61 protein-coding genes, 1 tRNA gene and 2 pseudogenes are annotated in these 56,810 nt (G+C 42.5%); 34 read left to right on the top strand and 30 right to left on the bottom strand.

The genetic code is table 11. From position 1 onward, the window contains the following. Window positions 1-112: 112 nt before the first annotated feature. Both CDC33_RS15850 and CDC33_RS15845 read right to left on the bottom strand, forming a co-directional pair. A complete protein-coding gene (locus CDC33_RS15850) occupies window positions 113-358 on the bottom strand; it encodes a hypothetical protein (RefSeq protein ID WP_109009269.1) in 246 nt (81 codons plus the stop codon). Next, the gene (locus CDC33_RS15845; RefSeq protein ID WP_109009268.1) at window positions 355-597 is read right to left on the bottom strand and encodes a hypothetical protein; all 243 of its coding nucleotides are present in this window, start codon (window positions 595-597) and stop codon (window positions 355-357) included. Before CDC33_RS15845 ends, CDC33_RS15850 begins: the two co-directional genes overlap by 4 nt. A 52-nt stretch (window positions 598-649) precedes the next feature. Here CDC33_RS15845 and CDC33_RS15840 point away from each other — a divergent pair, with 52 nt between their 5' ends. Next, window positions 650-1,117 (top strand): hypothetical protein, encoded by a 468-nt coding sequence (locus CDC33_RS15840; RefSeq protein ID WP_109009267.1) that lies wholly within the window; start codon window positions 650-652, stop codon window positions 1,115-1,117. Between the two features lie 33 nt (window positions 1,118-1,150). Further along, a complete protein-coding gene (locus CDC33_RS15835; protein ID WP_109009266.1) occupies window positions 1,151-1,648 on the top strand; it encodes a lysozyme in 498 nt (165 codons plus the stop codon). An 8-nt stretch (window positions 1,649-1,656) separates the two neighbouring features. Here the strand turns inward: CDC33_RS15835 and CDC33_RS15830 are convergent, their stop codons facing one another. After that, a complete protein-coding gene (locus CDC33_RS15830; RefSeq protein WP_109009265.1) occupies window positions 1,657-1,965 on the bottom strand; it encodes an MreC domain-containing protein in 309 nt (102 codons plus the stop codon). 142 nt (window positions 1,966-2,107) lie between these two features. Here CDC33_RS15830 and CDC33_RS15825 point away from each other — a divergent pair, with 142 nt between their 5' ends. Next, window positions 2,108-4,543: a hypothetical protein gene (locus CDC33_RS15825; protein ID WP_109009264.1), complete on the top strand. Its 2,436-nt coding sequence runs from the start codon at window positions 2,108-2,110 to the stop codon at window positions 4,541-4,543. 91 nt (window positions 4,544-4,634) lie between these two features. Here the strand turns inward: CDC33_RS15825 and CDC33_RS38795 are convergent, their stop codons facing one another. Then, on the bottom strand, window positions 4,635-4,784 hold the full coding sequence (locus CDC33_RS38795; RefSeq protein ID WP_181374261.1) for a hypothetical protein: 150 nt from the start codon (window positions 4,782-4,784) through the stop codon (window positions 4,635-4,637). Between the two features lie 54 nt (window positions 4,785-4,838). On the opposite strand from CDC33_RS38795, the gene CDC33_RS15820 reads away from it, so the two are divergent. From CDC33_RS15820 to CDC33_RS15755, 13 genes are all read left to right on the top strand, one after another. Further along, window positions 4,839-5,453, top strand: coding sequence for a hypothetical protein (locus CDC33_RS15820; RefSeq protein WP_146195823.1), 615 nt, complete (start codon window positions 4,839-4,841; stop codon window positions 5,451-5,453). Further along, on the top strand, window positions 5,443-5,880 hold the full coding sequence (locus CDC33_RS15815) for a hypothetical protein (protein WP_109009262.1): 438 nt from the start codon (window positions 5,443-5,445) through the stop codon (window positions 5,878-5,880). Before CDC33_RS15820 ends, CDC33_RS15815 begins: the two co-directional genes overlap by 11 nt. A gap of 6 nt (window positions 5,881-5,886) precedes the next feature. Further along, complete coding sequence (locus CDC33_RS15810) at window positions 5,887-7,563, top strand: hypothetical protein (protein ID WP_109009261.1); 1,677 nt, start codon at window positions 5,887-5,889, stop codon at window positions 7,561-7,563. A gap of 28 nt (window positions 7,564-7,591) precedes the next feature. After that, the gene (locus CDC33_RS15805) at window positions 7,592-7,870 is read left to right on the top strand and encodes a hypothetical protein (protein WP_109009260.1); all 279 of its coding nucleotides are present in this window, start codon (window positions 7,592-7,594) and stop codon (window positions 7,868-7,870) included. A 2-nt stretch (window positions 7,871-7,872) separates the two neighbouring features. Further along, window positions 7,873-8,484: a hypothetical protein gene (locus tag CDC33_RS15800; RefSeq protein WP_109009259.1), complete on the top strand. Its 612-nt coding sequence runs from the start codon at window positions 7,873-7,875 to the stop codon at window positions 8,482-8,484. A gap of 234 nt (window positions 8,485-8,718) precedes the next feature. Beyond that, window positions 8,719-9,405: a hypothetical protein gene (locus CDC33_RS15790; protein WP_109009257.1), complete on the top strand. Its 687-nt coding sequence runs from the start codon at window positions 8,719-8,721 to the stop codon at window positions 9,403-9,405. 17 nt (window positions 9,406-9,422) lie between these two features. Next, window positions 9,423-10,166, top strand: a complete 744-nt coding sequence (locus tag CDC33_RS15785; RefSeq protein WP_109009256.1) for a hypothetical protein — start codon at window positions 9,423-9,425, stop codon at window positions 10,164-10,166. A 108-nt stretch (window positions 10,167-10,274) separates the two neighbouring features. Then, the gene (locus CDC33_RS15780) at window positions 10,275-11,207 is read left to right on the top strand and encodes a major capsid protein (RefSeq protein WP_146195822.1); all 933 of its coding nucleotides are present in this window, start codon (window positions 10,275-10,277) and stop codon (window positions 11,205-11,207) included. Window positions 11,208-11,244: 37 nt separating this feature from the next. Beyond that, on the top strand, window positions 11,245-11,670 hold the full coding sequence (locus tag CDC33_RS15775) for a hypothetical protein (protein WP_109009254.1): 426 nt from the start codon (window positions 11,245-11,247) through the stop codon (window positions 11,668-11,670). Next, window positions 11,667-11,894, top strand: coding sequence for a hypothetical protein (locus CDC33_RS15770; RefSeq protein WP_109009253.1), 228 nt, complete (start codon window positions 11,667-11,669; stop codon window positions 11,892-11,894). The genes CDC33_RS15775 and CDC33_RS15770 overlap by 4 nt, the downstream gene beginning before the upstream one ends. After that, window positions 11,860-13,341 (top strand): hypothetical protein, encoded by a 1,482-nt coding sequence (locus CDC33_RS15765; RefSeq protein WP_109009252.1) that lies wholly within the window; start codon window positions 11,860-11,862, stop codon window positions 13,339-13,341. Before CDC33_RS15770 ends, CDC33_RS15765 begins: the two co-directional genes overlap by 35 nt. After that, on the top strand, window positions 13,341-14,027 hold the full coding sequence (locus CDC33_RS15760) for a hypothetical protein (RefSeq protein ID WP_109009251.1): 687 nt from the start codon (window positions 13,341-13,343) through the stop codon (window positions 14,025-14,027). Before CDC33_RS15765 ends, CDC33_RS15760 begins: the two co-directional genes overlap by 1 nt. Before the next feature lie 14 nt (window positions 14,028-14,041). Then, window positions 14,042-14,818: a hypothetical protein gene (locus tag CDC33_RS15755; RefSeq protein ID WP_109009250.1), complete on the top strand. Its 777-nt coding sequence runs from the start codon at window positions 14,042-14,044 to the stop codon at window positions 14,816-14,818. Here CDC33_RS15755 and CDC33_RS41680 read toward each other — a convergent pair. From CDC33_RS41680 to CDC33_RS15720, 7 genes are all read right to left on the bottom strand, one after another. Continuing rightward, window positions 14,802-15,461, bottom strand: a complete 660-nt coding sequence (locus CDC33_RS41680; RefSeq protein ID WP_109009249.1) for a hypothetical protein — start codon at window positions 15,459-15,461, stop codon at window positions 14,802-14,804. The two genes, CDC33_RS15755 and CDC33_RS41680, sit on opposite strands and share 17 nt — an antisense overlap. Next, a complete protein-coding gene (locus CDC33_RS41675; protein WP_109009248.1) occupies window positions 15,445-16,002 on the bottom strand; it encodes a DNA cytosine methyltransferase in 558 nt (185 codons plus the stop codon). The genes CDC33_RS41680 and CDC33_RS41675 overlap by 17 nt, the downstream gene beginning before the upstream one ends. Window positions 16,003-17,006: 1,004 nt before the next feature. Next, window positions 17,007-18,272 (bottom strand): IS701 family transposase, encoded by a 1,266-nt coding sequence (locus CDC33_RS15740; protein WP_109009247.1) that lies wholly within the window; start codon window positions 18,270-18,272, stop codon window positions 17,007-17,009. Window positions 18,273-18,350: 78 nt separating this feature from the next. After that, window positions 18,351-18,749, bottom strand: coding sequence for a hypothetical protein (locus CDC33_RS15735; RefSeq protein WP_109009246.1), 399 nt, complete (start codon window positions 18,747-18,749; stop codon window positions 18,351-18,353). Further along, window positions 18,750-19,061, bottom strand: a complete 312-nt coding sequence (locus CDC33_RS15730) for a hypothetical protein (RefSeq protein WP_109009245.1) — start codon at window positions 19,059-19,061, stop codon at window positions 18,750-18,752. 260 nt (window positions 19,062-19,321) lie between these two features. Next, window positions 19,322-20,413, bottom strand: a complete 1,092-nt coding sequence (locus CDC33_RS15725; protein ID WP_109009244.1) for a helix-turn-helix domain-containing protein — start codon at window positions 20,411-20,413, stop codon at window positions 19,322-19,324. After that, window positions 20,410-21,132, bottom strand: coding sequence for a hypothetical protein (locus CDC33_RS15720; protein WP_109009243.1), 723 nt, complete (start codon window positions 21,130-21,132; stop codon window positions 20,410-20,412). Before CDC33_RS15720 ends, CDC33_RS15725 begins: the two co-directional genes overlap by 4 nt. Before the next feature lie 335 nt (window positions 21,133-21,467). On the opposite strand from CDC33_RS15720, the gene CDC33_RS15715 reads away from it, so the two are divergent. Beyond that, the gene (locus tag CDC33_RS15715) at window positions 21,468-21,881 is read left to right on the top strand and encodes an RNA-guided endonuclease InsQ/TnpB family protein (protein ID WP_181374027.1); all 414 of its coding nucleotides are present in this window, start codon (window positions 21,468-21,470) and stop codon (window positions 21,879-21,881) included. 118 nt (window positions 21,882-21,999) lie between these two features. On the opposite strand, the gene CDC33_RS15710 is transcribed toward CDC33_RS15715, so the two are convergent. The 3 genes from CDC33_RS15710 to CDC33_RS15700 are packed head-to-tail and all read right to left on the bottom strand — an operon-like array spanning window position 22,000 to window position 24,041. Further along, on the bottom strand, window positions 22,000-23,367 hold the full coding sequence (locus CDC33_RS15710; RefSeq protein WP_109009241.1) for a ParB/RepB/Spo0J family partition protein: 1,368 nt from the start codon (window positions 23,365-23,367) through the stop codon (window positions 22,000-22,002). A gap of 58 nt (window positions 23,368-23,425) precedes the next feature. Next, window positions 23,426-23,788 carry a hypothetical protein gene (locus tag CDC33_RS15705; RefSeq protein WP_109009240.1) on the bottom strand — a complete coding sequence of 121 codons (363 nt, stop codon included), beginning with the start codon at window positions 23,786-23,788 and terminating at the stop codon, window positions 23,426-23,428. Window positions 23,789-23,816: 28 nt separating this feature from the next. After that, the gene (locus CDC33_RS15700; RefSeq protein ID WP_109009239.1) at window positions 23,817-24,041 is read right to left on the bottom strand and encodes a hypothetical protein; all 225 of its coding nucleotides are present in this window, start codon (window positions 24,039-24,041) and stop codon (window positions 23,817-23,819) included. 87 nt (window positions 24,042-24,128) lie between these two features. Here CDC33_RS15700 and CDC33_RS15695 point away from each other — a divergent pair, with 87 nt between their 5' ends. From CDC33_RS15695 to CDC33_RS15680, 4 genes are all read left to right on the top strand, one after another. Next, complete coding sequence (locus CDC33_RS15695) at window positions 24,129-24,485, top strand: helix-turn-helix domain-containing protein (RefSeq protein WP_109009238.1); 357 nt, start codon at window positions 24,129-24,131, stop codon at window positions 24,483-24,485. Between the two features lie 582 nt (window positions 24,486-25,067). Next, entirely contained in the window at window positions 25,068-25,304 is a 237-nt protein-coding gene (locus CDC33_RS15690) for a hypothetical protein (RefSeq protein WP_109009237.1), read from the top strand. Between the two features lie 75 nt (window positions 25,305-25,379). Continuing rightward, the gene (locus tag CDC33_RS15685; protein WP_109009236.1) at window positions 25,380-25,580 is read left to right on the top strand and encodes a hypothetical protein; all 201 of its coding nucleotides are present in this window, start codon (window positions 25,380-25,382) and stop codon (window positions 25,578-25,580) included. Further along, window positions 25,577-26,035, top strand: a complete 459-nt coding sequence (locus CDC33_RS15680) for a hypothetical protein (RefSeq protein WP_146195821.1) — start codon at window positions 25,577-25,579, stop codon at window positions 26,033-26,035. Before CDC33_RS15685 ends, CDC33_RS15680 begins: the two co-directional genes overlap by 4 nt. 177 nt (window positions 26,036-26,212) lie before the next feature. Here the strand turns inward: CDC33_RS15680 and CDC33_RS15675 are convergent, their stop codons facing one another. Then, the gene (locus CDC33_RS15675) at window positions 26,213-26,506 is read right to left on the bottom strand and encodes a hypothetical protein (protein WP_146195820.1); all 294 of its coding nucleotides are present in this window, start codon (window positions 26,504-26,506) and stop codon (window positions 26,213-26,215) included. A gap of 518 nt (window positions 26,507-27,024) precedes the next feature. Between CDC33_RS15675 and CDC33_RS15665 the strand changes: the two genes are divergently transcribed. The 4 genes from CDC33_RS15665 (at window position 27,025) to CDC33_RS15650 (ending at window position 29,805) form a co-directional block, all read left to right on the top strand. Beyond that, the gene (locus CDC33_RS15665) at window positions 27,025-27,357 is read left to right on the top strand and encodes a helix-turn-helix domain-containing protein (protein WP_109009232.1); all 333 of its coding nucleotides are present in this window, start codon (window positions 27,025-27,027) and stop codon (window positions 27,355-27,357) included. Window positions 27,358-27,484: 127 nt separating this feature from the next. Beyond that, a complete protein-coding gene (locus tag CDC33_RS15660) occupies window positions 27,485-28,495 on the top strand; it encodes a hypothetical protein (protein ID WP_109009231.1) in 1,011 nt (336 codons plus the stop codon). 100 nt (window positions 28,496-28,595) lie between these two features. Further along, complete coding sequence (locus tag CDC33_RS15655; RefSeq protein WP_146195819.1) at window positions 28,596-28,988, top strand: hypothetical protein; 393 nt, start codon at window positions 28,596-28,598, stop codon at window positions 28,986-28,988. A gap of 64 nt (window positions 28,989-29,052) precedes the next feature. Next, window positions 29,053-29,805, top strand: a complete 753-nt coding sequence (locus CDC33_RS15650; RefSeq protein WP_109009229.1) for a Rad52/Rad22 family DNA repair protein — start codon at window positions 29,053-29,055, stop codon at window positions 29,803-29,805. A gap of 239 nt (window positions 29,806-30,044) precedes the next feature. Here the strand turns inward: CDC33_RS15650 and CDC33_RS15645 are convergent, their stop codons facing one another. Together CDC33_RS15645 and CDC33_RS15640 are read right to left on the bottom strand one after the other, a co-directional pair. Continuing rightward, complete coding sequence (locus tag CDC33_RS15645) at window positions 30,045-31,121, bottom strand: site-specific integrase (RefSeq protein ID WP_109009228.1); 1,077 nt, start codon at window positions 31,119-31,121, stop codon at window positions 30,045-30,047. A gap of 135 nt (window positions 31,122-31,256) precedes the next feature. Then, window positions 31,257-31,329: transfer RNA gene (locus tag CDC33_RS15640), tRNA-Val, on the bottom strand. A 143-nt stretch (window positions 31,330-31,472) separates the two neighbouring features. Between CDC33_RS15640 and CDC33_RS15635 the strand changes: the two genes are divergently transcribed. Then, window positions 31,473-32,093, top strand: coding sequence for a metal-binding protein (locus CDC33_RS15635; protein WP_109009227.1), 621 nt, complete (start codon window positions 31,473-31,475; stop codon window positions 32,091-32,093). 3 nt (window positions 32,094-32,096) lie between these two features. Next, window positions 32,097-32,924 (top strand): nucleoside triphosphate pyrophosphohydrolase, encoded by an 828-nt coding sequence (gene mazG, locus CDC33_RS15630; protein ID WP_109009226.1) that lies wholly within the window; start codon window positions 32,097-32,099, stop codon window positions 32,922-32,924. A 164-nt stretch (window positions 32,925-33,088) separates the two neighbouring features. On the opposite strand, the gene CDC33_RS37825 is transcribed toward mazG, so the two are convergent. The 4 genes and pseudogenes from CDC33_RS37825 to CDC33_RS15615 all read right to left on the bottom strand — a co-directional run bounded on the left by CDC33_RS37825 (window position 33,089) and on the right by CDC33_RS15615 (window position 37,131). Continuing rightward, complete coding sequence (locus CDC33_RS37825) at window positions 33,089-33,271, bottom strand: hypothetical protein (protein WP_146195818.1); 183 nt, start codon at window positions 33,269-33,271, stop codon at window positions 33,089-33,091. A gap of 273 nt (window positions 33,272-33,544) precedes the next feature. Continuing rightward, window positions 33,545-34,735: a transporter substrate-binding domain-containing protein gene (locus CDC33_RS15625; RefSeq protein WP_109009225.1), complete on the bottom strand. Its 1,191-nt coding sequence runs from the start codon at window positions 34,733-34,735 to the stop codon at window positions 33,545-33,547. A 132-nt stretch (window positions 34,736-34,867) separates the two neighbouring features. Continuing rightward, a pseudogene (locus tag CDC33_RS15620) lies at window positions 34,868-35,008 on the bottom strand (aldehyde dehydrogenase family protein); the annotation flags it as partial. A gap of 137 nt (window positions 35,009-35,145) precedes the next feature. Beyond that, entirely contained in the window at window positions 35,146-37,131 is a 1,986-nt protein-coding gene (locus CDC33_RS15615) for a zinc metalloprotease HtpX (RefSeq protein WP_109009224.1), read from the bottom strand. 415 nt (window positions 37,132-37,546) lie between these two features. Between CDC33_RS15615 and CDC33_RS15610 the strand changes: the two genes are divergently transcribed. Continuing rightward, on the top strand, window positions 37,547-38,854 hold the full coding sequence (locus CDC33_RS15610; RefSeq protein WP_109009223.1) for a glutamate-5-semialdehyde dehydrogenase: 1,308 nt from the start codon (window positions 37,547-37,549) through the stop codon (window positions 38,852-38,854). Between the two features lie 720 nt (window positions 38,855-39,574). Here the strand turns inward: CDC33_RS15610 and CDC33_RS15605 are convergent. Beyond that, window positions 39,575-40,987 (bottom strand): isochorismate synthase, encoded by a 1,413-nt coding sequence (locus tag CDC33_RS15605; RefSeq protein WP_109009222.1) that lies wholly within the window; start codon window positions 40,985-40,987, stop codon window positions 39,575-39,577. Between the two features lie 394 nt (window positions 40,988-41,381). Between CDC33_RS15605 and menA the strand changes: the two genes are divergently transcribed. The 3 genes from menA to CDC33_RS15590 are packed head-to-tail and all read left to right on the top strand — an operon-like array spanning window position 41,382 to window position 44,721. Beyond that, window positions 41,382-42,278 (top strand): 2-carboxy-1,4-naphthoquinone phytyltransferase, encoded by an 897-nt coding sequence (gene menA / locus CDC33_RS15600; protein WP_109009221.1) that lies wholly within the window; start codon window positions 41,382-41,384, stop codon window positions 42,276-42,278. A gap of 29 nt (window positions 42,279-42,307) precedes the next feature. Further along, window positions 42,308-43,333, top strand: a complete 1,026-nt coding sequence (locus CDC33_RS15595) for an o-succinylbenzoate synthase (RefSeq protein WP_109009220.1) — start codon at window positions 42,308-42,310, stop codon at window positions 43,331-43,333. Then, the gene (locus CDC33_RS15590) at window positions 43,318-44,721 is read left to right on the top strand and encodes a 2-succinylbenzoate--CoA ligase (RefSeq protein ID WP_109009219.1); all 1,404 of its coding nucleotides are present in this window, start codon (window positions 43,318-43,320) and stop codon (window positions 44,719-44,721) included. The genes CDC33_RS15595 and CDC33_RS15590 overlap by 16 nt, the downstream gene beginning before the upstream one ends. A gap of 66 nt (window positions 44,722-44,787) precedes the next feature. Here CDC33_RS15590 and CDC33_RS15585 read toward each other — a convergent pair whose 3' ends face one another. The 3 genes from CDC33_RS15585 to CDC33_RS15575 all read right to left on the bottom strand — a co-directional run bounded on the left by CDC33_RS15585 (window position 44,788) and on the right by CDC33_RS15575 (window position 47,911). Then, entirely contained in the window at window positions 44,788-45,261 is a 474-nt protein-coding gene (locus CDC33_RS15585) for an acyl-CoA thioesterase (RefSeq protein WP_109009218.1), read from the bottom strand. A gap of 545 nt (window positions 45,262-45,806) precedes the next feature. Further along, window positions 45,807-46,505, bottom strand: a complete 699-nt coding sequence (locus CDC33_RS15580) for a Crp/Fnr family transcriptional regulator (protein ID WP_109009217.1) — start codon at window positions 46,503-46,505, stop codon at window positions 45,807-45,809. 8 nt (window positions 46,506-46,513) lie between these two features. Beyond that, window positions 46,514-47,911, bottom strand: a complete 1,398-nt coding sequence (locus tag CDC33_RS15575) for an amidase (RefSeq protein ID WP_109009216.1) — start codon at window positions 47,909-47,911, stop codon at window positions 46,514-46,516. A gap of 143 nt (window positions 47,912-48,054) precedes the next feature. Here CDC33_RS15575 and CDC33_RS15570 point away from each other — a divergent pair, with 143 nt between their 5' ends. Next, window positions 48,055-49,551 carry a hypothetical protein gene (locus CDC33_RS15570; protein WP_109009215.1) on the top strand — a complete coding sequence of 499 codons (1,497 nt, stop codon included), beginning with the start codon at window positions 48,055-48,057 and terminating at the stop codon, window positions 49,549-49,551. 79 nt (window positions 49,552-49,630) lie between these two features. Here the strand turns inward: CDC33_RS15570 and map are convergent, their stop codons facing one another. After that, window positions 49,631-50,458 carry a type I methionyl aminopeptidase gene (gene map, locus CDC33_RS15565; protein ID WP_109009214.1) on the bottom strand — a complete coding sequence of 276 codons (828 nt, stop codon included), beginning with the start codon at window positions 50,456-50,458 and terminating at the stop codon, window positions 49,631-49,633. 282 nt (window positions 50,459-50,740) lie between these two features. Next, window positions 50,741-51,008, bottom strand: a pseudogene (locus CDC33_RS15560) (sulfocyanin-like copper-binding protein); the annotation flags it as partial. 33 nt (window positions 51,009-51,041) lie between these two features. Here CDC33_RS15560 and CDC33_RS15555 point away from each other — a divergent pair. After that, window positions 51,042-51,821, top strand: a complete 780-nt coding sequence (locus tag CDC33_RS15555; protein WP_109009213.1) for a Uma2 family endonuclease — start codon at window positions 51,042-51,044, stop codon at window positions 51,819-51,821. 27 nt (window positions 51,822-51,848) lie between these two features. Here the strand turns inward: CDC33_RS15555 and CDC33_RS15550 are convergent, their stop codons facing one another. The 3 genes from CDC33_RS15550 to CDC33_RS15540 form a co-directional block, all read right to left on the bottom strand. Further along, window positions 51,849-54,638, bottom strand: coding sequence for a M16 family metallopeptidase (locus tag CDC33_RS15550; protein ID WP_439956611.1), 2,790 nt, complete (start codon window positions 54,636-54,638; stop codon window positions 51,849-51,851). 298 nt (window positions 54,639-54,936) lie between these two features. Next, window positions 54,937-55,380, bottom strand: a complete 444-nt coding sequence (locus tag CDC33_RS15545) for a VOC family protein (RefSeq protein ID WP_109009211.1) — start codon at window positions 55,378-55,380, stop codon at window positions 54,937-54,939. Between the two features lie 95 nt (window positions 55,381-55,475). Then, on the bottom strand, window positions 55,476-55,985 hold the full coding sequence (locus CDC33_RS15540) for a TIGR02652 family protein (RefSeq protein ID WP_428850717.1): 510 nt from the start codon (window positions 55,983-55,985) through the stop codon (window positions 55,476-55,478). Window positions 55,986-56,225: 240 nt separating this feature from the next. Here CDC33_RS15540 and CDC33_RS15530 point away from each other — a divergent pair, with 240 nt between their 5' ends. Continuing rightward, entirely contained in the window at window positions 56,226-56,753 is a 528-nt protein-coding gene (locus CDC33_RS15530; protein WP_109009210.1) for a gamma carbonic anhydrase family protein, read from the top strand. Window positions 56,754-56,810: the final 57 nt, after the last annotated feature.

Here is a 56,810-nt window from a genome sequence, read left to right as displayed (position 1 = left end):
TCATGAGGTCGATATTTTTCGGATATCCCAATTCTCCCGTGCTGCCATTCTTAAGAGTTTAATTTTCAACACTGGGTCTTAGCCTCCCCGCTCCTGAAAAATTTTTCATGATTCAATTTATGTTTGGGGGCGGACTTTCATGAAGATGCCCGTGTCCAAGCAGAATACCTACGCAGTTTTCAGCAATTCGATTATCACCACCTGTGCTTTTAAGCCAATTAAGCAAGGAGTCTTTGTCAAGATGAGATATTTCCACGACTCCCCAAGTACCATCATCAAACTGAGCTTTGACGTATACCCCTGTTCCCTCCCATTCCTCTTTGTTTGCCCATCGGGTGGGATCAATTTTTAAGCTCATGAACTTACCTCAAGAATCTTGTCAAGATAAGCGATCGCCTCATCTTTCTCATCCAGCCAAATTACTGCTAACCACACGCCATTGATTGTACCTGTAGCTTTATATGCTTCAAAAAGTGCTGTTAGCGCTGTTTTCTCTCCACTTTTAAAACTATCCTTAATATCCGAATTCGTGTACTGCACAGTACGGTGGTGTGTGAAGTTATCCTCAAGCCATTGAAAAAGTTCGGCTCCAGTCATACCCAAAAAGATAGGAAATCTGATTTTAATCCCATACTAGCCAAGATTCTTCATGCGGCAACTAACCCTCTCCATTGGCAATATCTCTGTCACCCTCAAGCGCTTTGTTTTTTACGATCGCATCCTAGCCGACACCGGACAAACAGAATACAGTATCACAGGCGCACCCTTAGATTCTGGCCCGGTGTACGAGCCAAAGCACATCTGGACAATCAGCGCGATGATGACTTACGAGCAGTGGTATGCGATTGGGGCGATATTTGGGGAATGCGATCGCCTCCGTCGCACTCAAGGCAACTACAGCATCATTGTTGATGACAGCATCCAGGATTTTGTTGAGCAGCAGTATAGGTCGAGAGCTTTAGTACCTGGGGGAGTGCAAAACTACTTTACTGGCGGTGTGGCGTATCCAGCGCGGTTTTATGCTCGGATGTTTGAACCGAAGTCACAGTGGCAGAAGAATCAGTTGTATCCGTATGTAGCAAATTTCGTCCTGCGGGAGTTGGACAAGGCGATATAGGAACTATGCTCATAGACTTTCAAGCGATCGCTCATGACAAATTTACCAACGCCAGGTGTAGACCTTATCAAAGAATTCGAGGGCTGCAATCTTCGCGCCTACCCCGATCCACTCACTGGGGGCAAACCCATAACTATCGGCTGGGGAGCTACCAAAAAGCTCGACGGTAGTAATTGGCAATTAGGGGAAACCATCACCCAAGATGAAGCTGACAAGCTGCTCGTTACTCAGCTAGAGAAAAACTACCTTCCTCCCCTGCAAAAAATCCCCTCGTGGAGTGACCTGACGACAAACCAGAAAGGGGCAATTCTGAGCTTTTCTTATAACTTAGGCAGCAATTTTTACAATGCTTCTGGGTTTACCAGCATTAGCAGACTACTAAAAAATCCTGAACTTTGGAGCGATGCCAAGGAAGTAGAGCGAATTTTTAGTTTGTACTGCAATCCGGGTTCTTCGGTAGAAGTGGGTTTGCGTCGCCGACGGATTGCAGAAGCCAAGCTCTGGCTCAACCATTACAGTGTCCAGTCATGACTGCTGATTTACGCAGCAACAGGGGTAGCGCTATTAGAGATAGATTCGAGTTGAGATGCAAGTTGTTCTAAAGAAGCCAACTTGGCTGCTGTGTTGGCTTTCTCGATTTCGTCTTCATTTAGTGAAGCTGTGGTCGCATCAAGCCTTGTTTGTAAGTCTGCACTTGCTGCTGTAGCGGCATCCAGCTTGGAAGCTAGGTCTGTGTTTTCAGCCTTCAACTGTGCGTTCTCAGCTTTCAATTGGGCATTTTCTTGGGTGGAAGCGATCGCATTTTGAAAAATACCAACCAATCTATCTAAAAAATCTGGAGCTGTCATAATTGCACCTATTTGTAAGACCGCTCAAATATAACAACGCAACCATATAGTTGTTATAGTGGATGATTCGTATTTTAAGATACTATCCTACTCAGTAAGCTAACAACAGGAATCATGGGCTTGAAAATACCGATGAGCGCTCATGACCGTCAACCAGTCAGCCAGAAACGTCAGATTACTTATAGGAGGCACAGATTACACCCCGTGCCTCATCTCCTTTCAAGGTAGCGATAGCCACCTTGACCAATCTGGGCTGATTACTTTTACTGGGCAGATTCTGCTGGGCAAGGCACTGGGCTTCAATCAAAGTTTAGATGATCGCAAAAGTCCCGGTAGCTTCTGCCGGGGAAAATCTGTCACTTTAGATATAGCCGATACCAATGGAAGTCTCACACGCCACCCACGGGGGACACTACGAATTCTTACCCCAAAATATGATACAGAGAAGCAGCAGCTAACCCTTGAGGTGGCTGATTTAATTACACTCCTCAACTTCAAAGAACCCACAGATCCAGACAAAGCTGATAATAAATCATCGGGTTCAAGTACAGCAACAAGCGTAATCACCAAGCTGCTGCATGAAGCTGGAATCAATAATTTTACCGGAAATTTACCAGACACCCTCTACAATTACCCTTTAAATCTTTCAGGTTCATACCTGCAATCTGTTGGAAAGCTACTTTATGCCAATAACAAAGTAGGGTGGATTGACAATCAAGAACGATTTAGAGTCTCTACAGTTAACGTCGAGTCGACGCAATCCCTAATTTCATTGATAGTCGGCAAAAACGAGCTTTGGTATCGTCGATTGGGTGGCGCTGAATCACCTTGCGAGAAAATCAAGGCAGTCGGAACGCAGATGGTGACGCGGGAAATTGAGCTTGATAGCACAGTGACCACTGAGCAATACGGCTCACCCGCGATTCTTGATCCTGAATCTACTGGGTTAATAGTAATCAATAAAGTAACAGAAACCCAGAAATGGGATGAGGATGAGGGGAAATTCACCATCACTTCAGTTACCGAAAAGCCTTGGGGATTAATCGTAGCAAGGGCTTTTTGGGATAATTTTGCCGAAGAACCAAATCTACCCCCAGAACTATTTAGGTTATTTTTGGGCGAAAGCCGAATCGAAGAATCCAGCTTTGAATCGGTCACTGCTGGCGGGAAACTGATTCAGAAAACCACTATTTTTAATACAGACAAGTCTCAATATTTAGCAGAGATCCAAGAAGCTAGACCCGATTTTATTGTGGGTAATTACGTGGGTTTGACAAATACCAAAAATGTCACCGAAACTTATACCTACAGTCCCAAAGAAGTAGTTGTTAAAAAAGTAACCCAGACTCAAGAACTTGCTGTAATTGTGTTGAATGGCAGCAATGAAAACTGGGATGATTGGGATACTATACCAGAGTACTTTGTCACTTCGGAATACAAATCAGAAGAATGGAAGGAGATTGATAAATATACTTGGCAATACGAGACTTACACTCTCAAACCCACCGTAAAGGCTGAGGGCGGCACAGCGATTGAATATCCTGATGATGTAAATATCAGAGCTAAACAAAAACTAGGGCTAACTTGGGATTCAAGTGAGAAACGTCGCTCTAATTCAGGGCAAGAAACCCCACCCGCCGCCGAGCGCCGCCCAACTACAAAACGTCTTGAAGAAAATCCTGTTACTTACACCGCATACTTTCAAGACTCTTGTAGTGGTAACTTCAAGCAACGCGAGCGCACTTATAATGTGGAATTTTTGGCAGGAATCATTGTACCTTATGAAAAGTTTTTCATAAGCAGTGATAGTGGGGCGAATAAGCAGCTAGAAGCGATCGCCAGACGTGAAGGCAGATTACTCAGGGGCAGGTGGCAAGGACAAGAAATGGCTGGGGCAATTCCCAATAGCTTACTGGGTGGCTATGAACCGTTATTTGGGGTGAACGTACTTGAGTTTGACGGTACGGGACAGAATTATTTAGCTGATGGTTGCAGCTGGGTGGTGACGGCACAGAAGGCACTGTGGAGTTGTGATGGTATTTGGGTTGGGGAATCTCAATCGGCAATTCCAGTGCGGGGGGTAATTAGCATCACTTCTTCCACACTTACTATTAATGGTGCGAACGTAAGAGGTGCGGTCATTACGCCAGATGGTAGCGCTGTGGTAGGCAACGTGACGATTACACCTGACGGTAATACCATCATCAACGGTGTAACTCTACCTGCTGATGGCAATGTAGTTATTCCAGGGACTACCATATTACCTTATACCGAGATTGAGCCAATACCTGGGGGTATGGCGCTGGGGATTGAATTTAAATCTTACGCCTATCTGCTAACTATCACTAGTTCAGAAATTCAGTTGGGGTTAGGTGAAAGTGGGCAATGGAGTAGCGGCTTTGTACTGCCTGCGGGTATCGGTATTGGTGCTAACTTCACAGGAGACTTTATTTCATCGCTTTATTGGGAAGATTTCGATTGGGATGGCGTGGACGAAAGTGCCTGGAATTCCTTGCAACCATCACCCACTTGGGAATCAGTGATCTGGGACGAGGCGGATTGGGATAGACTTCTGTAGAGCTTTTGGGCATTGGGCATTGGGAATTGGGCATTGGGGAAAGAATTCTTATAACTCCTAAACACTCCCTGCTCCCTGCTCCCTTTCTGTCCTATACCTTATGCCCAATGCCCAATGCCCAATGCCCAATGCCCAATGCCCAATGTCTAACTCCAAAATCTAAAATCCTAACTCCCCACTCCCCATTCCCCATTCCCCAATCATGCCAACCGGAATTTTTACTAATCTCTGGATAAGTCAATCGGCTAAAGTCCTTTTCAGGGGTGTTGCTCCGCCTGATTCCACGAAATTTCGATTGGCGCTGGCCAATACCGCATCATTAGGGCGGACAAATTCGCTGGCTGATTTCATCTCCAATGAACTTCTGCCAACCAATAATTACGCTAGGGCAGTAGCCAATTTCTCAAGTGATGGAACTTACGACACCACAGACCAACGCCACGAATTGCCCACCATTAGCGCTAGTTTTTCTGCTTCAGGCGGTTCTCTCCAGTTTCAAACTGCGTTTTTGATTGCTGATTCGTCCCCCATATCATCAAAATCTTTTACTAACAGCGATGTCAACCCGACGAGCGATCGCATTACAATCACGAATCACGGTTTTGTCAATGGCGACAAACTTTTATTTACTGCTGATTCCTTAGCCTCTCTCCCCGGCGGGATTGCTGCTGGCACTATCTACCAAGTCGCCAGCATGACTGCCAACGACTTTCTTGTTACACCTAACGGGGGTGGCTCAACAATAAATATCACAGATACTGGTTCAGGGACATTCCGCGCCAGGAGCGCCAACGGCATTATCGTCGCCTACGCGGTGGAATCCAGCCCAATCACTGTACCAGATGGGCAGGGTTATAGCTATCAAATTCCCCTAGTAGTTTTGAATTCGGGGTATGTGAATGGAAGCTGACGAGATTTTAAGGGGGCGATCGCTCGTTAATCGCCATCTATATCAGAAGAGAATAGCTGATTTAGCCGAGGCGCAATCAGAGCAATATGAACCCACCACTTACACTGCTTTTGATACTGAATTGGGCTTGGGGAGGCTACAAGATACTTTTGGAAATATCTCTTATGGTAATGCCCAAACTAATGGGGCTGTGGGCAAGGGTGAAACCATTAGGTTAAGGCGGGGTGGGGTATTGGCTGGATATGACGCAATGCCTCGGAGAAAATCAGAAGAAAGCATCAAACCTATAGCCAAAAATACCTACAAAGTCAAAACTTTATTTTATGTTTATAGCTTTGATGGCGAAAATATTGATATTTCCATTGGTGGCGATCGCTTGCAAGCTATAAAAATTCTGAGCATAGCTAGAACCAGCAATACTGGATAAAAGATAATGGCATTCATCGGCTACACCACGAATCTAGGAGTTAACAAATACTTGGCATCTGTAAAATATACAGAAGCCGGTTTAAGAAAATATTTGTTGAAAAGCAATGAAATAAAAGAACCTGTCGCAATTACTAATCCCATTTCCAATGGCGATGAATTTTATTTAGGCAATGGGCTATGGGAATCTAATTCTGGTGCGCCAACGCGCAATATGATTCATGATTTAGAAATTCATAGCTTCCCGGTAAATTTTACTAGTACACCTTTGTATGACCCCTATGGACAGTCATTAACTTACAACCAAGTAAGCGCCTATGCAGATACATGGACACCGGAAAATCCCAATAGTCAATTTACATTTACTAGGAGTTTGATTAATGTAATCAACGATGAAGTTTCTGAATTTGATAAATTCAAAGGACTTGGAATAAGTTACTATGGAATCTCTAGCGTAACTGACTCAATTTCTTTTATTTATCCAGATGACAGTTATACTTTTTTACCCAGTGGTGTAAAGTCAAAAATTTCTGTAAAAGTAGGAAATATTACCGTTTATTTTGCTCTGCTTCCTATTAGTCAAGTTCTTCCAAATCGCGCCAGTGATCCACCAGGGATATTAACATCAGATATTCCTGGACTTTTTTTATTACAAGATTATAATTTTAGGGGTGCAAGGATAAGTTATCCTGGATGGCTAAATGAAATTAGAGATGTAGAAGGCATAAACGACCCTCAAATAGTAGCATCTAATGGTGCTGTAGAAGTCAGGTTTCAGTATCAAAGTGGTGGTATTGGAGTCTTTGGCTTCATTCCTACCCATCCATTAAGTGATTACAAACCTGCCATTCTTGAAGAAAACTACATTGAGAATTACTCTGGTACTTTCTTGGCTCAAAAAACAACTAATGCTTACATTTATCAGCATTGGATCGCTACTCAATCCATTAAAGTAGATAGATTTGGGAAAGAGGAAAGAATTTTAACCGAAATAACCAATACTTTGACCTTTAAGGCTGGCAAGAATTTAGTTATTACTTTGAATAATAGTGACTTTTTAATCATATCTTCATGGGATAGTTTATCGCCAATCACAAAAGATTCGGCTAGTTTTACACTAACTGTTAGTCAGGCTTACAAAAAAGATTTTAACGCCAGTACTTTTATTGGCGAACCTATATTATTTGGAAAAATCATTGATAAATATCCAGCATTAATCAAAGGGACTATAGTCAGCGCCAGTTATTCTCCGGCTGGAGTACTAACTATTGATGTTGCTATATCTAAAATTATTTTAAAAACCTATACTTCTTTTTTGGGACGATTGATTACAGATAATGGCTCTTACTATTCTTATCATTTCCGTAAGAATACTTCAGCAGACATGGGAGCATTCATAAGTAAAAGTATATTAAAAGTAATCCCTCTAAATCCAATAGTATCAACTTTCTTCACGAATCAGTATATTGCAAAATTAAATAAAGTCACAGGAAGTAACCTACAGACAGACAATATAGTGAGCCAGAAAATATACTCAGTAGTTAATGTTTCTGGTAACAAAGCTTGGGTGGAGGAATGGAATATATTGGCGGATGGCAAGATTAAATACAACAAGGTTTTTATAACTCCGTATTGCAAAATACCCGAAAATTCAGCATTTTTAAATCATAGTTTTTATCCTTAACGTTTTGATAATCTTAGAATTAACCACAATGGATGAAATATCAATACTACGATCGCTTGCTTCTACTAATCGAAGCATCTATCAATCAAAATTAGTCTCCGCCCAAAAGGCAAGCTCGCGCATCCTCGAAAACAGTGTAAAAATCCTCAATTACGATGCTGACTTGGGGCAGTATAAAGTAAAAAATACCGCAGGACAAATATTTTCAGCCAGGGCGATATCTAATGGTGTATTTGCGATTGGCGACCAAGTAAGCCTAGTAGCACCAATTGGGGGAATACCCATAATTGATGCCATGCCAAGGTAAAAATGACGATTCAAACTGGATATGCGATCGCAAATATTGCGGCTATAAAAGCCCTCGCTCCCAATCAGCGCACCGATGGTTATACGCGCCAAGCTCAATCTGACGCTACTGGCAACCCGGCTTGGTATACTTTCCTCGCAGCCTCAACTGCAAAAGATGATAACGATTTAGTGTTGCTCCCTAACGACAATCCAGGAAACGGTAGATGGCATAAAAACGGTGGTGCTGGGGGCGGTGCTAGCTTTGGAGGACAAATTATTTGCACTTCTGGCTGTACTACAGCAGGCGGTGGAAGCGGGAAAGCGTTTCAATTTTATGCACCACAAACAAATCTAAAGCTGATAATTCAGATTGGATTTGAAATTAATATTCAAGTCGATAGTAGTGCGATCGCCGTTTATCGCTGGAGTCAAGAACCCAATACTTCGATGACGGGTAGAGAATCGACGCCCATTGCTCAACTCTCAGAGGGCGGAGGCAATCTCACTATTACTATTAATTCAACTTATCGGTGGATTACGATATTTGCTAAAAATCCAGCCAAGAGTAATTACTTGGATGGGGTTTGTTTTGTAATCAATGGCAATGTAATTACTTTGTTGGGGTATTCATAATGATTAAAATTTTAGAAGTAGTGAGCCAGAGAAAGGGTCTTGTTGTCTCAACAAAGAGGAGTCAGCGCGGTCATGGGGGTTTCCCCCAGGAGCGACTGACGTTGGACTGGCGAACCCGGAGGGTAATTTCGTGCTTCTGTGCAATCGCAGTTTTCATTATCATTGTGCCACTACATCTAATATTTGCACCTCTCGCTAAAAGGGGAGACGCTACTCGTCGCGTCTGTACACACGATGATAATAGATAATTTAATTGCTCTAATTTTGGCAAGAATAATTACTCTATTCCCTAATTATTTATCGTTACTAAAAAAGTTAGAGATTGGTGTATTTTTCTTTTGCTGGCGTTGTTATCTTGAAGCCCGAAACCTTCCAGGTCACTATGGGAGGCTTGACGAAAATTTAAAAGAACAAGCGCTTTCTGAGTACAATCACGCCCAAGTATTCTGTAAGCTTACTGGCTCTAAATTAAATATGTCTGGTGCGGGGCTGATGAAGCGTGAGGAAAAACAAGCGTTTAGTTGGTCGTTCGTAGAATGGGATTCCAGCAATGAATCTTATCAAGTTGATGGGATGAGTACTCGCTATTTATCAGCCAAAATATTTTTCGGCTTTCGCACCGCTAACTCTTACAATTGGGAGAATCGCATAGCTTTTATGTGCGCTCTTGAAGATTTTCAGCATTGCTTTTATCAGCAGCTTGTGAGGTTCGTGCCTCCAGAAGTGCAAGAAAAGTTGGCACCCATTATTGAAGATGAGTTAACACATGCCATTAATCTCAATGCTTCTTTGTGGTTAATTGCTGGGGTCAAGCGATCGTCATATTTATTGCTTATCTGGCAAATACGAAAATATCTAGCATTGATTTGCGTTCCAGTTGATGCCTTGAGAGTTGCCTTGGGAATTCTGCTGACGACGTAAAGCGTGATGCTTGACAAATGGTTACCGAATTAGATTCAACTCTCCCAAGCACTGAAACCAAACAATATTCTGACGAGGAAATTACAAAAATCCTCAACACAGCTCAAGCTACCCGCAAAGAGCGAGATGCAGCAGCTGCTAAGGCTAAAGAATTAGAAACCAAGGTTACGGAACTTTCGACAGACTTAGAAAAAATCAAGGGTATTGACCCCAATAAATATCAAGAATTAGAAAAATTAGCCCAGACTTACGAAGAACGCAAACTGGAAGAACAGCGCAATTTCTCTGAGCTTAAAGAGCGCTGGACTGCCAAGGAAGCAACTTTAATGCAGCAAGTTCAACAGCTGCAAGAAACCTTAAAACAAAACCAGATTGTCAATGCTCTGGAGAAATCTTTCTATGCCACCGGGGGCAAATCTGGAAAGGACGATGATGGCTACACGTATTTTGATTTGATACGCGATCGCGCTATCAACTATATCGTCCTTGATGATTCTGGAAAAATCACCATCATCGACCCCAGAGACAAAACACCCCTCAAAGATACCAAGGGCGTGAGTTTAACTGTTGACGATCTCATGCTCAAGTTACGTTCCGGTGGGCCCACGGCTTCACTGTTTGAACCCATTGGCAATGGCGCAGGTTCGGGAATGACGCGAAGTCAGCATGGAACGCAAAACGGCGCAATGCTACGAGAACAAATTATGGCATTGCCTCGAAGTGAGCGCATAGCTAAAGCTAGGGAACTAGGAATTAAGTAGTAACTAGATAGATTAAAGCTGAGTGAGTCAGCTTTATTTAATGAAATAGAGGCGTGATGCCTTTGTTGAACGAGACACCATTAATTTAGGCATCACGCAATCATGGTAATGACTCTTCTGGAGGCAGCGAAACTTGCTCCCTCCATTGCAACTGCAACAATTATTGAAGAATACGCAGCTTCTTCCGACATCCTCCGCGCCATCCCTTTTGAAAATGTCGCCGGAACTGGCAAGCACTACAATCGTGAAGATAAACTTCCTGGCGTGGGCTTTCGCGGCATCAACGAAGCCTACAAAGAATCGGTCGGTGTGGTCAATCCTCAGTCTGAGGCACTCAAGATTTTTGGCGGCGACTTAGACGTTGACCGCGCCATCATTGATATGCAAGGCGAACAAGTCCGCTCTGTGCATGAAATGATGAAAGTTAAAGCCCTTGCACTCAGTTGGACTTACAACTTTATTAAAGGCGACTCCAGCATCGATCCGCGTGGTTTTGATGGGCTGCAAGTGCGCTTAACTGGGAGCCAATTAATCTCCAACAACGATGCCGGTGGGCCCCTTTCTCTAGAAAAGCTTGATGCACTAATCGACCAAGTAGACACGCCCACGCACTTGATCATGGGTAAGTCTGCGCGACGCAAACTCAACCAAGCAATTAGAAACCGTACTGTTTCGGGTGACGTTGATTTTTCTCAGGATGAATTCGGCAACCGGGTAATGTCCTACAACGGATTGCCCATCTTGATCGCCGACTACGACAACAACGGCAACACCATCATGGACTTTACCGAAACAAGTCCTGATGGTACATCTAGCACTCAATGCCAATCGATTTATTGTGTCTGCTTCAAAGAAATGATGCTCAATGGCATTCAAGGCGCTGTAGATGGCGCGTATGGCGTTAGCTCTCGTGACTTGGGGGAACTCGAAACCAAGCCTGTGTTCCGCACTCGCGTTGATTGGTATACAGCGATCGCCTGTTATCACGGTCGCGCTGCTGCTCGGTTGTACGGCATTACCAATGCCCCACCCATTTCGTAATTTTCCGCTTGTTGAAAAATTTTTCAGGATTAAAAATATGGCTCGTTCAACCATTGCCAATCGTCGCGCTATCTTGCTTGATGGAAGCTTGATTTTGCGTGATTTTACAACTGCTTTGGCTATTGCTGCAACCACCGCAGAGACTGCTATCACCAGCGTCAACCCTGCCGAACTTCGTTACTACAAGGCAGTCGTTGATGTTGCTGCTCACACTGGATACGTAGCCTCAACTGCACAGTGGGTAATCACCATCGAAGCCTCAGCAGACAATGTAACTTTCGTCCCTGTCGGCACTGTTACCCCTACTGGTGTTGCTGGACGATTTCAAGTTCCTTTGAGTGGCGAATGGGTAGAGAAAAATTTACCTAATGCTTCTTATCCAAACATCATCTACACCCGTGCTAAGGCAACAAAGCTAGGCACACCTGGAAACCTCAATTACGGAGCTTTCCTTACATCATGAGCCAACCAGTCACTCTTTACAGCCCTGATGGCAAGCGATCGCGGGAAATTGCCGCCATTGATGCACCGGGATGGATTAGGGCTGGCTGGACAGAAGCACCAGTCACAATTTCCCCCGTCGTGTCTCCATTGGTGGAAGTGCTCTCTCCAGCCACACCCGCAGTAGAACCAACCCAAAAAGCCAAACGCAATGACGTATCAAGAAACGCCGTACCAGAAAACTAACATCGTTGATGCGAACGGCAACGTCATCAACTCTTTTGGCGGGAGTGGAACTAGTGGCGATGCCTCTGCTACTAACCAGGCAACTCAGATTCAACTGGAAACAGCGATACGCGATCGCTTACCAGCTGCATTAGTAAATGGTCGGCTACCAACTGATGGCAGTGGCGTAACTCAACCAGTATCAGCTACCGCACTTCCTTTACCAAATGGGGCAGCCACCGACCTGACTTTGCAACAAGTAAAAGCTGCCCTACTCGCTCAAATAAACCTAGCAAGCACAGTCTGGACAGACAATTCGGGAGCTTTTTACGTAAGGCGCGATCTAATAAACGAAGGAACGGGAGCAATAACCGTAACTTTTACAGATCCTTCTGGCAATTCTGCAACACCAGGAGCAGGATTAAGACCACTAGCAAGTGTTGACAAGGATACAATAACTGATTTCTACGATGTTATTACAGGCGGTACTGGGTATTCAGTTGGCGATTTACTTTCAAGAATTGCTGTACTTGATGTCAATAACACAAACTCACCTAGTGCAACCTTTATTTGGCTTAATTTAACTGCTGGCACTATTTTAAGTTCTACCCCAACACCCGCAAACATTGAAAGGGCTAATGAAAATATTGGCTCTAGGCAAGTTGGGAGTTGGGCTGTAACGGCAAACTTAGGAATTACGGATGCTGCTAATCTTTCCAATCTTAGCAATGCGATCGGAACGCCAATAACCGGGGCTGCAATGCCTACAGGTGGTGTGGGATGGATCGGGTGGTTATCAGCAATTTGGAAACTAATTAGCGATCGCGTACCTATTCTTACAGTTGTTGGTGATGCCCTCAAAATTACCGGCGCAGTTACCGTTAGCGGCCCAACCCTAACTTCAATTGATAATAAAACCCCGCTACTAGGTGCAAATAATGCAGCTAACTCTACCCCTGTCACATTGGCAAATGATGGGGTGTTCATCACAAGTTTTGGTTCGACAAGTGACACTGCTGCTGCTAGCGATACCGCCGTTGCAAGTTTTGCTTCTTTATTCAGAAGATTACTTGGGCAATTCACTAGCCTGCTTTTATTGATTGGGATAGTACGCGATCGCTTGATGCCCCCTGGTACTTTAGTTCCATATTTGGCTAGTAATGGAGCAAATTTAAAAACAAGTGCCGGTAGCTTTTATGCTTTTACTTGCACAAATGCTAACGCCTCAATCCGCTATTTCCAAATATTTAATAAAGCTTCTGTACCTACTACAAATGATGTGCCAATTACTTATTTTCCTGTTTATGGGAATAACGGATTTCTGTTAATTGGGCAAGATATTCTTGGAGGCGCTGGAATTGATTCGACAATACTAACTAATGGCGTAGCTTGGGGAATTAGTACTACTGCTGCTACTTACACAGCCGCTACAGCGAGTGAACATTCTGTGACTGTGAGGTATTCCTAATGAGTGGAAGTTTCCAAACTATTCCTGACGTTAGCACGCTTGTACAAACTAGTGGTAATCAAAATATTTCTGGCATTAAAACTTTCACGAATACAACTACCTCAAGTAGTATAACCAATGGTGCGGTAGTAATTGGAGGGGGATTAGGTATTGGTGGGGCTATTAATGCAGGAATAGGTTCGTCAACACATACCTTAAATGGTATTTTAAATCTTCCCACTAGCAACGTTACTCACTTCATTTATGGGAGTATAAATTGCGCTGTTACTTCTTCTACTTGTGCAATAGCCGGAACTTTAAATCTAAGTGGAATTACTACTCACATAATAGCCGGAAATGTAAATTTCAATAACAATGCTGTTACCCAAATAATTGCAGGTAATCTAAGTGTTGGAAAAATATTAACAACAGCAGGTAGGAAAAAAGCGCGTCGTAGTGTGGCAGCTAACGCTGCAACAACAGCTACAGACGAGGTTTTATTTGTTGATGCCAGTGGTGGGAGCCGAACAATTACGCTTTTAGCAGCTGCTACAGCAGGTGATGGAGCAATAATTACTATTTATCGATCTGATACAAATGTATTAGCTAGCGTAACAGTTACTCCTGTGGTAAATGGAGGCAGCATTGGCATACAGTCATCTAAAACTTACATGTCCGATGCGACTAATTGGCATAATATTCAATAAGCATTATTTTTAAAATGACAAGTCGAATTGTTGAATTAACTAAAAAATCTGTATTTTGGCGTTTTGATGGCGATCCTGTAAACTTTGATATATCAGACAGTGATTTAAGAATATTTATAAAAACTATCTGGGTTGATTCTAATGATGAAATTTATCAATCAGATATTAACTGGAATCCAATAACTCAAAGTGTACAAAATCTTAATTTAGTTCCAGAATTTCAATCAATTATTTTGAAATTACAGCCTCTAATTATTAGCTATGCAGCAAATGCTTTATCAGAAGATGAAACAATGCTCGAAGGGTTGAGTAGGCGAATCAGGATTTGGCGTTATCAAGGTGAGGTTTTTAGTGGATTAGCAGAACAAACCCAAATTGATATCTGCTTACAAAAAGTATTGGTAGGGGACGATGGTAGCATTTACGATCGCCAAGACTTATACCCTTTCATCTCAGGCAATATAATTGATTTAAATTTGTTAACTGAATTTCAATCTATTCAAGTAAAACTTAATACCTTATTAAATTCTGAAGTACAAACCAAGATTTTAGAATTAGAACCAACAGTGCAGCTTTGGCGATATCAAGGAGTTGACACACCAAGCGGGGATATCGCAACAGCGCCATTGGAACTCTTTTTTAAGAAAGGGTTGCGTGATACCTCTACGGGCTATTTATACAAAGTAGAGGATTTGCCTACTATCTCTGGCACTCCTGAAGAATTAGGGTTACTGCCGGAGTTCCAGAATTTACAGACTAAGATTCAGGCGATCACTACTGGATTAGCATGAGTATCTCATGGTGACTCACCCCCCGTTGCCGTAGTTGCCGATAAGCAAAGCGCATATTTTCAGGCACTTCAGACTCTAGTTTTCGCTCTAGTATCGGCTTAATTGCGGTCAAAATATCGGTGATTTCTCCAGGTATAATGCCATTTCCCAAAATTTTAATTCGTTGCGTTTGACTAATAGAAACCTCATCCCCTTCTTTATTAATACCAGTAGAGGTCGAGCCAACTTCCCACCCCATTAATTGCTCTGCCTCGATCGCATTAATAGGACGTTCAAGGCAAGACTCCCCTTGATACTCGCGGATTTTATAAGCTCCCGTGCCACAATTATTGGGGCTTCGCAGGCATGGGGATTGTTCGTGGTAAATGCGATCGCCATCAGCCGCACGATACAACACGGCGAATGATGCGCCTCTTTTGTCTCGATGCAAAGGGCTGCGGTGTTGCCATCCACCAGCACAAAGGGCGGGAGATTCTTGAGTTTCTTCTACACCATCAACGTAAACTTTTACAGGAATAGAAACGAAAGTATTGGGATGAGATTTGTTGCCTACTCCTAATTTGGGTGTGGAAGCTCGTAGCGTATAAGCTTTGTCAATTTCTTCCCCCGTTACCGAATTTACACCGTTAAATATTTCCTGCAACGATTTCTTCCCTACCTTTGGCTGTGTCGCCTTGACCTCCGCCGTGATAGCCCACGACGAAAACCCGCTCTCGGTTCTGGGGGACGTGCCTGTTGCCATTCCTAAGTTGCCAGGTGCAGCGATACCCCAGACTTGTAAACGCTTCGATGACTTGCGGGAAGGCAGTTGCTTTGTCTGCGCTAAGGAGTCCGTCAACGTTTTCAAAGACAAATGCGCTTGGGCGTTGGAGTCGAAGAAATCTGAGTCCTTCAAAAAACAGTTGTCCGCGAACTCCAGCAAGTCCAGTTCGCTTACCAGCCAAGGAAAAGTCTGGACAAGGTGAACCCCAAATTGTGACATCTGGTATTGGGAGTCCAAGAATAAAGTCGTCTGCAATGGAACGGATGTCTTGTTCAATGAGCAAGATTTTTGGGAATCGCTTTCTGTAGACACTTGCTGCACTTGGGTCGTTATCAACTGCCCAGAGGGACTGATATCCTGCGGCGATCGCTCCTTCTGTATCGCCGCCGCCTCCACAATAGATGTGTCCGGTTGTAAGCATAATTCTTGGTTGTTGAAAAATTTTTCAGGATCTACACTCGCCTTAATTTCCTCTAGCAATGGCTGGCTAGATATGTCATATTTTCCGCCCTTAAGCTTTACCAGAATCCCCAAATTCACACCCAATTTAATCGCACTTTTCGCTAAACTAGCCTTGCACTTAAAATGAGCAATTATCTCTTTTTCTGTAGCAGGTTGAGATGATTTTACTAGATGCTTACAGAAGCATTGCAAAACGTGCCAATCATCTCTCAAGAAATCTACCAGCACGCGGGGGTTGAGGTACTTTTCTTTGATTTTGGACTTGATTTTGAAGTGCCTATCACCCCAGGTAATTAGATCGTTCTCGTAAGAGCATCGCACTCCAGCACTTGACCATTCTTGAGGTGAATCCCAAGGTTCGCTTACATTGACCCGTGCATGAGCATTACTTGGAAGTCCGACAGCCCGACCCATTCGCTCAATTGTGTCCTCGCTAGGCGGTGATCGCCTAACGCCAGGATAATTCTTATCAAGCCACTCAATAGCCCCTAATTCCGCCTCCTCTAGAGATTTGTATTCGTGCCAATAATTATAAATTTTCCACTGTTCGTTGAAGATTTTGAACTTAATTGTCTCCCCATCCTCTAAAACAAAAAACTCTATCCGGTAGCCTTTATAGTACTTTTCTGAAATAGTTTTATTTGCCTGCAATTGCTCCTTACCCTCGCCCGCCGCTACGCTAATAGTTTCGTCGTTAATACCTGTAATGAGGGCAGTCTTACCTATCCACTGACTGAGGTTTTGAGTTCTGGTTTTTAAGATGCGAACGCGATCGCCTACCTTCAATTCAGCACAATCTGTCTTTAAATCTGGAACTTTGGACTTCCTGAAAAACTTTTCAACAACCTGTCCCTCGTAGTACCACCCTTCTTTTGGCTCCCAGCTTGTTTCGATTTCCCTATTTTGGTAGGAATCAATTGGCATTTTCACCCTCCTTTACTCTTAATGGGACTTAAACAAAAATTAAGCCCAAATGTAGCCTAAACTAGCTTTATAAGCGGCAAATACGTCACGGTTATGGGTTAACCAATCAAAAAAACGATAAGACATAGCTGTTCTAAAGGCTTCCAATGCTTCAGTAAAGGTGTTCAAAGGTTTGTTTGCCCACCTGCGTCTCAACCCTCCTGTCATTTGATGCCAAAGAATAAAAGTATAGGCACAGAAAACCAAGATAAAATGTCGAAGTAGACTTCTTTTATCCCGAACTTGATATTCTTTTAGCCCCAGCCATCCCTTAGCTTCTCTATAAAAAACTTCAACCCAATTTCTTTGAGAATAGGTATTAACTATCCATTCTGGTGTGACAGTTGATGTAGAAACATTGGTGATAAAATAATCAATATCAGTGGCTTCAGAGAAAGTCGAAGCGTTCATGACGATGGCAATATTTCGCTTTCCTTTCAGTTGTGATATCTCTATTTCTCTAGTTACTACCCATACTATTCTAGGTTTATCCAAATTTAATTGGATTTCTGTGAAAGCTTCTTTAGGTAAGCTCTGTGCTAATTCATCTATCCTAATTGTTTGTTGAATATTTTCTGATATATTAATAGTTATTTTTCGATTTTTAGCTACTCCTCCTAAGTATTTTAATTGTCTCTTTTCTAACTCTAATAAAAAGGATGTATTGTTGCCATATCCAGCATCTATAATTACAATTCCTGGTTGATATTTCCGTTCTATAGTTCTGTCTATTAACTTAATTGCTAGTTCAGTTTTTTTCTCAAATTCTGAATCTTGTTTACCTTCTGGTAAAGAATTCGCGTGCTGATATAACTCTATATCTAATGGCAAGCTTTTTCGTCCATCATATAAATGAGTTGTTACCACTACTATGCCATTATCTGTTTTGCCGATTTCTCCAATGTACTGCCTTCCCACTCCATCAGTAAAATTACCGCTTTTTCTGTGACCAGAATCATCAATTATTAAGCTAAATCCTCGACTAATTCTGGTTTGACTACACTGGTTCATAATCTCTAATCGAAGTTCATTGATCTTGGAGTCAGACCAAGGTGCTTCAGTTAAAAAGTGGTGCAATTGATGGTATTCAACTCCTATCGCATTCAAAGCGAGTTGAGACAGGTTTTTTCTCTCGCTTTCCCCCAATAATCCCCCTAAATAGTGCCTAAAACCTCTTTTTTGGGCTTTATGAGTAAACGCTTCATCAAAGCGATGACACCATTTTTCAAAACACGGGGGCATGGCTGCGGGAGTTGTTTCTTTCATTGGGTCTTACTTCAACGTAAAAGCTATGCTAGCAAAGCATTATACTCTATTTTTTCCTTCTATTTTGTTTAAGTCCCGTTAAAAAGGAATATCTTCTGCTGTCATTCCGCACTGAGCATATTCTTGATCCAGCAATTTTCTCAACTCTTCAACTTGACCAAAATGCTCTTTTCTCACGTAAGCGGGATACCTGCGATTTAGTTTGTAATAAGCCTCTTTCCATTTCTCAAACGAAATGAACTTGGCGGCGTAATAGAGTAAAAAATCGCAGTTATTTAACCGTTCAAAGCCGTATTCAGGTCTTGTCCAATCGTCACGCTTGCCGTTATTCAAATAAATTGGTGGCAAGTCACCCAGGATAAAAATCTCGTATAAATCCCAAGCCTCTGTCCATCGGTGACAGGCTTCTGAATTGATACATTCACCGTAGTTATCGGTTTCATCTGGACATTCCAAGCCAAGGGCACAAATATTCATCTAAACCTCCACATCTTCTGGCGACAAGCCACACTCATCACAGCCTTTCACCCAATCCCACCCAATTGTTTTGCAATTGGGACAGGCAATCAGAGACTCCAGAACCCCTTCTGAATATCTCCAGCTTTTGCCGTCGTCAAGTTTGTAAGTCCAATGCTCACTTATGGTAGTCGGGGAAACCGAGGTGCTGCCGTCTGTGTATACCTTGATCGCATGAGTGGCAACGGCTGGATTGTATTTGCGATCAACTATGTGAAAATTTCCCTGCCTACTCTTCACGCTTTCACCTACACGAAATTTAGGCTTTTTCATCAAAAATCAACCTCTATCAATGAGCCTCCTGCCTTCTGCCTTAAAGCGCGTAACCTTTCATCATCACCAAAAGTTGCCAAGAACCCATAACGTGACCAAAAGTTAACGTAATTTCAAGGTTTTTAGCCAATCAAAAACCTAACTTTATGAATCAAATTATGTCCGCGTGTTTTACTTGCGTTCCATAATGCGACCAAGGAGGGTGGTGTAATTGGCATTGAATATTGTCCAAGCGATCGGGCCTTTGACTGTGATGGCTTTCATGGTTCTCCTATTGGGTAGCGTCGCATCATTTCCTCAAGCCGTATAGCGTTTCCATCATTTCCCCCCCCACCTGACGTATAGACCAATCCCTGATAAAAGCCTATAATCAACCTTTTTTTGTAAGCCCAATCAAGCCAATTGGTCAGTTCGGATGGCATTGTATTTTTGCCCTTAGCCCCACTCTTGCAACTGTTGATGAATAATCCCGTAGGATTGCTGCACCAACCCTCGGCGACAGCTTCCCTGACACGAGCGATCGCACCTGCCACATTCCCCCAATATTTCTTAATCACCCCCAAGCATGGATCTGGATTAATCCGCAGCCTTTTCAACTCGGTGCAAGTCTCCCTGATTTCATCCTTTGTGGGCTTATTTTGATTTGAAGTAGGCTTGATTTCCGGCGCGGGAAGTAAATCCTCATTAGAGTCTATCTCGTTAGTTGAAGAGATTTCTTCTAAGTCTTCAACGGAGTGAGAAATCTGGTTTTGCTCCCAAGTATTGGTTGCAGCAACGATGGATTCCCAGTCTGGCTCCGGTTCTTCCACCACAACATTTTTTTCGCCAACAACAGTGTTGTTGTTTTTAAAAAGTTTTAAGTTAGTTTCTAATGTTGGCGGATTATTCGCATTGATAGGCTCATTAATTGGCCTATCTATGTCAATTTTTTCGCATCGTTCAAAAAACAGCACTTTTGGCAGCATATCCAAATGTTTCCAGAAGCCAAGCAGTTTTGATAAAGCAGCCCATTCGGATTTATCAAATTCTATTGGTGGTAGCCAGTTGGGATTTAATTTGTAAACATTGGCTGTGTCTTTCGGAAAAAGTTCTGCTGGTCGTTCCTTAATTAATTTGTCTGCTACCAATTCTTTTACGTGCTTACTGATTGTTTCTCGGCAGTAGCCTAAGATGTTGCCAAGTTCTTCAAAGGTGGTTCTTACCCACTCAATACCGTAGTAGTGTTTGCCGTCAAGCCAGGAAAGTATTGCTGCTTTGCACTTATGGCGACGGTTAAAAATCTCAAGGAATTCTTTGAGGATGTTAACTGGAGTGCTAATCTGCCCCAGCATTGCAGAAGCAAAATTATTCATGATTCTCCTCCCTCCGCCCAGAATCGTTGTAGCAATTCTTGTTTTGCATCCTCTATCCTCCAGATTTCAGCAGGCGTTATCTTGTCGATAATTCGCTCCATCTCTTGCTTTTGTTGGAGCCTTGCATCTGCGGAAAGTAATGATGATTCTGGCTGTTCATCTGGATGAAAGTTGAAGTTTTGGTACAAAATCCTGAAGTGGCGCTTGTCTTGTGGTGGCAAACAATCCCATACTTTTGCATCCCATCCTGGCGGGATGAAATCAGATGATGGGGGGAGTATTTTTTGTACTTGGGATTGCAGTCGATCAAAATTCTCTTGCAACTGTTGAATCTGTTGTTGCAGTTGCGGAATTAATTTAGTCGATTGTTTGCTTATAACTTCGCATTGAAGAAAATAGCTGCGGACTTCCTTACCTTTACTCGTACCCGCAAGCATACCCATTTCTTTTAAGCAGTTGACTGAAAGCCAGATATCCTCGCAATGCGTCAAACCTCCATTTGGAGCCGACTCCGCCACTTGGCGGAGGGTATAGTCCTGTGATTCAACAAAGTTTCTAAGCAGCTTCTTTTTGGCAGAATCCTTGCGGGTATAGCCTAGCCATTGCCACGCTATTTCAAAACTGATTGGGAAATCTCCATCTGAATCGTAAAGGCGAGATGCAATTTCAAAAGATAGTGAATTGTCTTTGTGATCGAGATTTGTTAAACTGTTACTCATTGGTTTCCTCTCGTGTTTGTCGCTATTGCGGGTGGGGCCGCACGGAGCGCACCGAACTGGCAAGTGATGAACTCGGAAAGCATTCTAAGTAAGCGCAATTGCAATATCTCTCGTACTGGTAGTTGTTTTGAGCGTCTAGGGGGATATTTGACTATCCCTTTTAACAGTGAACAGTGAACAGTAAACAGTTATCAGTGATCTATTTATCCCTGGGTTTAAGTCCCCCACAAAGAGGTGGAATGCGTTGGTGGCGGGTCTAAATCCCCCACCATACGCTTTCAGGACTGATAACTGATAACTGATAACTGATTTAAGCTAAGTCTTAGAGAATCTGCGTGTCTAAAGAGATAGCCAAAACTCACGCCCACCTCGCTAATATTCGCCAAGACTTTCTACAAAAAACCACTACCGATATTAGCCGCAACTACTACCGGATTCGGATTGAGGATCTGAATATTAGCCAGATGATGGCTAATCATAAACTCTCCAATGCGATCGCCAATCTCGGATTGTATGAGTTTAGGCGAATGCTCACATACAAGCAGCCATTTTTTGGGACTAGGGTTGAGTTAGTTGACCGATGGTTTCCTAGCTCTAAGACCTGCTGCGAATGTGGTCATATTCAGTCAATGCCCTTATCAGAACGAGTATTTGTATGTGAAGCAGGATGCGGCAATATTAGAGATCGTGATGAGAACGCCTCGATCAACTTGAGGGATGCCCCTTTCGACAAGATACGGTTGGCTTAACCGAAATTTACGCCCGTTGACAAGAAGATGCCGACATCCTTGGTGGACACGGGAAGAAATCTCTATTCTTAAGCTAAAGCTTAAGTTTAGGTAAGTATTTTGAAGCACACGCAGAGTGTCAAGCCGCCTTGTGTGCCAAAGATTTTTCTAGTGCTTTCCAGATAGCCTCCAACCTAGAAGCATCCAGTTCAGGTTCCACTTTGCACATCACCTCATACATCTGCTTGGGAGTGAGTTTGAGGAGTGCGATCGCCACCTCACACGCCAACACATCACCAGTGGTATTGAGGTTGGTGATTGTTGCCGACTGCTGCTCTACTGGCGGCCCTTGATTGCGGGAAACTTCAGGGAGTAATTGCGATCGCTTTCCTCTTCCAAATCCCAATTCTTCCTGTTTCTGATTCAATTCCTGTTTCACGGATGTGGGTGGTTTTGTAACTTCAGGGATGGCTTCCATCTGGTTGAAAGCTATCTGATATCGCTTATCTTCTGGTGTGCCATCGATGTGGCAAACAGCAGAAAAAGCACCTGTCACCACTCGCACGGTTGCAAGATGGCCCTTATAGGGGCCATCTTTGATTTTCACTCGCTCAAATTCTTTAGGAGTCCACCGCTTGTGGTTTATTTCAGCAGTAGCCAAAGGAGCGGATTCCTTGATTAGCTTGTACGCTGCATCAACGCCCCGCGGCCTCGACAATAACTGCTTGAATTGCTGGTGACGATGATGCTGCACTGAGCCAATAGGAGCATCTTTCGATCCATCCATCTCTTTGAGGGCTGCAACAGCGTGTTCGTAGTTGACCCCACTGCCAAGCCCCACACGTTTGGCGATGATGTCGCGGGTTGCTCCAACGCCTTGTCCTGCCCTCCCCTGGCGCAATTTAGCTTCCTCCTGCTCGATTTTTTCCCACAGAAGCCCTTCCCTGACTTTCTGCTCTATTGTCTTTTCCCGATATTCATTACCAGAGAGTAATGCCGCGAGTTCATCCTCAGTTGTTGAAAAATTTTTCAGCTTTGACGGAACCACCTTAATCCCCGCCTTTAAGCAAGCCAAACGTCGTCTATGTCCGTGAATGATTGTGTATCTGCCATTTTCTTCTGGCTTAAGGGTAAATATTTCTTGCAATCCATTTTTTGTGATTGACTCAGCAAGAGTGGTTACATCCTCGGATTCTCCGTATATTTGAGAATTTATGGGATGTGGATCAAGTAATTCTATTGGTATCCATTTGATATCTATTTGCGGTTTTGTTGATGATGCAATTACCACCATTACCATCTGTTGTTCTAGTCTTTTAGCTGCTTCTAAAGCATCAATTCCCTCAATCAGTTCTCCATCTTCACTGATGATGATGTCAGGAATCATACCATCAGCTTGGAAGCTTGATATAACTTTTGAGACTTCTATTTCGTCAATACTTAGAGAAGCCGGAATCCTAATGAGATAAGGATTGCATGACTTGAAATTATCGAGTTTTTGTGTCATGATTAAGTCTTATTAAGTACAAAATACAAGAAATTTTGTTCGGCGTAACTGCTAAAAGTTACGCTGATTTTTTGTCTTTTTTTATTTGTCGCTTTTCAGGCGGTAAAGACAATCTTGCTTCACACTTTTCGAGGTGAAATTGATATCGGGGGGTTTGAGAATTGGGCGATCGCACATCACGCACTTCGTACCCAAGGCGCAAGGTTCCATCGCGCACCATTACCCGCAATTGCTCATCCGAGTTAAGCCCTAGCAGAGAATATGCTGGGTCGGTGTCATACCACTGCCGACTCGGTTGGGCAGTGGCGTTGACCCCTAGCATTTGGGCTAGGGTGTCTTTGACCATATCCTCGACGATCGCCTTGAGTTGGCTTTCGGGGATGAGTCTTTCCGTGATTTTGTAAGCCCCTGATTGTTCCATAGTTTTGCATGAGTAGATGCACCAGTCGCTAGGCAGTCAGAAGCTGTTTTGGTACTTCTACTGGCGCTTTAAACCGCATTTTTTCGTGTTTCTTACGGTAGTAATCAAGGAAGTAGGCTTCCAGGGCAACCACAATCACAGCTGATTGGGGGATACCCATTTCATGCGCGATCGCTACCAATTCGTTTGCCACCTCTGGGGCGGCATCAAAGGATTTTTTTACTGTCGTTACCAATACTTTAGTGGTGATCACCAATTATTTATTTAATAGTAATAATACTACAAGACTTTGTAAAGTGCCGTCCGTAGTTCAAGAGCCTGCCAAAAGGTGTATTACTATATGTGGTTAGAAATTCGACAAATCTTAATGGACGACCAAGCAAGAAAGCGCCTCGCAGAAATAGTAATCAAAATAAGAGGGGAGCGATCGCAAAGCCAGTTTGCGATGGACTTGGGCGTGAGTCTTGGTGCTGTGCAAAACTGGATGAAGGGGCAAGGTATGCCTTCTGCCAAGAATTTAGAAAAAATTGCGACAGCTGCCGGAATGAATTTAGAAGAGTTGTTTTCCCAAATTAATGGAGACGATCCAAAAGAAATTTACTCGCCAAAAGTGGCAGAGGAGGTGATGCAAGTAGCTAGAAAGCTTGATATCGAGCAGCGTAAAAGGTTGATTAAGTTGCTGATTGATGATATCTAAGTCATCGCCTCAAGCGTAGTCAATAAATGTCCGCGCTTGAGGACTTCCGTTGGCGTTTGTGAAAAATTTTTCAACAACTGGTTAATCGTTGGAGGATCTTCCGATAATTCCAGCAACAGCAACTGCTACGAGCAAGCAGGGCAAGAAATACTCAAAAGCGTTGGTAGTAAAGCTATGAGCAAGTCTGACATGCAACGCTATAACGGCGAGCTTAGAAGTCGTTGTGGATAAACTGCTTCGTGCAATCTTCAACTAATTTTCAGTACCTTTGCTCTAATCGTATTCTGTCTAAGTCGGCAATACTTTCGAGAGTATCGCTTGGATGCATTAAGCTTTGGATCAAAAAACTAGAGAGGTGGAGCAAGGATGATCTATCAAGTTGAGCAATGATTTTTTCGTTGTCCATAAAGAGGTTGGTGAAGTTTTGTCAAATCATCGGAGCTAAAATCAAGTTCCGATGATTTGTTTTAATCCAAGGCAGGGGGAACAGCGCCTGAAGTCATCTCACAGGGCATTTATGCCACAAATGGCTAATGATAATGAGGCAGCAGCACATCGTTTTTAGTCCTCTGGCTTGGGTGGGTGCGAATCACAAAAGCTGACGACAAGTGCGATTCCCGATTGGTGCGATCGCCCCAAAATTGGCCGGTACGCGATCGCTTTTTTATTGGGCAGCAAACATCGGACAAAGGTAATGTCTTTGTCCAATGTCTGAGCCAGGGGGCGATCACTTTTGGGCAAGTTGGGCGATCGCAGTTGTGGAAAGGTAACTTTCCCAATACGGATGAAAAAGCATCCGTTTTTGAAAAGTTAGCTTGATGAAAATTTTTCCAACAAGTGGTTAGACGTGAGTTGGTTTTGGGATTGCTAGGTATAGTCTCCTATTCCAAAACCATGACTGATCCAGAAAAGAAACCAAACCCAGCTTTTGATGAGCTTGCAGCCTTGCGCCGAGAGGTGAACGAGTTTAGGAAAGACTTTGCTAAGTTCAATCAAGAATTGTCTCTGAAAATTGCTTTTGGCGTTATTGGCTCGGTTATTTTGTGTTATTTCGCCATCGGACTTCTTTCCTTGGTTTTTGGTGGGGGAAGATGATGAAAAATAATGCACCTTTTTTGACACCTAATCCTCAAGAATTCAAATTACGCATTGTCTGGAGTGCCGATGGCTCTACAAAAATGGTGGCTGAATTTTCAACCTGCAAGTGGTTGCCTCGAATTGGCGAAACTCTCGTTTTACCAATAGATGAGACGCGCAGACCTAACTCTTGGCGTAAGTTTAAGGTGTTTGATGTCATCTATGATTTTCAAAACCAGACTGTTCGAGTTTTGTGTAGTCCGATAAAATCTCCGACTTCACCCGACGTAAAATCGCTAATCTCAAAAATCGAAAAACCTAAAGATAATTGGGAGATTTGGGAAAAAGCGTTTGAGGCAAGCGAGGCTAAAGCTTTTGAACTCCAACCTCCAATAGAGCAAGAATTCTCTCAGATCGACCTAGAAGATATAGATGAAGAAATAGCATGGTTGAAAAAAACGCTTTTGGAATGAATTAGAGGTTGATTATGAGCGATCGCGTTAACTGCGATCGCTTTTTTGATAATACCACTTGTTTCCCAAAAGGGATACAATTAATTTGTAAAACAACAAACCCGCCTTACCTAGTCGGTGGAGGCGGGTCTTCCTTTGCGATCAAAAGTATTTTTTGTAATTTTTGCCTCAATACTTTTATTTCTGTATTGAGGCTGTTAATTCCCCCTGGCGAAATTCCTTAACACTCTCCAATTGCTGCTTTATTTCAGCAATCTCTCGCTCTAATTTATTGATGCGATCACTGTTCTCCTCATCGTCCAGAGAAATTTCGCCTTTCACGAATTTTTCTGCCAGCTTTAGCAATGCTTCGCTGATGTTTAGCCCTGCGGATTCAGCTTTGGCTTTAAATTGCATTTGAAACCCGCTTGATGCTCGTACTGCCAGACGAATATCTTTTTCGCTGCTTTGTGTGCTTTTTGCCCTTACCATGTCAATCCTTTTAACCTTGTAAATCAAGCATAGCACCCGTTTCCCAGTCTTTGGTATTCTGTTTCCCAATTGCTTGACATTTGGGAAACAGTTGGGATACATTAGATATATGAAGCGGAAGGGAAACCGGAAGCCAACCAAAAAGGCGATCACCCCAGCCTCGTAAACTTGCGCGAATCGCCCTTTGGAACCTTAATAACAACATCAGGTAAAAAACATGGTACAACCAATTCATTCCAAAGAACAACTTGAAAAATTTTCCATAAGCAAGCTTAGAGCAGAGTGCGATCGCCTATCTATCCCTCACCGCCGCAGTCGTAATATTCAATAACAAAGAGTATCTCCTGCACTGGGGCTTTACCTAGCAAGTTGCTTTGAGCTATACCCAGTTGGTGCTTATTTCTCTTGCCTATGTCGAACACTAATTACCCAGACATGAAAATGTCGGCAACATTGTTAGATATGTTGTCTCCTGAAGTAAATTTATCTTACTTACAGTACACAATTAATCTTGCCAAATGTCAAGTGATAGTGCAAATATTAAGGCAGAAAAATTAGTCAAACTAATTATGGTTCACCTTAACTGGGTGGTTCTCATTGCCTGGAATAAAGAATGTGGTGAACGACTCAAAAATGCGCGTGGCAAAACCGCTAGACGCAAAATAGCCTCAGAAATGGAGCTTTTAGGCGTTGATTGTTCCCAAGAATATATTAGAAAGCTCGAAACTGGTGATGCGTCTTCCGTGTCAACCTCTATCTTGCTTACGCTGTGCAAGGTCTTAAACATAGAACCTTTTGACCTTTGCCCTGGTATCGTCAGTACCGAATTTCAAAAAAATTTTGTACTCTGAGTTGGCAATTGTACTCTGAGTTGATATTCTGGATATAGACAAAACAAAAGACGACCGCCATCCGTGGAAAGTTGAGCGATCGCCTTTGTTGGAAACCTAACCCTATCAAGGCCAAGTTAATTTAATTATGACTCATCCAATTTACACACGCGACCTCCTGAAAAATTTTTCAAGAGGTGAACTCTACGAGATATGCGATCGCCTATCTATCCCTCACCGCCGCTCAAAGGAAGATTGCATCACAGATATTCTTGCAGCACAACCCCAAGTAGTTGCCCAAGCGGAACTAGAAGTTGAACAACCCGCCAACCTGCCCCAAGTAAACGACACTCATTTTATTGGTGGTTTCTTGCTCCGTTGCGCCCAAGTAAATAGCGAGTACGCGGTCGTGTGGGACGTGCTTGATGCTCATAATACGGTGATGGGTGAAGCCAGAATGGGCTGGGATTGCTTCTGGACTCACTCTATGAGCCTTGATACATTCGCCACGCCACAGGAAGCGGTTGTTGACTTGCGCCAATCACTCCAAGCTTTTGCCCAAGAGGATGAAGCTGTCGCATTTGAGAAGGTAGCAAACGGCAAATGGGAGGCGATGGTAAATGGTGTATTGGTTCGCATCACTCTTGAAGGGAGTGAATACAAATCCAATCTTACTGATACCGTCTTTGCTGATTATGACTTAGCTGTTGTTGGGTCGTTGGTGGCTGCTGCCAGAGTTCAAGAAGAGAGATTATTGGAACGCACCGAACGCGCCAAAACCATTGAGGTAATCGAACATTGTGGCGATGAATTTGTAGTTGTTAACTCTCTTAATGGAAATCACTACATCGTTTGCCCCAACACGAGCGAAGTTAATCAGCGTTGTGAGTGCGCTGATTGTCGTCATCGAGGGACAAAGTGTAAGCACCAGATAGCTGTAGAGAATTTCTTGAAACCCAGTCTGGTAGAGCAAGTGGCGTTTGAAGAAGACCGGAAAAATCTAATTTTGTATTCTTACGAAAAAAATAGTTTCGTTGCCTACAATGCAGGCGTTGAAGTGCGTCAGGCAACCATCAAGACTTTGCTGGATCGACAATTTTATCTAATGGATAACGATGATGTTGTCGGTGAGTTTCAGATTATTTGTCGAGTAGCCTAGCCTTAGCCGACTGCTGAATGCAGTTGACCACCTTTTAAAGCGATCGCTCCTCCCGCAAAGAAACAGCGATCGCCCTATCCACCCTTACGAGATGAACATAATGAAATATACACTATTTCCCGCAATTACTACCGTTGCTTTTTCAGTTTCTTCCCTGTTGCCTGTATGCGCCGCCAGTGTATTTATCCCACCCGATAATGGTCATCCTGATTCCCAAAATGGTACAGGAACAAGAGTTTATCAAACTGATGGCTGTGACGGCGAACCTACAACAGGTGGTCGTGGTAAGGGACGTAGATTCTGCCCATCTATCTCTTTGCTACCTATTACGCCAAGCATTTTAGAAACTGATAGCTGTGATGCTCCTGGAAGTCGCGGCAAAGGACGTAGAGAATGCCCTTCTGTAAGGTTCAAAGAGCTTCACTGCCATTCATTGAAAATCAATGCAACCGTGGAGGCAGACACCGTGATTGTGATTGATATTAGAGGGTAAGCAACTTAGGGCTGAAGCTAAGTAGCTTCAGCCCAAATTAAACACTGTAAAAGCTTGAAAAAACATGATTACAGAATCTATCAGAGAAGAATTACGTCGGATTCAAGCCGAACTTAAAAAGCCTTTCCCCGCAAAAGTGCATGAATTTAGAGAGTTACCTGGGGGCGGCAAAAAGTGGGTATTTTTGAAGTGGCAAACTATCCGTGAGCGATTGGATGAAGTTGCCCCAGAGTGGATATCTGATTATTCGGAAATTCAATATTTAGGCAATGATGCTATCTGCCGATGTGGTATCACAATATTGGGGGTGAGAAAAGAAGCGATCGCGTCTGTCCCGATTAGCGTCACTAGTAATAGTGGTAAGGAAATGAGCCGGGGTAGTGCAGCCGATAGATTAGCGGCTGAATCTCTGAAAAATACGGCTGAGGCGTGGGGAGTAGGGCGATATCTAGATGATCAAGTTTTCACTATTCGTTATCTCTGGGAGCGGATGAGTGAGTTGGATGATGCGGCGTGTGGACAAGTTCGACTTTTATCTGAGCAGTATAAAATCCAAATGAAGACTGCTCATGTTGCATCTACTAAAACTACAAGAGCGCCACACGAGGATAGCCTTAAGGTAATTCCCGCCCAAACAATCACAGAAGCTCAAGCCAAAAGACTGTGGGCGATCGCACGCAATGAGCTTCATCTTATTGATGAGGATGTAAGACGAGCTCTTTTCAAATTTGGATATGATTCGACAACGGCGATCGCTGCCAACAAGTACGATGCAGTTATTCAAGAAATGCGAGATTTAGCGAAGGCGACTTTTTAATGAAAATCTTATTTGTAGACCCTGCCCGTCCCTAACCCCGCCCATGATTACATGGACGAGGAATGCGGGACGGAATATTGTTCAAAACATTAGATGCAACCGTTGAGGAGAAGAAGTATTTCTGCCTTATGCAGTAACAGATTCCGGTCAAACTTTGTACGACGTGGTGAGCAAAAATGGTTTAAAAGCTCTAAGCGGTAGTTCTTGAAAAATTTTTCAAGAACTACGGTATTTCACCATCAAACCGGGCGACTCTGCAAATCCTCAAACACTTTTGCGTGTTCCACTTCTGAAATCCAACGATTATATGTTTGGTAATGAACTACAGGGCTGTGCCCCGCCCATGATGCCATTGTTGCTACTGGTACTTTGTACCTCACGCTTCCCCTAATACAATAAGCGTGGCGGAGGTCGTAGGGCAAAAACGGGACATCTTTGCGATCGAATGTTCGACTTACTCGTTGCCCGTAATCTCGATACATTTTCCCTGTGCAGTTTGGCTTTTTAATTTCCCAAAGTTGCCACTCTGCCGCCCAGTCTGGATGCAATGGGTAACAGATTCGCTCCCCTGTCTTTCCTTCAATCACATGGCAGACGTGGGGTGGTATGGACGATATTTTACAAAAAAATATCTCATGATCGCGCAGTCCATAAGTTGCCATTACGCTATATGCCCAAAGCCAGGAAGGGGAATTGAGAAAGAGCGATCGCACCTGAATTATCTCATCGTCAGTGGGTATCTGGCGCGGCTTAGTTTGGGAATTGCCATAGTTGCCAATGTAAGGCTTGAGGTCTACTTTTATTCCAGCAAGTTCGGCTAAAAGCTGTAATTTTTCACAAGTCCGTTTCCTAGAGCGACTGTTAGCAGTAGTAGAAGTAGCGGCTGCTATAAGTGAGGTGCTGGCAACTTCTCCCTTCAAATTTTTGAAGGCCGCTTCATAGTCATTTTTCCAGGTGAATTGTGCATTGGGCGTGTCGCCTTTTTGAGCAAAGTAGTGATTGCGTAGCTTTTCTACCCACTCTGCCCAATCCCCAATGCCCAATTCCTGCTCATTTATAAGATATCTATTCCAATCAAACTCACCCCGCGCTAATAGCCCGCCGACAATTTTGGCTTCTGCCTCCGCCCGTTGGAGTCCTGCGGGATTGGCGTAAATGCCCAAGGCAAGATACTGCTGATATGGTTTGGTCTTGCTACTCCCTGGTTTGGGCGGGAGAGTGGCCCGCAAAGACAAGCGATCGCCCCTAGCTTCCACCTTCACGCCAACCTTGGCCGCTTTGAGCCGTTGGTTTATGATCTCAATCGTCAGTTTCATGTGCTAAACCTGAGCTAAAATTACTCTGTGATTGCGGGTAATTTCAGGTGATTTAGGATATTAATATTACCGTAAATCGTGACGGCAAAGTTATGGTTCCAATTAAAAAGCCGCCAAGTGGCGGCTTTTTAAGTATGGGCAGTACCAGACTCGAACTGATGACATCCTGCTTGTAAGGCAGGCGCTCTACCAACTGAGCTAACCGCCCGTTTGACTAATCCTTAACTAATATAGCAAAACATTTCGCATTGCGCTAGTAGTTTCAAGAAAATCTTTTTTTCTCTTATACTGACTCAGTATTCAGTTACTCAACACTGGCTCAACGCCCCGCTATCGCTAACAGGATTTAGGATGCCCTCTGGTCGGACGCACGATCGCATTACTATGTATGCTCTGCCGTTCGTGGCGGGCGTTACTTTCTGGCAAACTCGCAGTAGTAATGCGACTTTGTTAGTTGCAGGCGGGTTTCTCTTTGGTGGGCTGATGTTTGGCCCCGATTTGGATATCTACTCTGTGCAATTTCAACGCTGGGGTTTCTTGCGCTGGATTTGGCTACCTTATCAAAAAAGTTTACGCCATCGTTCGTTTTTATCCCACGGGCCGATTATTGGCACAATTCTACGAATACTTTATCTGGGGTGTTTGCTTGCTATTTTGGCAATTTTCGTTTTAGCAGTTGCCGAAAGGTTATGGAATCTTAGTTTTACTTGGCAAGATTTAGGGGGAACTGTGGGGCGATCGCTCCTACAATACGATACTGAATATATCGCCCTTTTCTTGGGTTTAGAACTCGGTGCAATGAGTCATTCTCTGAGCGATTGGGGCGGTTCGGCATACAAGCGCTTTCAAAAACAGGGCATTCGAGGGTTGCTTCCTAGTGGCAAAATTAAAAAGCGGAAAGTTACAAGTCGCGGTAGTCGTCGAGCTACAGTTAGCAGAAAGAGCAACGGAAGAACGACAAAGGACAAATGACAAATGACAAATGACAATGTTGATACTTTGGCGGCGTTGCAGGAATTAATTGAGGTGGTGGCAAAATTGCGATCGCCTGATGGTGGTTGTCCTTGGGATTTGGCTCAAACTCCTGAAACCCTCACGCCTTATGTGATTGAGGAAGCTTATGAGGTGGTGGATGCAATTAAAAGTGGGGATAAGGGTGCGATCGCAGAAGAGTTAGGCGATTTATTATTACAGGTGGTATTGCAAGCCCAAATTGCTAGCGAATCTGGGCAATTTTCTCTCAAAGAAATAACTCAGGGGATTTCCCAAAAGTTGATTCGCCGTCATCCCCATGTGTTTGGTGATGTGTCGGTGGCAAGTGTGGATGAGGTGCGGCAAAATTGGGAACAGATTAAGGCTGCGGAGAAAGGCGAAACATCTTCAGAGGCACAAAAACTTAGTGCGAAACTTGCTCGTTATGGGCGCACCCTTCCCCCACTGACGGCAGCGATGAAGATTTCCCAAAAGGCTGCGGCGATCGGATTTGAATGGGAAAATATTCAGGGTGTCTGGGATAAGTTTCATGAAGAGTTGGGAGAGTTTCAACAAGCTTTAGCTGAAGAAACACCAGAACGACAACAAGCAGAATTAGGCGATTTATTGTTTGCAGTGATTCAGCTAGCCCGTTGGCATAATCTTGACCCCAGCGCCGCTTTGCAAGGTACAAATCAACGATTTGTCCAGCGATTAGAAAAAATGGAGGCAGTTGTTGATCGCCCCCTTTCTGATTACAGTTTGGATGAATTAGAAAAGTTATGGCAACAGGCAAAAGCTCAAATTACTAAAGAGGGGAGTGGGGAGTAGGGCATGGGGCAATACTTCTCGGTTAAGGGGAAAAAGGGAAAGAAAAAACCTTTAACCCTTACCCTTTACCCTTTTCCCCAAACCTGATTCTGAGTTAAAAATGCTTTATCCGAGAAGTATTGTAAGCCGATGCATTGTCAAAACTCTCATCTGGCTGCTCTGTTTTACGCCTCGTAATGAACTTGCAAGTGAGAGACAAAGGCACCATCACTTTTTCCACTAAAGCTGCCGTTTTGCCATTTTACGAAGGTTAAAACAAATATCGCCATTTTTGAAGCGATCGCATCGTAAATGATCAGTAATTGCTCTTTGAGAGCGACGGCGTGATTGAGATAAGGGACTTCCAACTAAAAAAATATCCTATCGTGGTGTAGGCAGGGGGGCAGGGAGCAGTTCTTGCTGGGGGAGAAAGAAAAATATGATCTAAGTAAATTGGATAATTTATTTTCTGGAAGTCCCTTACAGTTTTGTAATTGCATCGGTCTGTTATGCCAATACATCGGTCTGTTATGCCAATACATCGGTCTGTTATGCCAATACATCGGTCTGTTATGCCAATACATCGGTCTGTTATGCCAATACATCGGTCTTTTGAATTGATTTCTCCCCACTCCCTTACTTCAACCTTTTTCCGCATCGAACCACTTATCATATAGCGATTGATAAATACCATTTTCTTTGATATTTAGCAGAGCCTGATTAATTGGTTTGCGGTAAGGACTGTTATTAGGCAGAATGATGCCGTAGCTTTCTTCACGCAAGATACTACCAACAATCTGTACTTTCCCTTTGCCTTCGTTGGCAGCATAGAACAGAAGTACAGGTGCATCAAACACCACAGCATCAGCTTTTTTGGTTTGCAAAGCATTGTAAGCTTGCTCAATTTTGCTAACTTCTAAAACTGAAATCTTATGTTCTCGCAGATATGCGGCGGCTGTGCTACCGGCTGTTGTGGCTACTACCTTGCCGGGTAAATCGTCTATACTCTTGATATCGCCCTGAAGCTGTTGTACTGTCAATGAGGTAGTAGCGCTGGCTGTAAAGTAGGCAACGAAAAGTACTCCAATAAACATCCAGACAATACCTACTAGGCGTCCTAGTACTCCCTTGGGCATTTCATCTGCTTGGGTTGCTAATGTGGCAGCTGCCCACCAACAAGCTTTAAAAATGCCAGGAAAGTATGATTTGGGAATCATCCCATCTTTATGATGGCGCTCAGATAACCAAATAATGTGGGCTGCTACGACAATTAACACTAAAGCAATGCCTATTACCTGCAAGAGGCTAGTAGAGAAAAATAATTGCAAAATATTTGGGAAGGCACTGTTGTTGGTTTCTGAGTTTCGTACCATAATTTGCAGCCCGCCAGCCAAAATAGGTAATGAGAAATCAAATTTCTGCTGGCGTTCGGCTGTAATGGAGATAGCTGCAATCCCCAAATTAGCTTTGTTGTCTTTAATAGCAGAAAGCAGTTCTGGCACAGAGGGATATTCAATAAATTTAGACTCTATACCTATTTGCTTGGCGATGCTACGCCAGAGGTCGATACTGAATCCCGATAAATCACCTTTGTCTTGTATCACAAAGGGCGGTATAACTCGTGTAGCTACTAATAACGGTTGTTGCAGTTGTGGTTTTTGCGCCAGTCCTGGGGATGTCATTAACAATAATGCCAGAATTCCACTTACTAATCCTATGCAGGTATACAGTGCTAAGGAACGCCTGGTTTTGTTTCTTTGGTCATATCTGCCTAGCGGGCTTTTTCTCGCAGTCATAAGTTGGCGAAATCTACTAGCGATCGCATTCATCATTAGAATTTTCTAGGGGTTGTATGCAAGTCTACTTATCATGCCCACCCCATATCAAATATCACGTTCATCATCTCCCTAACAACAATTTATTTCAGATTTAGGGGAATGAACCTTTGTAGAGACGTAGCAGTGCTACGTCTCTACTTTGTCACCGAATGAATCTTGTAATGGCTTACCGTTGTCGAGAGTTTCTAGCCGCGCCAACTCATCGATGTTTTGCTCAATTAAGTCAGCTAGCTTATAAAGCAACTCGCCGCGACGGGTAGCAGATAGCTTTCTCCATTCTCCACTATATGTCTATCTGGTTTTCGTGAATTGGTATAAAAAAAGGAGGCAGTTACTAACTACCTCCCCACAAATTAAAGCTTGGATGGACTGAGAAATGCTTTAACAGCAGGCTAGAAACTCAGCTAGCTGCTCAAGAACATAATCAAGACCACTCCCAGGATAATCGATCCACCGCCAAGGATGAATGACCAGAAGCGATGGTAACTGTTAACAATAGTGCCATTTTCACTTTGAAGTTGAATCAAATCCATCCAAGGTGCAACACCCCGACGGAACCAACCTACAGCCCCAACTTGTTCACCAATCAAGCTTTCGACTCGCTTCATCCCAAACAGAAAATTGCCGATAGGGCCAAAACGTGAGGCGTAATGCAGATAAAGCATTCCGCTACGATCCTGAATTTTTAAATCGGAACCAAATTTATAACCAGCGTCGCCACGACCAATTAGTTGACCTTTAAGTTTTGCCGGTTGTCCACGCAACGGACTGGCGTAGGGGTCTGACATTAGGGTGAGAATATCGGTTTCTGCTGCTTGTTTGTAGTCGGGGAACATCACCAAGGCTTTAACTAAAATCCCTATCCCTAAACCAATTAGTGGCGCACCAAATGCTAAACCTGTGTTTGGAGAACTTGACCACAGAATCACACCCATTACCAAGCCAATGAAGAAACCTATAGTTTCAGCACCATACAGCACAACATCTAAGAAGAAGTTTCCGTAAAGCTTACTCTTACTTAGAGTTTTGCCTTCTCCAATAACTCGCCCCATATCAAACTCAGTCGCTAAACCCAACTGTTCAGCGTATGTGCTTAATGCACGAACTCGTTTACCTGTCAATGGATGAGTAGAATTTAATTCCATCCACCAGCCCCAAGGGTTAAACATATCCCACAAAAAGACGCGACCAACTTTTTGAGTATCGGATGCAATGCGGTAAGCGGTTCCTGTGGAAGCGGCGGCTTTATGGTCATAGATACCCAAGGCGCGAGTTCCTTCAATTAAACGGCTGGGTTCTTGTGTCCGTGAACCTTCTTCTAATATTCCATAGGCAATCTTCACCAAAGCGCGGGATAATCCATTGGGATTACCTGTACTTTCGGCTGCAAAGTGGTCAGCAAAGTATTCTCGTGTGCGAGAGAGGTACAGCAGTAAATAAGTACCAATGACATAAAACACGTAGGCAACTAAACCCGCAGTTTGCATAGCATCTTTAATTTTACTATCGCCACCACGCCCAAATCTTCTAGCTGTGCTGTAAATTAGGTAGCAAATTTGCACTAAGGTAGAAGCTACTGTCATCACTGCGAAGTCCCAGTGGACGATGTGCCCCAATTCATGGGCGTACACGGTAGCAATTTCATCGTCATCCAGGTAAGTGAAAAGTCCCTGACTGACTACTAAACGGGCGCTGTTAGGTAATGAGCCATAAGTAAAAGCCGTGGGGTTTTGGTCGTTAATGATTCCCAAACGAGGCGCTTTCAGCTTTTTCTGTTCACAGACTTGGCGAATAACTTTAGCTGTCTCTGGACTGAGGGCTTCAACTTCTGCTAACTCTACCCAGCGAGTTTGGTAAAGCCATCTCTGGGTTAAGTCCATGAGAAAAGGAGACAGGAAAAAGGCGGCGATATTAAAAACTAGGGTAATACCAATAGCGATCGCTAGCCCTTGCTGGGGATTGTCGCTACCCAAAATAAATACTAAACTCAAACCTAAAGCGAAGACCATGCCAAATAGCAAGGTCATGGTGACACCAGAAGCTAACGCCAAACTACCACCCACACCCCCCATTGTTAACTTCATCCCAGTAGCAACGGCGCGACCAGCTTTTCGGCTGGCGTTGGATGGCGGTGTTTGGCGAAAGGATTGACTAGCTTGTTCTGCCCAATTGCGAGTCTGTGCGTCTTCACTCATCATTAACTTTTGACACAGTATCTTGGCTTTTTCGATTTCGCCTGTGGCTTGATAGGCTTTCATCAGCCACATCTGTGCTGAAAGATAATCTGAAGAATCACGTTCAACGCAATCACGGCAGAATTGTTCTAGTAATTCAACCGCTTCTTGATAACGTTTTTGTTTTAAAGCATCTAATCCAGATTGCAATGACATAGGATCTCCTTAACATAGGAGTGGTATTTGATCCATCAATACTCAATAGATCCAGGGTTCGTCATCACAATTTCGTAAAAATTCAAATATTGCCAGTATAAATTATTTACTTAAGGAAAAGACTAGAGAAACACACATTACGATGTCTCTCTAGTCTCCGGTACGCATAAATCATTTTTAAGACTTTCAAATAAGCTCTGTGATAATACTTATAATGTTTTTTTCTGCTGTAAGTTTAGCAGCTATAATAATTTGTCTGCGTTCGATAACCATAGAATAAATGTTTTGAACCAAGTTTTGCTTCACCCGATCAGAGTAATCATTGATTACCCAAATGGTTCACCCGATTGGGGGAAGACGATAAGCAATGATGAACTGACATTGATAAGATGAGGAAAAGGTAAAGATTTGTACTATGACTATTGTTAACATTGTTTCTCCCCTAATTGCGATCGCAGCACAAACCCGCCAAGCTGCAAGTAAGCTAGCGATTCTCTCCACTGAGGCAAAAAATCAAGCCCTTGTTGCGATCGCTCAAGCTTTAGAATCATCTAGAGATGAAATTTTACGAGCAAATATTGCTGATTGTGAAGCTGCTACTGCTGAAGGAATACCCAAACCACTTTATAAACGCTTGCAGTTGGATGAACATAAATTAAGAGATGCGATCGCAGGGGTACGAGATGTTGGTAATCTAGCTGATCCTATCGGTAAAGTGCAGATTCACCGCGAACTTGATACTGGTTTAATTCTCAAGCGAATTACTTGTCCTTTAGGTGTTTTAGGAATTATTTTTGAAGCACGTCCAGAGGCGGCGATTCAAATTGCATCCTTAGCGATTAAATCGGGTAATGGTGTGATTCTCAAATGTGGCAAAGAAGCGGTACGTTCTTGTGAAGCGATAGTTAAAGCAATTAAACAAGGATTATCTCAAACTGCTGTTAACCCTGATGCAGTACATTTACTCACAACTAGAGCAGAAACTCTAGAACTTTTGAAATTAGATAAATATGTAGATTTAATTATTCCTAGAGGTTCTAATTCTTTTGTGCGGTTTGTGCAAGAAAATACACGGATTCCTGTATTAGGTCACGCCGATGGAATCTGTCATCTTTATATAGATAAAGCGGCAGATATTTCTAAAGCAGTTACGATTACAGTAGATGCCAAAGCGCAATATCCGGCTGTTTGTAATGCAATTGAAACTTTGCTAGTTCACCAATCAATTGCTAGAGAGTTTTTACCAAAAATTGCCGATGCTTTGCAAGAACGCCATGTAGAATTAAGAGGTGATAAACGCACATTACAACTTTTGCCTAACATTGTACCTGCAACAGAAACAGATTGGGAAACAGAATACAGCGATTTTATTTTGTCAATTAAGATTGTAGATTCTTTAGAAGGTGCGATCGCACATATTAACGAATATGGCTCTCGTCATACTGACGCGATTATTACTGAAGATTCCACATCTGTAGAAACTTTCTTTGGACTGGTAAATTCAGCCAATATATTCCACAATTGTTCTACCCGATTTGCTGATGGTTTTCGCTATGGTTTCGGTGCAGAAGTAGGGATTAGTACGCAACAAATGCCACCGCGTGGCCCTGTTGGTTTAGAAGGATTGGTGACATACAAATATCAAATGACTGGTGATGGCCATATTGTAGCTACTTACACCGGGGCGAATGCTAAAGCTTTTACTCATCAGGATTTAGTGTAAAACATCGTCAAAATTATATGCTCTAGTAACGTTAGAAATACATCGATTTTTCTCTGGGTTTACCTTTAAAGATCCAAAATGTTACAAAGGCAAAACCTAAGTTATAATCTAAATCAGTAAACCAAGCTGATCCCCCTAACCTTCCAAAAGGCTAGAGGGATCAGCGTGGTTTTAGTTGTAGATCAGGCTGCTAACAAATTAACCTTGCAGGCTAAGTTGTTGTGCATTTTTTTGCAAAATCTCGGGCAAGAGAAATTCAAAATTTAGCTGTTGCACTTCGTGCAACGGCTTTTTACCATGAACTACAATCATTTAAACTATGACACATAAAGCTCTCAAAGATCAAGCAGTAATCAAGCAATAATTTGTGTGTCGGCGTTGTTGCTATTCCTGCTTATCCACCTAGACGAAACAAATAACGGGAAATTGCGAAAATTTACTGGTACCTCAAACGATGTCACCAGCATTGCTAATCCTGGCCCAATCCCATTCGTGAGAGGTTAAGACAAAATCATTTTTGTCAATTAGGAACTTTGCTGAAAATTTGCTGAAATACTGAGTATTAAATAAAGCTTTATACTGAATTTTGATGCAAGAAGGAATGATGCTTTTAAATATGACGCGTAGGCGTAGCCCGCCAACTCTTGGAGACGCTTTGCGAACGGCATCGCTAGCCCAAAAATTCTGTTGATTAGCCCCATTTTCAGCATAACTGCAACATTAAACTAATGCTTTAAGTAATGCCTGAAGCTTAAGTTGCACCTCTGCAAATTCCTTGTCAGGATCAGATCCCGCAACAATACCAGCACCAGCATACAATCTCGCGCGATCGCCATCAATTAATGCTGAACGAATTCCCACAATAAACTCGCAGTTACCCTGAGAATCTATCCAACCTAAAGGCGCAGCATACAAACCTCTTTCAAAGTTTTCATAACGACGAATTTCCGCACAGGCTATATCTCGTGCTGCACCAGCAACGGCTGGTGTCGGATGCAATTGCGCGACAATCTTTAATGGATGTATATTAGTGGGAACTGTAGCACTGATTGGTGTCCATAAATGCTGAATATTCGATAATTGTCGCAGCCGTGGTGCTAATATTTGGGGTAATAAACCTAGCTGGCATAGGCGTTGTGTAATGAAATCAAGCACCAGTGAATGTTCGTGCTTTTCTTTTGCACTATTCAGCAAGCGATTAGCATTTGCTGCATCTTCGGCAGGGGTTTTACCTCGTGGTGCAGAACCAGCTAAGGCATCAGTGATTAATTGTTGATTATTAATACTAATTAATCTTTCTGGACTTGCACCAATAAAGTTTTGTCCTTTGCCATTACTTGTAGAAAAAATATAACAATTAGGATGTATTTGCCTAAGATTATTTAAAGATTTAACTAAGTTAAAGTGGTTGCTTGATTTTACATCTAATATATCTGCGAGGACAATCTTGCTTAAATGACTAGACCTAATTTTTTCCAAAACAGAGACTACTGAACGTTTAAACCCAGTAGCATTGGTGACAGATTTTTTATAGAACTTTGCTGGAAAAAAATCACTATTAGCAGAGTAATATTCTAAAGATTGGATAAATTTAATTTTATTTTGTAGATTCTCCAATAACCTTTGAATATTTACACTTTCATTGATAATCATATTTGTTACTAATATACAACGCTGATCTTTAACAGCGACTTGCCAACCTGGAAGAAAGATGGTGGCAGATGGAAATGGATAATCTACTTGGGCATTTTTATCAAAAAAGCTGAAATAACAAAAAAAGTGAGGCCCAGAAAAACCTTGGTTAGCGTTACCAAAATTAATTATATTTTTTAGGCAAGATTTGATAAAATATTCAGCTTGAGTAAAACGATCTGCACCATCAATCTGTAATTTTGCTACAGAATCAATTGCTGCGATCGCTTCTCCTTTACCTTTGTCCTCAAAGTAAAAATTTATTTCATTTGCTTGTGTAAGTTTATCTAATACAAGTAAAGGGTCAACTAAATCGATCTCCTGAGAAATACTGACAATTTGCCTGCAATTACTTTTGACGCACTTTTCTTGCACTGCTACCAAAAATTGATATAAATCTTTGTGTACAAAGAGGTTGTTACGACATGGTGAAACTGTCATGGATCTATAGTAAATTTTTTTTAAGTTAACTTCCTAAAGTGTAATTAATCGTGGTCGTATTTCTACAGGTAACATATTAAGTTATCATTTCACCAGCGTAGGATTTGCGTTATTTATGGTGTTCCCAGTCCCTGACAAGCCAGTTGCAGCCCAAGCCTGGAACGTGAGAGTGGAGTGTTAACAACACAAGCTTAACGAGCCACGGTCAAAGTGACAGTTGTTTTTAGCTGATGAATATCTAGTACAGCACGACCGAAAAAAGCTACCATTCCAACAGTTCAAAAACCCAAATCATAAGTTTTTTGACTTTTGACTTCCGCGTAGCGGTGCGTCTCTTTAAATTATAAAATCTCAAGTGTAAGTAATTTTCAGGCAATTTAATTAATTACCACTGATGACAACTAAGCAGATTTTATATCCCAACACTAAGTTATGGATGGCAGCGATTAAACCGCCAATGTACAGCGTTGCCATTATGCCCATTTGGGTAGGAACAGCAGTAGCTTATGCCGAAACTAAAATTTTTAATGGTACAGTATTTTCTACTTTTATAGCTGCGGCAATCTTAATTCTTGCCTGGGAAAATATCAGTAATGATGTCTTTGATTCCGAAACAGGAATTGATCAAAATAAGCACCATTCTCTGGTTAACTTAACAGACAATAAGCCATTAATATTTTGGATAGGAAATTTGTGTTTAGGTTTGGGGTTGCTGGGCATACTAGCGATCGCCTTTTGGCAACAAGACCTAACTGTTATCGGCATCATTTTACTATGCTGTGGTTTAGGCTATATGTACCAAGGGCCTCCTTTTCGCTTAGGATATCAGGGTTTAGGCGAAATTCTTTGCTTTTTTGCCTTTGGCCCCTTAGCAGTGGAGGCAGCATACTACAGCCAAACCCAAACTTGGTCAATGACAAGTTTAGCAGTCTCAGTCATTGTCGGGATTGCCACAACCTTAATTTTATTTTGCTCACACTTTCACCAAGTTAAGGATGACATAGCCGCAGGCAAGCGATCGCCTATCGTCCGTCTAGGAACCCAAAAAGGGGCCCAACTCCTAGTTTGGTTTACTGCTAGCATTTATCCCCTCACCTTGCTATTTGTGATATTGGGAATTTCTCCAGCTTGGACGTTATTGAGTTGGGTAAGTTTACCGTTTGCTGTCAAATTATGCCGCCATGTCCAAGAAAATCACAACCAGCCAGACAAAGTTAATAACTGTAAATTTATTGCCGTAGCCGTGCATTTCTGGGCTTGCTTGCTGCTTGGACTGGGATTTATGCTTTAGTTGGGCATTAGGCATTGGAGCGAGGGAAAATGACTAATGGCTACAGATTTGAATTTCGTCCTTATCAGCGAAGATTTGTGCGAACACTGACTACTAATCATGGTACTTGGGATATTCGTGAAGGTATTATCCTCCGGCTTACCGATGAATTAGGTAAAATCGGCTGGGGAGAAATTGCCCCCATTAGCTGGTTCGGTTCCGAAACCCTAGAACAAGCCTTAGATTTTTGTCGCCAACTTCCAAGAGAAATCACAGACGAGATAATTTTCTCCATCCCAGATGAGTTACCTGCTTGTCAATTTGGCTTTGAGTCAGCTCAAGAGTGGGGAGAGACGCAATTAATTGCGTCTGTACTAGGGAGTGAATTCTTTTCAATCCCCAATGCCCCATGCCCAATGCCCCATGCCCAATTTTACAGTGCGTTATTGCCAGCCGGGGAAGCGGCTTTAAATCAATGGGAAACGTTGTGGGAGCAGGGATATCACACATTTAAGTGGAAAATTGGTGTGTATGCGATCGCTAATGAACTAGAAATTTTTGAGTCACTGATAGACACCTTACCAGCCTTTACCAAACTGCGATTAGATGCCAACGGTGGACTCAGCTATGAAGAAGCTAACTTATGGCTGCGGACTTGCGACACTCTCAAGGCAAATGTAGAACTACCCGTAGAAATTGAATTTATCGAACAACCGTTACCCGTTGAGCAATTTCAGCAAATGTTGGAATTGAGTACGAGTTATAAAACTGCGATCGCAATAGATGAATCTGTCGCCACACTTAGGCAACTCGCCGCCTGTTATCAACAAGGTTGGCGAGGGATTTTTGTGATTAAGCCTGGGATAGTTGGATCGCCATCTCGTCTGAGAAAGTTTTGCCATCAGCATAAAATTGATACAGTATTTTCATCAGTATTTGAAACTGCGATCGGTAGACTTGCAGCACTCCGGCTAGCGGCGGAATTATCCCAAAATAATAGAGCAGTTGGTTTTGGCATCGACCATTTTTTTGAACAAGAAGATACCTGGTTTCAAAGTCTATGGAACGACCTTTAAACTGTCTTAATAACCTGGCTCAAAATGATTGGCTTATTGGTTACAATAGCCGTCAATTTAATCAAATAGCTCAAGAATTATATTTACAACTAACACAATTATCAGCGTATGGGATACCACCAAAAATCATCTTAGCTGAACGCGAACCAGTGCGGTTTTTAGCAAGTTTCATTGCCGCTTGTGCAGCTAATTGTCCAGTTTTTCTTTGTAACCCCGACTGGGGAACACAAGAATGGCAGCAAGTCTTTGATTTAGTGCAGCCAGATATTATTTGGGGAGAACTCCCCCACTCCCCGACTCCCCCACTCCCCCACTCCCCTACTCCCCTACTCTCAGCACTCAGCACTCAGCACTCAGCACTGATTATGATTCCCACAGGTGGTTCATTTGGGCAGATTAAATTTGCCATCCATACTTGGGAAACTCTCATTGCATCTGTACAAGGATTTACAGAATACTTTCAACTAAAACAAGTCAATTCTTTTTGTGTATTACCGCTATATCACGTTAGCGGTTTAATGCAATTTATGCGCTCTTTCACCACCGGGGGTAAACTGGCTATTCTCCCATTCAAAGCAGTAGAAACAGGTCAAATACTCAATATTAAACAATCAGAATTTTTAATATCTTTAGTTCCAACACAGTTACAAAGACTCTTACAAAACTTAGAATTAACTCAATGGCTAACCCAATTTAATACTGTACTTCTAGGAGGTGCGCCAGCATGGAACGAACTATTAGAAAAATCTAGATTTCATCGTATCCGGTTAGCGCCTACTTATGGTATGACAGAAACAGCCTCTCAAATTGCTACCCTCAAACCAGATGATTTTCTCAGTGGGAAAATTAGCAGTGGTCAAATTCTTCCCCATGCAAAAGTAACTATTCGCAATCAGCAAGGCGAGATTTTAAATTTCAACCAAATCGGAAATATTACTATTCAGACTCAATCTTTAGCCCTTGGATACTATCCTATAACTAGAGAAAATCAAGCTGATTTCCAAGTAGACGATTTAGCTTTTTTAGACGAGCAAGGTCATTTAAATATTGTCGGGCGTAACAGCGACAAAATTATTACAGGTGGAGAAAATATTTACCCAGCAGAGATTGAATCAGCTATACAAGCAACTCAGTTAGTTGCCGATATTTGTGTCATCGGCATCCCAGATAAACATTGGGGACAAGCCTTAACAGCAATTTACATTCCCAACAAATCAAATACCTCTGCCTTAAAAATTCAAACCCTACTCAAAGACAAACTCAGCAAATTTAAAATTCCTAAATATTGGATTCCCCAGCAAAACTTACCTCGCAATTCCCAAGGTAAAATTAACCGTCAACAATTACAGCAAATAGCCAGAGAATTCCTCCAAAATCCCATTACATAACCTCTCTCGACTTTCTTCTCTCTGCGCCGCGCCAGTTGCTTCAACGGGGGGAACCCCCCTTCGGGTTCACCAGTCGCCTACGGCGGGAAACCCGCCTACAGCGCTGGATTCACCGCAACGCACTGGCTTCTCTGCATCTCTGCGGTTCGTTTCCAACCACTGAACTATCTCGTTAGGTAATTCCTGCTTACTTCTACTACTTGCATCAATACAAACATGCCTAGTAATAGCCTTAGCAACTACCACCTCAGCCACTGTAATTTCGTAAGTAATTTCAAACTTATTACCACTTATTTTTTGGGAAATTAAACTAATCAGTAACTTATCCCCGCCAAACATAGGGCGCAAAAAATCGACACTAGCATGAACAATGGGGAAAGCTACAGATGGATTAGTAAAAAAATCTTTGAGATTAATACTTGATGCTTCTAGAGATTCTTCATAAGCTTCGTGACAAATACCCAAAACATTAGCAAAATAAACTACCCCAGCAGCATCAGTATCTTGAAAACGAACCGTGCGTTTATAAGTAAAAGGCATTTTGGACAATTATTAATTAAATATTAAAAAAACAGCAGGTTTCTCGCCTGCTCTACAAAGTAATTATATTGCAACTAAGTGTTCTACCAGAAGCGTTCGAGATGATTTAGCGCATCTTTATACAGAATTGCGATTACGCGTCACCTTTAGTTAGTTTAAGACAAGGTAATCAAGAATTTAAAATTTCAAGAAAAAAGATTTTTAAAAAACTTCATTAACCCGGTACATTAAAAAAAATCGTTTTTTTTATGTATGCTATCGCTTAAATTAAACTTGATGTAGTCTTGCCATCTAAGTAATTAATCTAAAAATTATGCAGCCAAATTCTCTAATTAATAGGTCAAAGCAAATAGTAAATGTGTTTGTTCTGATACTGCTTTCCTCATTTTGCTGGCAAAATTCAGTGAAGGCGCAGTCTCAGTCAAATACTTTTCTGAAACTCACGTGGAAAAAATACTATCACAACCTCTAACTAAAGTTCTCAATTCGCCTGAATTGCAGCAAGAATTAAATAGCTTAGATACTAATTTATTGTATTCCTCAGATTAATCTATATTTCCAGATGCGATCGCATCCAATTTATCCGCATCGAGTATTGTAATCGTTCCACCCCGACTATAGGCAATTACTGGTTTGAGACTTTTAATTAACCGCACACATTCTTCGTAAGTAATGCCGCTACTCCGAGCCATGCGATAATAAGATAATTTGACTTTTAAAAACTCGCCTTGTGAAGTTGATTCAGTTCCAGATTCAGCAGCAAAATATTGAATTAATCTGGCAAGGCGAACAATAGCTCTTTCAGAAACTAAGCCGTGGACTGTTTCATGTAATTGCTGAATCCGACTGTTAAAAACCATCAGCATTCGTAATGCAATTTCAGGATTTTTCCCAATAGCTTTTAATAAAGCATCTCGCTCTACAGTGAGTATTTCACAATCAGATTCAGCAGTCACAGTTGCCGGAGAAATTCCATTTCCCAATAAAGCAGGAGCCGCAAAAATTTCTCCAGCACTTAGGGCGCGGAGAATCGTCTCTTTGCCCGTTGTTGCTGTTTTGGTAACTTGAATTGATCCACTAACAACAGCATAGAGTTTTGCTGGTAATACATCGCCCTCATGCAGAATAATCTCACCTTTGCGATACCGTTGCACCTGAGTATGAGGTTGCAAATTTACTTTGTCTGTTGTTTCTAAACCTGCAAATACAATTATTTGTGAAAGTTGTTCTAGGGATGCCTGCATGATTAGCCCTATATTGCAAAGGCTGGACGATGATGTATCCAAGGATTAGCTGCTTCTAATTGTGCTGCTAGGCTGATTAGTGTAGCTTCAGCCGCAGGTTTACCAATTAGCTGCACACTCATGGGCAAACCATTACTATCAAAACCTACAGGAATTGCGATCGCAGGTTGTCCAGTTGCATTCGCAGGCGGACAAGGGGCAACCCACTCAATAATATTTTGGAATGTCTCTTCTGGACTCAGAGAAGCCCACTCCCCAACGCGGATAGGTGAATGTAAATAAACTGGCAATACCAGCACATCCACAGTATCGAAAAATGCCACAATTTGCCGTGCCACTACCTGCATTTGAGAAACTGCTTTGAGGTACTCAGCAACAGAACCTGTGCGCGTAAATAACCAGCGATTTACGGGCTGCAAGGCTTCAACAGGAAGTCCTGACGCAGCTATCCCAGCTTGCCAAACAATTTGAAATGGTTCAACTAAACCACTAAAATCTGGAGATTTCTGTTCAACTTGGTGGCCGAGTTGTTCTAATAACTCGACTGTTTGGCGGACAGCTTGCTGACAGTTGACGTCAGCTTCTCCCAACGGAGAAATATTAGTGTCAAAGGCAATTTGCAAAGCACCAAGTTTTGTCCCAGTAGCGGCGAGAAATGATGGTTCGGGATCTGGTAACCAGTAAGGATCGCCTGTTGTATAACCAGATATAGTATCCAAAAGGGCAGCAGCATCAGCTACAGTCCGGGCGATCGGGCCGTTGACGGCAATTCCAGCGAGGCGTTCGCCTACGGGTGCTTTACTTACCCTGCCTCTGGATGGCTTAATTCCCACTAAACCACAACAAGCCGCAGGCCCCCGAATTGAGCCACCGCCATCTGAACCTTGAGCGATCGCACACAATCCCCCTGCTACCGCCGCCGCCGCCCCACCACTGGAACCGCCAGGGGTGTATTCTAAATTCCACGGATTTCTAGCTGGGGGAAAACCCATAGGTTCACTGTATGGAAACGAACCTAATTCAGAAGTGGCTGTTTTACCGAGAATAGTAAACCCAGCTTGTTTAATCCTCGTCACAACTCCATCATCATAATTAGGGATATTATTCAGTAATGCTGGATTTCCATAAGTACAGGTAACACCTGCTACAGCAGTGAGGTCTTTAATGGAAATCGGCACACCAAAAAATGGCGGTAGTTCTGAGGTAGTTGTTAATAATTCTGTTTTGGCTTTAGCATCTGCGATCGCTAATTCTGCCGTCACTGTAAAATAGCTTCCTAATTGGGGATTCAACCGCCCAATCCGTTCTAAATATATTTCCACTAACTCTAGCGGTGATACTTCCCGGCGACGAATTAATTCCGCCAACTCTAGCGCTGAGGTAAATGCTAAATCAACTTCATTCATAGGTTAGTGAATGGGTAGTTTTGGCTTTCTCTGGGATTTTAAAACTTAAGTTGTTACTTTACCAGCATTTGCGGGAACTATACAGTTTATAGCTGCTGAGATTTGCCACTCTAGGAAGGGGCAGGGGGAGATGAGGGGTACTTATGGCTAACCTAGAAAAACTTGTTAGTGAATTGCCAACACTGATTCAGAGCCTAAAACTGACTATTGGCGATTCTAATCAAATCATGGAGCAAATTATTCTGATCAATAATGCTCAGGAACAACTACGGAATATTAAGAAATTAATTGCTCAGGAATTGAATTTTGAGAATATTAAAAGTTCTGCGATCGCTACACTTCCTCGAATAGGTACTGTAGCTAGTTTTTTTATACCTAGTATGGAATTAGTAGATCCTGCGATCGCAGAAAAATTTGGCTACTCAAAAACTAAAATTTCATTAACTGAATTACAATTAAAAATTGATGGCTGGATTGAATGGGGTTATTTTTTGCAGGCAATAGCTACTGATATTCTCAGTGATATTCCGTTTGTGAATCAACTAAATTCTGATATTAATCATCTAAGCATACGCACCAAATTTCAGATTATTGCTGAAAATTTAAAAGATAACTTATTATTTGAAGATTTTAATTTTTTAGAGCGTCAAATTCAAAAAATCAGCAATTATCAAAATGAACTACTAGAACTTCAACAAAAGTTAAATTATGTTTTTAATACTATCAAAAATAGTCGTAATTTCTTAAATATTTTATTAGGTGTGTCTGCTTTCTGCGGCAAATCTGGTTTCGCCTTAGAGTGGTTAGATGATGACCACGAATTAATTATATCGAGCGATGGTAAATTTCAAGAATTAACAGATATTCTCAATGATTGTGATTATTTCCAAGAACAAATTGCTGCTTTAATTATTCAAGGTGATACTTTAAGGGAACAAGCAGAACAAACCCTAAAAAAGATTGAACAAGGAAGTAGTAAAGAACCAATTATTAGCCAGCATGTAGAAATCGTAACAAAGTTTTCGACGCAAAAAATAGTACGTTCAACTTTGTTCATAGCCTCAAGTTTATTAATCTTAGGTTTTGGTGGTTGGAAAATTAGAGAGCAAAGTCTACAATTGCAGCAGATGAGTCTAAGTTTAACTCAAGAAGAGAGTGCGTTCGTCCCAGACGTTGGCGCAGCCATCGCAAAGTTTAAATCTGCTCAAAAATTTGGTATGGAGGCTGCTTCTCTGGCTCAAAATCCGCCGCATCCTCTAAAAGTTTGGCAACAAGCAGAAAACAAATGGCATCAGGCAATAATCTTGTTAGATAGTATTCCTAATGAAACATCAGTTTCTGATCTAGCAAATAATAAATTGGCTTACTATCAAATAAACTATAAATCTATCAGTCAAAGAGTCTTAGTTGAAAAGCAAGCCTTAGCAAACTTAGAATCAGCCCAAAAACTAGCAATAGAAGCTAATTTATTTGTAAAAAATTCACCTCAATCGCTACTAATTCGGCAGCAAGCACAAGATAAATGGCAACAAGCAATCAATTTATTAGAAGCGATTCCAGAGAATACATTTGTCTCCATACAAGCTAAAGAGATGCTTCCTATTTTTAAAACTAATTATGCAGCTAATAGTCAAATATAGCTTTTATCGCTTTCATCTCGTAGTAAGGACTTTAGTCCTTGTTTTCTAAGCACTGAAGTGCTTACTACAAACTTAATAATTACAACTTAGAACGATCAGTCAAAATCTCATAACCAGTCTCTGTCACTAAAACTGTATGCTCAAACTGAGCCGACAAAGAATTATCTACAGTGACAGCTGTCCAACGGTCAGATAATGTCCGGGTGTGTCTAGAACCCGCATTTAAAATTGGCTCAATTGCCAGCGTCATCCCCGCACGGAGTTTAACATTTGGCATCTCGCGGGTACGGTAGTTGAATACTGAAGGCTCTTCGTGTAAGTTACGACCGACACCGTGTCCAGTGAATTCTTCGACTATACTAAAGCCGTTAGATTTTACATGATCTTCAATTGCTCCAGCTAAGTCAAGCAGGTATACACCAGCCTTAACTTGCTCAATCCCCTTATATAAAGCTTCTTCTGCTACACGAATTAATTTAGCAGCTTCTTGTGTCACTTCACCGACAGCAATTGAAATGCAAGAATCACCATGAAAGCCTTGATAATAAGCGCCCGTATCTACTTTTAATACATCCCCCACGCGAATCACTTTCTTGGGACTAGGAATGCCATGCACTGCTTCATTGTTAATGCTGGAGCAAATAGAACCGGGAAAACCGTGATATCCTTTGAAACTCGGTGTTGCACCCATTTCGCGGATACGTTTTTCTGCATAAGCATCCAAATCAGCCGTGGTCATTCCTGGCTTTACTAGCTCGGAAATTTCTTTTAGGACAGTTGCCACAATTGTCGCTGATTGCCGCATGATTTCAATTTCACGCGGCGATTTAATTTCAATTCCTCGGCGTTGCTTTTTCGCTGGTGCAGGCTGAGTCGCTTGGGAAAGTAAGTTACTGAAAATGTTCATGGGAAATTAATAATTACTGGTGGCTCTAACGCTGAGGTATCAATGCTTTCTCTAGATTAATTGAGAAATAATATCTATAATTTAAATTATTTTAATCCCTGATAGGGATTCTTCCAGTTTAGCCGCTAACGTATATATAATAACACGTTCGCCTACTTCTAATATGTTGAGCTTGAATCAAAATTGCCATAAATTATTTTCGCTGCACACTATAGGACTGAGATAAATTTTCTTTAATTGAAACATTAGCTCGCTGTCAAATACTGAGTCGGATAATTATTTTTAATTCTTGATGGCAATTTCTCCAGTCATCCCTGCTTCCGTATGTCCTGGTATTGGACAACGTAAGACATAAGTGCCAGATTTTAAGGGCACAAATACCCATTCTGCTTCAGCACCCGGCTTGAGTTGCAGTTCGTGAATGGCTCCTTTGATTTCTACTTTGCTTGCTTGGACTTTTTGTGTCCAGATGCCATCGGCAAAATCTTTAGCAGTAAAATAGTGCTTCAGTTGGCTAGGATTCATTTAACCACAACTGATAGCACTTACCAATATAATTAATCAATTTCCTCCCAAACTGCTTATGACTTCCTCTCCTCCCTTTATCCCTCAATCTGACCCTCCCCTTCCTCCTTGGGAAACCTTACCAACGATGTATGATTTACCAAGTGACAACCCAGAGGAACCAGGTTTGCCAGACGATTTTCACTTTTTACAGCCTTTACTTTTATACTTAACTTTTCAACCCACTATCTGGAATCCAGAATTAGTTTACAGCGCTGCTGACCTTAATCTTTACTATGATCTCCAGCATCCTTTATGGTACAAGCGCCCTGATTGGTTTGGTGTGGTAGGAGTCTCAAAACTCTACAAAGGGGAGGACTTGCGTTTAAGTTATGTAACTTGGCAAGAACCAGCAAATCCCTTTGTAGTAGTGGAATTATTATCTCCAGGTACAGAAGCGGAAGATTTAGGGATGAAAAAAAACGCAGCCGATAAACCTCCCAGCAAATGGGAAGTTTATGAAGGAATTCTGAGGATTCCCTACTATATTGTTTTTAGTCGCTACACTGATGAACTCCAAGCTTTTCAGCTAATAGGCGGTCACTATGAACCGATGAATTTGACTGAGGGACGTTTACCAATGCCAGAGTTGGGTTTAAGTTTGGGATTATGGCAGGGGTCATTTCAAGATATTCCTAAGTTGTGGTTAAGGTGGTTTACCTTAGCAGGAGAATTAATTCCACTACCCACAGAAGAAGCGGCTACAGCTAAAGAAGAAGCAGCTCAAGCAAGACAAAAAGCAGAACAATTAGCAGAACGTTTGCGTCAGCTAGGCGTGAATCCTGATGAGCTAGATTAATTGTTGTCATTTGTGATTTATCCCCAATTAGCGATTACTTTTTTCTGCTAAAACAGATGGCCCAGCAGTAACAACTACGATTTGATTTGGGTGGAGTAACTCACGAGCCGCTTGATTAACTTGGGTAAGGCTGACTTTCTGGATTTTGTCAGTGAAGGAGTGCAATTCTTCTTTATCTAGTCCATACACCTCATTCATTAGAATTCTATCTGTTAATTCCTCTGGATTTGCCAGAGAAACATTGTAGGTACTGATGAGGGTGCGTTTAGCTGTTTCTACTTCTAGTGCAGTGACACCTTGTTGATGGATTTGCTGTAGTATTTGGCGGGTACTAGCGATCGCTTTTCTGCTATCTTCAGGACTAGTTTGCATTTCTATCAAAAATGTGCCTGCATTCTTCCCGGCTTGGAAGGAGCTATAAATTCCATAGCTCAAACCTTGGCGATCGCGCACTTCTGCACCTAGTCTACTAGATAAGGTATCGCCTCCCAAAATCTGGTTCAATACTAAGGCTGCGTGAAACCGAGGATCATAACGGTTAATACCTGTGTAACCCATATATGTCACAGCTTGGGCTTTACCTGGTAAAACGGGGTTGACACTGACTATTTTCTGTGGCGTTGAAACTGGAGGATATTTTAATGTCGGTGCTTGGCCGCTCACTTGCCAATTACCAAACTCATTTTTAATCAGCGATCGCACTTTGTCTAGATCAAAATCTCCCACCAGCGCCAACACTGTCGTGTCTGGACGATAATGTTTAGCTTTGAAATCAATCACATCCTGGCGCTGAATCTGCTGTAAACTCTCCTCTGTAGGAAAAGTATGTAAGGGATGTTTTTTCGGGTAAATTGACTGAACAAATACTCTTCTGGCTACTTCTGATGGCTCATCTAATTCCTGTTGCAAGTCAGTTAAAGTTTGTTGGCGATGCAATTCCAACTCTTTGGCTGGAAAGGTACTATTTTTAACAACATCTGCCAATATCTCAAGGAGTATCGGCAAATCAAGAGCTAAACTATCACCCTCGATATGCACACCTTCGCGGTAGGAGTGAAAGTCTAAACTCGCTCCTCGTTCTGCCAAGAGTTTGGCAATAGTTAAGTCATCCTTACTCTTAGTGCCATTTAACAAATTGTCTGCCACAAAAGCAGCCAGTCCAGCTTTATTCTCAGGATCAAATTCTGCCCCAGCTTGAATGTGACCGCTCAAGGTGACAGTGGGAGTACTATGATCAGGTAACAGTAATAACCGCAATCCATTAGTAAATTTAAATTCCTGTGGTAACATTTGGGCGATTGTATCTATAGCCAAATCCACAGGCGGTAAGTACTTCATCACCTCAGAAGGAAGCACAGGTACGCCAGGAGAGAAATTCTCTGTAGTTTGGGCTGAGTCTGGTTTATCACCAACTCCTGTTATTCGCTTCTGAGTTGGTTCAAAAAAGCCTACTGTCCTAGCTTCTTTTGTCAGGTATTTGTTAATCACAGCGACAATATCCGTGGGCTTCACCAGACGGACAGCAGCTAAATAGCGGTCTGTGTAGCGATAATCACCAACAGTTGTCTCATCAGTGCCCAAGCGCATTGCTTGAGAGGTGATATCACGGTTACTCAAAATTACATCTGCTGTTAATTGGGTTTTGGCTCGTTCTAGTTCCTCAGAGGTCACGCCTTTTTCTGCTACATTAGCGATCGCATTACTCAACACTGAGTCAATTTTTTTCAAATCTTGTTTAGAACCAGCCGTCACCAACACCTCATACCAGCCAGATTCTCGCAAACTGTTAACGGAGGCTGTAACCTCACTAGCTAAACCTGATTCCACCAATGCCTGATAAAGTCTAGAATTCCTTCCCTCACTCAAGATGTAGTCCATCACATCCAGCGCAGGCACATCCGGTTGATTTGCATCCGGTAGCGGATACACCGCTTGTAACAACCGCCCTGCTCCCGGTTCTCGCAATACGATGGGAGTGGGGAGTGGGGAATGGGGAATGGGGAATTGAGAACTTGTACTGAGCGACTCGTGCCGAGAAGAGCCGAGGTCAGCCGTTGGCGCAGCTTCTCGTAGAGAAGTATTGGGAATTGGGAATTTCGTTATTAATTCTTCTCCCCCTGCTCCCCCCGCTTCCCCTGCCTCCTGCCCCCTGCCCCCTGCCCCCTGCCTCTTCACTACTTTACCAAACACCTCTTTAATTGTTTCCAGGGCATTTGCAGTTTGAAAATCTCCAACAATTACTAAGACGGCATTATCGGGACTGTAAAAATTGCGGTAATATTTTTCTACCTGCTCAACCTCAAATTTCTCGACATCAGCTTTCGTGCCACCTACAGGCAACCCATAAGCATGATTGGGAAATACCGCCTTCATAACGGCGCGGTTGAGGCGATATTCTGGGCTATTTTCGTAACCTTGCAACTCGGAAATTACAACCCGCTTCTCATTTGCCAGTTGTTCTGGTTCAATCTGGGAATTTTGCATCCTGTCTGCTTCCAGCACTAAGAGGGCTTTCAGCTTGTTTCGTTCCACAGTACCGTAATATGCAGTTTGATCGTAGCTGGTGAAAGCATTGGAATCACTACCTAAAGCACTAAACAAACGCCCAAATTGAATTGGACGGTTTAAAGTACCTTTAAACATCATGTGTTCCAACTGGTGGGCAATGCCATTCACGCCCGGTTCTTCGTTGCGTGAGCCAACCTTGTACCACACCTGCACCGTCACTACTGGCGCAGTATGCACTTCCTTTGTCAGGACAGTTAGACCATTCTCCAGCACTGTCTTACGGACATTTTGTGTCAGTGTTGAGGGCATTATTCTTTTTGCTAGCAAGGTTGACTGGTATTTTTCTTTGTTAAATATGGCTGCATGTTGGCCATGAGCAGGTTTATTGCTTAACAAAAAAACCGCTACTAGCCATAAGCTTAAAAATAATAATGGCAAGGGATATTTATAAAATCTGGAAAATCCATACATGTATTTAGCAGATTATGTAAATTAAATTACATAATTATTTGGGAAAGTGACGTTAGTTTAATCTGTCCAAAAAATCTGTAACCTCAGTAACAATACAGAAAAATATATTAACAATAAAGGTAATAAAAAAGCTAAATTATGGGAGTTTTGCTAAAACTCGAATGAATTCGAGAGGTAAGCCATCGGTATCGGCGATGAAAGCCACTTCGTAAATGCGATCGCCTATTTGCTGTTGTGTCGGTTCTAAAAGTACCTTCAACGGTTGTAATTCTTCTGGTTGACTCTTAGCCGCTAGCAATACACGCTCTTGTAAATTTGTCAACCAGTTAGGTAAATCTGGTGTAATCTCAGTTAAATCAAACGAGAGATGATAATACCCCACATAATGCTCGTCAGCAAAGGCATCTGGGGCTGGTTTTGGTTCGGGAATTTGGATCAGTTCAATTCTGCCGCCCAATCCTTCCATCCAGCAAGCTAGGGTATAGCCTGTAGTAAAGCGTTCTGAGATTGTAAACCCTAAATGTTCGTAGAAAGCGATCGCTCGATGAATATTCGCAGTCCGAATAGAAGCATGGTGCATAACAAAGGTTAGGAGTTGTAAGTTATGAGTTATAAATTGAATTTAATTTAACTCCTAACTCCTAACTCCTAACTCCTAACTCCTAACTCTTAACTTTACTCAAACAACCTGAAATAAGGGTAGCGTACAGGGACGCCAGGTTCTTTTTCCAAGTCAAAATTAATTACTTCCCAACAGGGATCATCTGAGGTGTCGGGGCTAAACTCCACGGGTAAGCCGTATAAACGCGCAGCAGTAGCTTCTGGTTGTCCAGAACGCCAAGGCGTGCTGCGTTCCAAGTAGCCACTCATCAATTCCTGATAGCGCCGAGCAATAATTACTCTCGTTGCTCGAAAGCCTTGGGTATAGAGCTTATCTAATGCTTCGTGAATTTCAAAGCGAATACCATCGGGATGAGTATGCTGTCTATACCATTCATTATTCCACCTCCGCCAATGACGCCCTGATTGCAAATGGATTAACTCTCCATTTTTAGGATTAGCTTCAAACGCGCCATGACGCGTACACAAATAGGTATCTGTTAATGTCAGCGCCGGAATAGTCTGGCGACAATGGGGACACTGTATTTCAGGCCCAAACATCGGGTACTGCAAGCCTGGATTCATCATGAAGTGCGTAGAAACATAATTTTGTCTTCACCAGCGCTAGTGTATTGTATATACACTTTGGCTCCATCACTTTGGGTTATTTGGTCACTGCTGCACAGACACGCAGTTGCGGCAGCAACAATGTTCACTAGTGTTTTCCTCAATGTAGAGGCTTGACCTGTGATATCCTAGTTGTGCAACCAGCCTCAAAGGTTGGAGTTTCTCCAGTGTTCCTGGGTACCATATTCATATTCTATCGTGTCTACCGCTTCTTACTGGACATCTCCTGATTTTTCTCAAGCTGCCTTCATCGCACCCAACGCTGTTGTTATGGGTTCGGTAAATATAGCAGCAGGGGTAAGCATTTGGTATGGAGCAGTGGTTAGGGGAGATGTGGAACGTATTGAAATTGGCGAATGCACAAATATTCAGGATGGTGCAATTTTACATAGCGATCCTGGTTTTCCCACAATTCTAGAAGATCATGTCACTGTAGGACATCGCGCTGTGATACATTCCGCTTACATTGAGCGTGGAAGTTTGATTGGCATAGGCGCAGTGATTTTAGACGGGGTAAGAGTGGGCACTGGTAGCATTATCGGTGCTGGTGCAGTAGTAACTAAAAATGTACCGCCTTTGTCCCTAGTCGTCGGTATTCCTGGCAAAATATTACGCCAAGTAACAGAGGCTGAAGCCGCAGAACAGATTGAACACGCCCAACGTTACCAAAAGTTAGCTTTAGTTCATGCTGGTAAGGGGACTGATATTGGGTTTAGCAAGGCTTAGGAATGGGGAATGGGGTATGGGGCATGGGGCATTGGGCATTGGGCATTGGGCATTGGG

Origin of the sequence: Nostoc commune NIES-4072, assembly GCF_003113895.1 — a bacterium.
In the GTDB taxonomy this organism is placed as follows: Bacteria; Cyanobacteriota; Cyanobacteriia; order Cyanobacteriales; family Nostocaceae; genus Nostoc; species Nostoc commune.
This window is presented reverse-complemented; position numbering and strand designations above follow the sequence as displayed.

Coding starts and splice junctions, on each gene's coding strand:
- CDC33_RS15850 (WP_109009269.1), bottom strand. CDS start 358: ATGAGCTTAAAAATTGATCCCACCCGATGGGCAAACAAAGAGGAATGG.
- CDC33_RS15845 (WP_109009268.1), bottom strand. CDS start 597: ATGACTGGAGCCGAACTTTTTCAATGGCTTGAGGATAACTTCACACAC.
- CDC33_RS15840 (WP_109009267.1), top strand. CDS start 650: ATGCGGCAACTAACCCTCTCCATTGGCAATATCTCTGTCACCCTCAAG.
- CDC33_RS15835 (WP_109009266.1), top strand. CDS start 1,151: ATGACAAATTTACCAACGCCAGGTGTAGACCTTATCAAAGAATTCGAG.
- CDC33_RS15830 (WP_109009265.1), bottom strand. CDS start 1,965: ATGACAGCTCCAGATTTTTTAGATAGATTGGTTGGTATTTTTCAAAAT.
- CDC33_RS15825 (WP_109009264.1), top strand. CDS start 2,108: ATGACCGTCAACCAGTCAGCCAGAAACGTCAGATTACTTATAGGAGGC.
- CDC33_RS15815 (WP_109009262.1), top strand. CDS start 5,443: ATGGAAGCTGACGAGATTTTAAGGGGGCGATCGCTCGTTAATCGCCAT.
- CDC33_RS15810 (WP_109009261.1), top strand. CDS start 5,887: ATGGCATTCATCGGCTACACCACGAATCTAGGAGTTAACAAATACTTG.
- CDC33_RS15805 (WP_109009260.1), top strand. CDS start 7,592: ATGGATGAAATATCAATACTACGATCGCTTGCTTCTACTAATCGAAGC.
- CDC33_RS15800 (WP_109009259.1), top strand. CDS start 7,873: ATGACGATTCAAACTGGATATGCGATCGCAAATATTGCGGCTATAAAA.
- CDC33_RS15790 (WP_109009257.1), top strand. CDS start 8,719: ATGATAATAGATAATTTAATTGCTCTAATTTTGGCAAGAATAATTACT.
- CDC33_RS15785 (WP_109009256.1), top strand. CDS start 9,423: ATGGTTACCGAATTAGATTCAACTCTCCCAAGCACTGAAACCAAACAA.
- CDC33_RS15780 (WP_146195822.1), top strand. CDS start 10,275: ATGACTCTTCTGGAGGCAGCGAAACTTGCTCCCTCCATTGCAACTGCA.
- CDC33_RS15775 (WP_109009254.1), top strand. CDS start 11,245: ATGGCTCGTTCAACCATTGCCAATCGTCGCGCTATCTTGCTTGATGGA.
- CDC33_RS15770 (WP_109009253.1), top strand. CDS start 11,667: ATGAGCCAACCAGTCACTCTTTACAGCCCTGATGGCAAGCGATCGCGG.
- CDC33_RS15765 (WP_109009252.1), top strand. CDS start 11,860: ATGACGTATCAAGAAACGCCGTACCAGAAAACTAACATCGTTGATGCG.
- CDC33_RS15760 (WP_109009251.1), top strand. CDS start 13,341: ATGAGTGGAAGTTTCCAAACTATTCCTGACGTTAGCACGCTTGTACAA.
- CDC33_RS15755 (WP_109009250.1), top strand. CDS start 14,042: ATGACAAGTCGAATTGTTGAATTAACTAAAAAATCTGTATTTTGGCGT.
- CDC33_RS41675 (WP_109009248.1), bottom strand. CDS start 16,002: ATGCTTACAACCGGACACATCTATTGTGGAGGCGGCGGCGATACAGAA.
- CDC33_RS15740 (WP_109009247.1), bottom strand. CDS start 18,272: ATGAAAGAAACAACTCCCGCAGCCATGCCCCCGTGTTTTGAAAAATGG.
- CDC33_RS15735 (WP_109009246.1), bottom strand. CDS start 18,749: ATGAATATTTGTGCCCTTGGCTTGGAATGTCCAGATGAAACCGATAAC.
- CDC33_RS15730 (WP_109009245.1), bottom strand. CDS start 19,061: ATGAAAAAGCCTAAATTTCGTGTAGGTGAAAGCGTGAAGAGTAGGCAG.
- CDC33_RS15725 (WP_109009244.1), bottom strand. CDS start 20,413: ATGAATAATTTTGCTTCTGCAATGCTGGGGCAGATTAGCACTCCAGTT.
- CDC33_RS15720 (WP_109009243.1), bottom strand. CDS start 21,132: ATGAGTAACAGTTTAACAAATCTCGATCACAAAGACAATTCACTATCT.
- CDC33_RS15710 (WP_109009241.1), bottom strand. CDS start 23,367: ATGACACAAAAACTCGATAATTTCAAGTCATGCAATCCTTATCTCATT.
- CDC33_RS15705 (WP_109009240.1), bottom strand. CDS start 23,788: ATGGAACAATCAGGGGCTTACAAAATCACGGAAAGACTCATCCCCGAA.
- CDC33_RS15695 (WP_109009238.1), top strand. CDS start 24,129: ATGTGGTTAGAAATTCGACAAATCTTAATGGACGACCAAGCAAGAAAG.
- CDC33_RS15685 (WP_109009236.1), top strand. CDS start 25,380: ATGACTGATCCAGAAAAGAAACCAAACCCAGCTTTTGATGAGCTTGCA.
- CDC33_RS15680 (WP_146195821.1), top strand. CDS start 25,577: ATGATGAAAAATAATGCACCTTTTTTGACACCTAATCCTCAAGAATTC.
- CDC33_RS15675 (WP_146195820.1), bottom strand. CDS start 26,506: ATGGTAAGGGCAAAAAGCACACAAAGCAGCGAAAAAGATATTCGTCTG.
- CDC33_RS15665 (WP_109009232.1), top strand. CDS start 27,025: ATGTCAAGTGATAGTGCAAATATTAAGGCAGAAAAATTAGTCAAACTA.
- CDC33_RS15660 (WP_109009231.1), top strand. CDS start 27,485: ATGACTCATCCAATTTACACACGCGACCTCCTGAAAAATTTTTCAAGA.
- CDC33_RS15655 (WP_146195819.1), top strand. CDS start 28,596: ATGAAATATACACTATTTCCCGCAATTACTACCGTTGCTTTTTCAGTT.
- CDC33_RS15650 (WP_109009229.1), top strand. CDS start 29,053: ATGATTACAGAATCTATCAGAGAAGAATTACGTCGGATTCAAGCCGAA.
- CDC33_RS15645 (WP_109009228.1), bottom strand. CDS start 31,121: ATGAAACTGACGATTGAGATCATAAACCAACGGCTCAAAGCGGCCAAG.
- CDC33_RS15635 (WP_109009227.1), top strand. CDS start 31,473: ATGCCCTCTGGTCGGACGCACGATCGCATTACTATGTATGCTCTGCCG.
- mazG (WP_109009226.1), top strand. CDS start 32,097: ATGACAAATGACAATGTTGATACTTTGGCGGCGTTGCAGGAATTAATT.
- CDC33_RS15625 (WP_109009225.1), bottom strand. CDS start 34,735: ATGATGAATGCGATCGCTAGTAGATTTCGCCAACTTATGACTGCGAGA.
- CDC33_RS15615 (WP_109009224.1), bottom strand. CDS start 37,131: ATGTCATTGCAATCTGGATTAGATGCTTTAAAACAAAAACGTTATCAA.
- CDC33_RS15610 (WP_109009223.1), top strand. CDS start 37,547: ATGACTATTGTTAACATTGTTTCTCCCCTAATTGCGATCGCAGCACAA.
- CDC33_RS15605 (WP_109009222.1), bottom strand. CDS start 40,987: ATGACAGTTTCACCATGTCGTAACAACCTCTTTGTACACAAAGATTTA.
- menA (WP_109009221.1), top strand. CDS start 41,382: ATGACAACTAAGCAGATTTTATATCCCAACACTAAGTTATGGATGGCA.
- CDC33_RS15595 (WP_109009220.1), top strand. CDS start 42,308: ATGACTAATGGCTACAGATTTGAATTTCGTCCTTATCAGCGAAGATTT.
- CDC33_RS15590 (WP_109009219.1), top strand. CDS start 43,318: ATGGAACGACCTTTAAACTGTCTTAATAACCTGGCTCAAAATGATTGG.
- CDC33_RS15585 (WP_109009218.1), bottom strand. CDS start 45,261: ATGCCTTTTACTTATAAACGCACGGTTCGTTTTCAAGATACTGATGCT.
- CDC33_RS15580 (WP_109009217.1), bottom strand. CDS start 46,505: ATGCAGGCATCCCTAGAACAACTTTCACAAATAATTGTATTTGCAGGT.
- CDC33_RS15575 (WP_109009216.1), bottom strand. CDS start 47,911: ATGAATGAAGTTGATTTAGCATTTACCTCAGCGCTAGAGTTGGCGGAA.
- CDC33_RS15570 (WP_109009215.1), top strand. CDS start 48,055: ATGGCTAACCTAGAAAAACTTGTTAGTGAATTGCCAACACTGATTCAG.
- map (WP_109009214.1), bottom strand. CDS start 50,458: ATGAACATTTTCAGTAACTTACTTTCCCAAGCGACTCAGCCTGCACCA.
- CDC33_RS15555 (WP_109009213.1), top strand. CDS start 51,042: ATGACTTCCTCTCCTCCCTTTATCCCTCAATCTGACCCTCCCCTTCCT.
- CDC33_RS15550 (WP_439956611.1), bottom strand. CDS start 54,638: ATGCCCTCAACACTGACACAAAATGTCCGTAAGACAGTGCTGGAGAAT.
- CDC33_RS15545 (WP_109009211.1), bottom strand. CDS start 55,380: ATGCACCATGCTTCTATTCGGACTGCGAATATTCATCGAGCGATCGCT.
- CDC33_RS15540 (WP_428850717.1), bottom strand. CDS start 55,985: ATGAATCCAGGCTTGCAGTACCCGATGTTTGGGCCTGAAATACAGTGT.